At 41.4% G+C, this 57,671-nt stretch carries 42 protein-coding genes, 4 tRNA genes and 1 pseudogene (2 of these 47 cut by a window edge); 19 read left to right on the top strand and 28 right to left on the bottom strand.

Annotation, left to right across the window (positions count from 1 at the left end):
- Positions 1 to 1,082, top strand: the 3' portion of a protein-coding gene (locus NW213_RS04730; RefSeq protein ID WP_258321995.1) for a type I restriction endonuclease subunit R. The gene continues 2,077 nt to the left of window position 1, outside the view; only the last 1,082 of its 3,159 coding nucleotides appear in the window; the start codon falls outside the window, past its left edge; it ends in the stop codon at positions 1,080 to 1,082.
- Positions 1,083 to 1,276: 194 nt separating this feature from the next.
- On the opposite strand, the gene NW213_RS04725 is transcribed toward NW213_RS04730, so the two are convergent.
- From NW213_RS04725 to NW213_RS04710, 4 genes are all read right to left on the bottom strand, one after another.
- Positions 1,277 to 1,363: transfer RNA gene (locus NW213_RS04725), tRNA-Ser, on the bottom strand.
- Between the two features lie 10 nt (positions 1,364 to 1,373).
- Positions 1,374 to 1,446, bottom strand: a tRNA-Glu gene (locus NW213_RS04720).
- Positions 1,447 to 1,455: 9 nt separating this feature from the next.
- Positions 1,456 to 1,529: transfer RNA gene (locus NW213_RS04715), tRNA-Arg, on the bottom strand.
- Between the two features lie 15 nt (positions 1,530 to 1,544).
- A tRNA-Ser gene (locus NW213_RS04710) sits at positions 1,545 to 1,634 on the bottom strand.
- A gap of 332 nt (positions 1,635 to 1,966) precedes the next feature.
- Between NW213_RS04710 and pflB the strand changes: the two genes are divergently transcribed.
- The 3 genes from pflB to NW213_RS04695 all read left to right on the top strand — a co-directional run bounded on the left by pflB (position 1,967) and on the right by NW213_RS04695 (position 5,402).
- Positions 1,967 to 4,189: a formate C-acetyltransferase gene (gene pflB / locus NW213_RS04705; RefSeq protein WP_258321994.1), complete on the top strand. Its 2,223-nt coding sequence runs from the start codon at positions 1,967 to 1,969 to the stop codon at positions 4,187 to 4,189.
- Positions 4,190 to 4,324: 135 nt separating this feature from the next.
- A complete protein-coding gene (pflA, locus tag NW213_RS04700; RefSeq protein ID WP_204391036.1) occupies positions 4,325 to 5,053 on the top strand; it encodes a pyruvate formate-lyase-activating protein in 729 nt (242 codons plus the stop codon).
- A gap of 115 nt (positions 5,054 to 5,168) precedes the next feature.
- The gene (locus NW213_RS04695) at positions 5,169 to 5,402 is read left to right on the top strand and encodes a hypothetical protein (protein ID WP_154042975.1); all 234 of its coding nucleotides are present in this window, start codon (positions 5,169 to 5,171) and stop codon (positions 5,400 to 5,402) included.
- Positions 5,403 to 5,549: 147 nt separating this feature from the next.
- On the opposite strand, the gene NW213_RS04690 is transcribed toward NW213_RS04695, so the two are convergent.
- The gene (locus NW213_RS04690) at positions 5,550 to 6,155 is read right to left on the bottom strand and encodes a response regulator transcription factor (protein ID WP_154042976.1); all 606 of its coding nucleotides are present in this window, start codon (positions 6,153 to 6,155) and stop codon (positions 5,550 to 5,552) included.
- The gene (locus NW213_RS04685; RefSeq protein ID WP_258322117.1) at positions 6,152 to 6,847 is read right to left on the bottom strand and encodes a hemerythrin domain-containing protein; all 696 of its coding nucleotides are present in this window, start codon (positions 6,845 to 6,847) and stop codon (positions 6,152 to 6,154) included. Before NW213_RS04685 ends, NW213_RS04690 begins: the two co-directional genes overlap by 4 nt.
- Before the next feature lie 193 nt (positions 6,848 to 7,040).
- On the opposite strand from NW213_RS04685, the gene uvrA reads away from it, so the two are divergent.
- From uvrA to NW213_RS04665, 4 genes and pseudogenes are all read left to right on the top strand, one after another.
- Positions 7,041 to 9,815, top strand: a complete 2,775-nt coding sequence (gene uvrA, locus NW213_RS04680) for an excinuclease ABC subunit UvrA (RefSeq protein WP_258321993.1) — start codon at positions 7,041 to 7,043, stop codon at positions 9,813 to 9,815.
- 231 nt (positions 9,816 to 10,046) lie between these two features.
- Positions 10,047 to 12,641 carry a xylan 1,4-beta-xylosidase gene (xyl3A, locus tag NW213_RS04675; protein WP_258321992.1) on the top strand — a complete coding sequence of 865 codons (2,595 nt, stop codon included), beginning with the start codon at positions 10,047 to 10,049 and terminating at the stop codon, positions 12,639 to 12,641.
- A 65-nt stretch (positions 12,642 to 12,706) separates the two neighbouring features.
- Positions 12,707 to 14,160: pseudogene (locus NW213_RS04670) on the top strand (phosphotransferase).
- Complete coding sequence (locus NW213_RS04665) at positions 14,157 to 14,894, top strand: nucleotidyltransferase family protein (protein ID WP_258321991.1); 738 nt, start codon at positions 14,157 to 14,159, stop codon at positions 14,892 to 14,894. The pseudogene NW213_RS04670 and the gene NW213_RS04665 overlap by 4 nt, the downstream one beginning before the upstream one ends.
- Before the next feature lie 42 nt (positions 14,895 to 14,936).
- On the opposite strand, the gene metH is transcribed toward NW213_RS04665, so the two are convergent.
- The 5 genes from metH to NW213_RS04640 all read right to left on the bottom strand — a co-directional run bounded on the left by metH (position 14,937) and on the right by NW213_RS04640 (position 20,342).
- A complete protein-coding gene (gene metH / locus NW213_RS04660; protein ID WP_258321990.1) occupies positions 14,937 to 17,696 on the bottom strand; it encodes a methionine synthase in 2,760 nt (919 codons plus the stop codon).
- A 9-nt stretch (positions 17,697 to 17,705) separates the two neighbouring features.
- Positions 17,706 to 18,167 carry an SsrA-binding protein SmpB gene (gene smpB / locus NW213_RS04655; protein WP_235328590.1) on the bottom strand — a complete coding sequence of 154 codons (462 nt, stop codon included), beginning with the start codon at positions 18,165 to 18,167 and terminating at the stop codon, positions 17,706 to 17,708.
- 35 nt (positions 18,168 to 18,202) lie between these two features.
- Positions 18,203 to 18,772: a YIP1 family protein gene (locus tag NW213_RS04650; RefSeq protein ID WP_258321989.1), complete on the bottom strand. Its 570-nt coding sequence runs from the start codon at positions 18,770 to 18,772 to the stop codon at positions 18,203 to 18,205.
- Positions 18,773 to 18,979: 207 nt separating this feature from the next.
- Positions 18,980 to 19,750 carry a hypothetical protein gene (locus NW213_RS04645; protein ID WP_258321988.1) on the bottom strand — a complete coding sequence of 257 codons (771 nt, stop codon included), beginning with the start codon at positions 19,748 to 19,750 and terminating at the stop codon, positions 18,980 to 18,982.
- Positions 19,751 to 19,832: 82 nt separating this feature from the next.
- Complete coding sequence (locus tag NW213_RS04640) at positions 19,833 to 20,342, bottom strand: DMP19 family protein (RefSeq protein WP_258321987.1); 510 nt, start codon at positions 20,340 to 20,342, stop codon at positions 19,833 to 19,835.
- A 488-nt stretch (positions 20,343 to 20,830) separates the two neighbouring features.
- Between NW213_RS04640 and NW213_RS04635 the strand changes: the two genes are divergently transcribed.
- The 6 genes from NW213_RS04635 to NW213_RS04610 all read left to right on the top strand — a co-directional run bounded on the left by NW213_RS04635 (position 20,831) and on the right by NW213_RS04610 (position 31,732).
- Positions 20,831 to 23,182 (top strand): DUF4922 domain-containing protein, encoded by a 2,352-nt coding sequence (locus tag NW213_RS04635; protein ID WP_258321986.1) that lies wholly within the window; start codon positions 20,831 to 20,833, stop codon positions 23,180 to 23,182.
- Complete coding sequence (locus tag NW213_RS04630) at positions 23,164 to 24,480, top strand: SpoIID/LytB domain-containing protein (protein WP_258321985.1); 1,317 nt, start codon at positions 23,164 to 23,166, stop codon at positions 24,478 to 24,480. The genes NW213_RS04635 and NW213_RS04630 overlap by 19 nt, the downstream gene beginning before the upstream one ends.
- Positions 24,481 to 24,527: 47 nt before the next feature.
- Entirely contained in the window at positions 24,528 to 25,802 is a 1,275-nt protein-coding gene (locus NW213_RS04625; RefSeq protein ID WP_258321984.1) for an MFS transporter, read from the top strand.
- 111 nt (positions 25,803 to 25,913) lie between these two features.
- Entirely contained in the window at positions 25,914 to 26,705 is a 792-nt protein-coding gene (locus tag NW213_RS04620; RefSeq protein WP_258321983.1) for a hypothetical protein, read from the top strand.
- Entirely contained in the window at positions 26,705 to 30,982 is a 4,278-nt protein-coding gene (locus NW213_RS04615) for an AAA domain-containing protein (protein WP_258321982.1), read from the top strand. Before NW213_RS04620 ends, NW213_RS04615 begins: the two co-directional genes overlap by 1 nt.
- A gap of 9 nt (positions 30,983 to 30,991) precedes the next feature.
- Positions 30,992 to 31,732, top strand: a complete 741-nt coding sequence (locus tag NW213_RS04610; RefSeq protein WP_154042992.1) for an SDR family oxidoreductase — start codon at positions 30,992 to 30,994, stop codon at positions 31,730 to 31,732.
- Between the two features lies 1 nt (position 31,733).
- Here the strand turns inward: NW213_RS04610 and NW213_RS04605 are convergent, their stop codons facing one another.
- The 12 genes from NW213_RS04605 to NW213_RS04550 form a co-directional block, all read right to left on the bottom strand.
- Positions 31,734 to 33,101 carry an MATE family efflux transporter gene (locus NW213_RS04605; protein WP_154042993.1) on the bottom strand — a complete coding sequence of 456 codons (1,368 nt, stop codon included), beginning with the start codon at positions 33,099 to 33,101 and terminating at the stop codon, positions 31,734 to 31,736.
- A gap of 191 nt (positions 33,102 to 33,292) precedes the next feature.
- Positions 33,293 to 35,038 (bottom strand): phospho-sugar mutase, encoded by a 1,746-nt coding sequence (locus NW213_RS04600; RefSeq protein WP_258321981.1) that lies wholly within the window; start codon positions 35,036 to 35,038, stop codon positions 33,293 to 33,295.
- 203 nt (positions 35,039 to 35,241) lie between these two features.
- Positions 35,242 to 35,934 carry a response regulator transcription factor gene (locus NW213_RS04595; RefSeq protein WP_235325217.1) on the bottom strand — a complete coding sequence of 231 codons (693 nt, stop codon included), beginning with the start codon at positions 35,932 to 35,934 and terminating at the stop codon, positions 35,242 to 35,244.
- Between the two features lie 4 nt (positions 35,935 to 35,938).
- The gene (locus NW213_RS04590) at positions 35,939 to 37,252 is read right to left on the bottom strand and encodes a sensor histidine kinase KdpD (protein WP_258321980.1); all 1,314 of its coding nucleotides are present in this window, start codon (positions 37,250 to 37,252) and stop codon (positions 35,939 to 35,941) included.
- A gap of 52 nt (positions 37,253 to 37,304) precedes the next feature.
- Positions 37,305 to 39,848 carry a carboxypeptidase-like regulatory domain-containing protein gene (locus tag NW213_RS04585; protein ID WP_258321979.1) on the bottom strand — a complete coding sequence of 848 codons (2,544 nt, stop codon included), beginning with the start codon at positions 39,846 to 39,848 and terminating at the stop codon, positions 37,305 to 37,307.
- 31 nt (positions 39,849 to 39,879) lie between these two features.
- A complete protein-coding gene (locus NW213_RS04580) occupies positions 39,880 to 40,689 on the bottom strand; it encodes a GLPGLI family protein (RefSeq protein ID WP_258321978.1) in 810 nt (269 codons plus the stop codon).
- Between the two features lie 103 nt (positions 40,690 to 40,792).
- Positions 40,793 to 42,322: an ATP-binding protein gene (locus NW213_RS04575; protein WP_258322116.1), complete on the bottom strand. Its 1,530-nt coding sequence runs from the start codon at positions 42,320 to 42,322 to the stop codon at positions 40,793 to 40,795.
- A gap of 333 nt (positions 42,323 to 42,655) precedes the next feature.
- Positions 42,656 to 44,020, bottom strand: coding sequence for a PFL family protein (locus NW213_RS04570; RefSeq protein ID WP_258321977.1), 1,365 nt, complete (start codon positions 44,018 to 44,020; stop codon positions 42,656 to 42,658).
- 44 nt (positions 44,021 to 44,064) lie between these two features.
- Positions 44,065 to 44,337: an ACT domain-containing protein gene (locus NW213_RS04565; protein ID WP_154043001.1), complete on the bottom strand. Its 273-nt coding sequence runs from the start codon at positions 44,335 to 44,337 to the stop codon at positions 44,065 to 44,067.
- 90 nt (positions 44,338 to 44,427) lie between these two features.
- Positions 44,428 to 45,216, bottom strand: coding sequence for a nucleoside triphosphate pyrophosphohydrolase (gene mazG / locus NW213_RS04560; protein ID WP_258322115.1), 789 nt, complete (start codon positions 45,214 to 45,216; stop codon positions 44,428 to 44,430).
- Between the two features lie 14 nt (positions 45,217 to 45,230).
- On the bottom strand, positions 45,231 to 46,133 hold the full coding sequence (locus NW213_RS04555) for a LysR substrate-binding domain-containing protein (RefSeq protein ID WP_204391085.1): 903 nt from the start codon (positions 46,131 to 46,133) through the stop codon (positions 45,231 to 45,233).
- 149 nt (positions 46,134 to 46,282) lie between these two features.
- Positions 46,283 to 46,864 (bottom strand): DUF6621 family protein, encoded by a 582-nt coding sequence (locus NW213_RS04550; RefSeq protein WP_204391087.1) that lies wholly within the window; start codon positions 46,862 to 46,864, stop codon positions 46,283 to 46,285.
- Positions 46,865 to 47,125: 261 nt separating this feature from the next.
- Between NW213_RS04550 and clpB the strand changes: the two genes are divergently transcribed.
- Positions 47,126 to 49,714, top strand: a complete 2,589-nt coding sequence (gene clpB / locus NW213_RS04545) for an ATP-dependent chaperone ClpB (RefSeq protein WP_204405105.1) — start codon at positions 47,126 to 47,128, stop codon at positions 49,712 to 49,714.
- A 34-nt stretch (positions 49,715 to 49,748) separates the two neighbouring features.
- On the opposite strand, the gene NW213_RS04540 is transcribed toward clpB, so the two are convergent.
- Genes NW213_RS04540 through NW213_RS04520 form a run of 5 tightly spaced genes read right to left on the bottom strand, consistent with a single transcriptional unit; the run spans position 49,749 to position 54,610 of the window.
- Positions 49,749 to 51,395: a C69 family dipeptidase gene (locus NW213_RS04540; RefSeq protein ID WP_258321976.1), complete on the bottom strand. Its 1,647-nt coding sequence runs from the start codon at positions 51,393 to 51,395 to the stop codon at positions 49,749 to 49,751.
- Between the two features lie 24 nt (positions 51,396 to 51,419).
- On the bottom strand, positions 51,420 to 53,054 hold the full coding sequence (locus tag NW213_RS04535) for a M23 family metallopeptidase (protein ID WP_258321975.1): 1,635 nt from the start codon (positions 53,052 to 53,054) through the stop codon (positions 51,420 to 51,422).
- A gap of 22 nt (positions 53,055 to 53,076) precedes the next feature.
- Entirely contained in the window at positions 53,077 to 53,877 is an 801-nt protein-coding gene (gene tatC / locus NW213_RS04530) for a twin-arginine translocase subunit TatC (RefSeq protein WP_258321974.1), read from the bottom strand.
- Between the two features lie 2 nt (positions 53,878 to 53,879).
- Positions 53,880 to 54,086, bottom strand: coding sequence for a twin-arginine translocase TatA/TatE family subunit (locus NW213_RS04525; RefSeq protein WP_258321973.1), 207 nt, complete (start codon positions 54,084 to 54,086; stop codon positions 53,880 to 53,882).
- A 14-nt stretch (positions 54,087 to 54,100) separates the two neighbouring features.
- The gene (locus NW213_RS04520; RefSeq protein ID WP_258321972.1) at positions 54,101 to 54,610 is read right to left on the bottom strand and encodes an ECF transporter S component; all 510 of its coding nucleotides are present in this window, start codon (positions 54,608 to 54,610) and stop codon (positions 54,101 to 54,103) included.
- 380 nt (positions 54,611 to 54,990) lie between these two features.
- Here NW213_RS04520 and NW213_RS04515 point away from each other — a divergent pair, with 380 nt between their 5' ends.
- The 4 genes from NW213_RS04515 to NW213_RS04500 form a co-directional block, all read left to right on the top strand.
- Complete coding sequence (locus NW213_RS04515; protein ID WP_154043010.1) at positions 54,991 to 55,275, top strand: LysO family transporter; 285 nt, start codon at positions 54,991 to 54,993, stop codon at positions 55,273 to 55,275.
- A complete protein-coding gene (locus NW213_RS04510; RefSeq protein ID WP_154043011.1) occupies positions 55,265 to 55,891 on the top strand; it encodes a lysine exporter LysO family protein in 627 nt (208 codons plus the stop codon). Before NW213_RS04515 ends, NW213_RS04510 begins: the two co-directional genes overlap by 11 nt.
- Positions 55,892 to 55,994: 103 nt before the next feature.
- Positions 55,995 to 57,023, top strand: a complete 1,029-nt coding sequence (locus NW213_RS04505; RefSeq protein ID WP_258321971.1) for a PhoH family protein — start codon at positions 55,995 to 55,997, stop codon at positions 57,021 to 57,023.
- Positions 57,024 to 57,062: 39 nt separating this feature from the next.
- Positions 57,063 to 57,671, top strand: partial view of a phosphoribosylaminoimidazolesuccinocarboxamide synthase gene (locus tag NW213_RS04500; RefSeq protein ID WP_204391103.1) — the 5' portion only. The gene runs 336 nt beyond the window's last position; 609 of the gene's 945 nt are visible here — the first part of the coding sequence; it begins with the start codon at positions 57,063 to 57,065; its stop codon lies off the right edge, out of view.

Below are 57,671 nucleotides of genomic sequence, written 5' to 3'. Positions count from 1 at the left end.
GACGAAACATTTCGGAAGCCAAACTGCCATTGTATTTCGCTTCGGACTTATATAATATGCTGGTTGTTGCAGACAAATATCAGACAGGATTCGACGAGCCTCTGCTACATACAATGTTCGTTGACAAGAAACTGAAGGATGTAAAGGCTGTGCAGACACTCTCGCGTCTGAACAGATGGCAGAAGGACAAGAAAGATACATACGTGCTTGACTTCTGCAACAAGCCGGAGGATATTAAGAAATCGTTTGAACCGTTCTATAAAGGTACAGAGCTGATAAAGCCTGTGGATGTGAACTATGTATATACTTTCAGAAAGGACATACAGATGTTCCAACTATGGACAGAGGGTGACGAACAGAAATTCTATGATTTGCTGCAAAACATAAGCAAGCAGAAGGACCGACTTGGAGCTTTGTCGAATGCCTTCAAGAGCACTATTGACAGATACGGAGCTTTGGACGAGGAGAAACAGTTTGAGGTAAGGTCGAAAATCAAGAACTTTGTCCGTTTCTATTCTTATATGGCTCAGATAGCAAGAACATACGATAAGGAACTGTACAAAGCCTATGTATATGCCGACTACCTGTGCAGACTGCTGCCAAAGAACGCCAAGGAAAGAATAGACCTGAACAAACAGATTATGCTGGTAAACTCCAAAATATCTGAAGGAGAAACAGTTTCCATTAAATTGGGTGATGGAAAAGCCATCAAAGGTGAAAATCCAAAAGCGGGAAAGCCGAAGAACGATAAAGAGGACTTGCTGAGCCGCATCATTGATAAAGTCAATATTATGTATCATGGACAATTCTCTGAAGCAGACCGTGTTATAGTGGAATCCATCTACGACAAGATGGTCACGACAGCCAAAAAGAAACTGACAAAACAGGCGAACAATACGGATGAAAAGCAATTTGAGGAAAGTATCTTCCCTCAGATATTCGATGAAGTGGCAAGAGGATGTTATGTGGAACAAATGGATTCTTTCGCCAAGTTGTTTGAAAACAGTGATTTCTATCGTAATGTCATGACTCAGATGGCAAGGGTGATGTATGAGAACTACAAGAAAAAGGAAGACGAATAGCCGTATTGAAGAGTCTGAATTTTGCTATAGGCAAATAATAGATAAACTGAAGATTAATTTTGTTATCTCTGCTACACTTTTGCGACGGGAAAAATTTCTGTAGCAAAATTGTAGCAGAGTTTTATTCTATACCCTTTCTACTCTATATAAGAAACAAAAAAGCCCCATAATCAGTCGATTACAGAGCTTATTTGCGGAAGCTGGGGGATTCGAACCCCCGGTACGGTAACCCGTACGTCAGTTTAGCAAACTGGTGGTTTCAGCCACTCACCCAAACTTCCAATACCGTTGTAGCGCCTACGGGACTCGAACCCGTGTTTCAGCCGTGAGAGGGCCGCGTCCTAGACCGCTAGACGAAGGCGCCATAAAAAAGTGACCGCGACAGGATTCAAACCTGTAACCGGCTGATCCGTAGTCAGCTACTCTATTCAGTTGAGCTACGCGGCCATCTTACATTACTACTGGCGGAAGCTGGGGGATTCGAACCCCCGGTACGGTAACCCGTACGTCAGTTTAGCAAACTGGTGGTTTCAGCCACTCACCCAAACTTCCTTTTTTTCAGTAGTGCATTTCCTTAAATGCGGTGCAAAGATATGTGTACTTTCCGACATATCCAAACATTTTCATACATTTTTATCCCTTTTTTTTGTTACTTTTTAATAGTCATTTGATTATAAAGTAGTTAATAAAATACATTATTTGCTTTGTGATTTCATTGAAGAGTTAATCTACATTATAGTTATAAACTTGATTTCAATCAAAATAATTTTGTAATTAATACAAATTAATAATATACCTAATTGTAGGTATTGTATAGTATAACAATTATTAGTACCTTTGCAGTGCTTAAAAATCATTTTTAAACATATAAAATATAAATCACTATGGTAATGAATTTCAAAGAAGGTCGTTGGAACCATGAAATCAATGTCACAGATTTTGTAAAGACAAACATCACTCCTTACGAGGGTGACGCTTCATTTCTGGCAGGTCCGACAGAACGCACAAAGGCAGTTTGGAACAAATGTTTGGAAGCTTTGGCCGAAGAACGCGCTAACAACGGAGTACGCTCGCTTGACCCTTCGACAGTTTCTACCATCACATCATTCGCTCCAGGGTATATAGATAAGGATAACGAGGTAATTGTAGGTTTGCAGACAGACGAACTGCTGCGCCGCGCAATCAAGCCTTTCGGAGGTATTAAGGTTGTAGAAAAAGCATGCCGTGAAAACGGTGTAGAAGTAGATCCAAAGGTTAAGGATATTTTCACTCACTATCGCAAGACTCATAACGACGGTGTATTCGATGCTTACACTGAAGAAATACGTTCATTCCGCTCACTGGGATTCCTTACTGGTTTGCCTGACAACTATGCACGCGGACGTATAATCGGTGACTACCGCCGTCTTGCACTTTACGGTATCGACCGTCTTATCGAATCAAAACAGGATGATTTACGCCATCTGACAGGTCCTATGACAGATGCCCGCATCCGCCAGCGTGAGGAAGTGGCAGAACAGATAAAGGCCCTGAAGGAAATCAAAGTTATGGGCGAGCAATATGGTCTTGACCTCAGCCGTCCGGCCACTAACGCTCAGGAAGCTGTTCAGTGGGTATATATGGCATATCTTGCTGCCGTTAAGGAACAGGATGGTGCTGCAATGTCTCTTGGTAACGTTTCATCATTCCTTGATATATATATTGAATATGATATGGCTCACGGTCTGTTGGACGAGATACATGCACAGGAATTGATTGACCAATTCGTAATCAAATTGCGTATGGTTCGTCACTTGCGTATGCAGGCTTACACAGATATCTTCGCAGGTGACCCTACATGGGTAACTGAAGCTATCGGCGGACGCTTCAACGACGGACGTACTAAGGTTACTAAGACTTCGTTCCGTTTCTTGCAGACTCTTTACAACCTCGGTCCATCACCAGAACCAAACTTGACTGTTCTTTGGAGCCCTGAACTTCCGGAAGGATTCAAGAACTTCTGCGCTCAGGTTTCTATCGATACATCATCTATCCAGTACGAAAACGACGAACTGATGCGCGAAGTACGTAACTCTGACGACTACGGTATTGCATGTTGCGTATCTTATCAGGATATAGGCCGCCACATCCAGTTCTTCGGTGCACGTTGTAACCTTGCAAAAGCTCTTCTTCTTGCAATCAACGGTGGTAGATGTGAGAACACAGGTACTCTGATTGTTAAGGACATTCCTGTATTGAGCGGTGACGTTCTTCAGTTCGAAGAGGTTCTTGCCAACTACAAGAAGGTATTGAAGGAAATGGCTCGTGTATATAACGAAGCTATGAACATCATCCACTATATGCACGACAAGTATTATTACGAAAAAGCTCAGATGGCTTTCGTTGATACTGACCACGTGATAAATCTTGCATACGGTGTGGCTGGTATGTCAATCGCTGTTGACTCACTTTCTGCCATCAAATATGCAAAGGTTAAGGCTAAACGTAATGAAATAGGTCTGACTGAAGGTTTCGAAATCGAAGGTGAATTCCCATGCTTCGGAAACGACGACGACCGTGTTGACCACTTGGCTGTTGACCTGATTTATTATTTCGACGAGGAATTGAAGAAACTTCCTGTATATAAGAATGCAAAACCTACCCTTTCTATACTTACTATCACTTCAAACGTGATGTACGGAAAGAAAACAGGTGCTACTCCTGACGGTCGTGCCAAAGGTGTCGCTTTCGCTCCGGGCGCAAACCCAATGCACGGACGTGACAAGAACGGTGCTGTAGCTTCATTGAGCTCTGTAGCAAAACTTCGTTACCGTGACTCACAGGATGGTATCAGTAACACTTTCTCTATCGTTCCTAAATCACTTGGTGTTGATATGGAAAACCGTATCGAAAACCTTGTTACAATGATGGACGGTTACTTTGTGAAAGGTGCTCACCACCTGAACGTAAACGTTCTGAACCGTGAGATGCTGGAAGACGCAATGGAACATCCTGAGAAATATCCACAGCTTACAATCCGTGTTTCAGGATATGCAGTGAACTTCATTAAGCTGAGCCGTGAGCATCAGTTGGAAGTTATCTCACGCAGCTTCCACGAACGCATGTAATAAACATACTTGTTTCTCGTCATTCAGACAAGAAAGATTGGCGAAGACATGACAAATAACAGTAACAGAGACCGCCAGTCAATAAGGTGGTCTCTGTTTATTTTTTCACCAACACAAATAATAAAAAATCTCATCATGATAAGAGTACATTCATACGAATCACTTGGAACTTACGACGGACCGGGCATCCGTTTGGTTGTTTTTCTTCAAGGATGTAATTTCCGATGCCTGTATTGTGCAAATCCTGACACAATAGATGCCAAAGGCGAAAGCAAGGAAACAAGTCCAGAAGAGATACTGAAGATGGCAGTGAGCCAAAAGCCTTTCTTCGGCAAAAAAGGAGGTATAACATTCAGTGGAGGTGAACCTACTTTCCAGGCTAAAGCTCTTGTTCCTTTATTCAAAATGCTGAAAGAAGCAGGCATACATATTTGTGTAGATACAAACGGAGGTATCTGGAACGATGACGTAAAAGAGATGCTTTCACTGGCTGATCTGGTTCTGCTTGACGTAAAGGAATTCAATCCTTCAAGACACAAAACTCTGACAGAGCGCAGCAACGAACAGACACTTAAAACAGCGGCATGGCTTGAAGAGAACGGAAAGCCTTTTTGGCTAAGATACGTATTGGTTCAAGGTTATAGCGCATTCAACGACGACATGGAAGCCCTTGGTGAACATTTCAAAGATTACAAACAGATTGAAAGAGTAGAGATACTGCCATACCACACGCTTGGAGTACACAAGTATGAAGCCATGAACATGGAATATAAGCTCAAAGGAGTGGAATACAACACGCCTGAACAGCTGGAAAATGCAAGGAATATCTTTCAAAAATACTTCAAGACAGTTTACGTAAACTGATTTTTCTAAAAAAATCTGCTTTTGGGTGCAGTAATATCGTCTATCAGCCATTTACTTAGTACAACAGCTCCATGGAACGATTAAAGACACAACCCAAAATAAATGAATTAAAAACATGAATAGAAGAACAGTGAACATTTCAAGCAAGAAGATTGAGCGCAAAATTACTACTGTAACCTCAATCCTGGGTTTCATAATAATGAACATCATCTGGATTGTTGGAAATGAAAATATGAATGAACAGCCACACACATCAATAACACAGACAAAAGAGAATGTGGGTAACGACAAGAAAATTGCAAACAACCAGTTGTTTGTGTCCTACCCTCAGGTAAAACTTGACTATTAAATGCGTGCACCCCGCGAATCACTTCGCAGGGTGCGCCCAACTAATAACTAACTTTTTTACTTTTGTGGTTTACGTAATTTCTATATGACTAACACTGCAAAGGTAATCAATCCAGCCATAACAGGCAATACCTAAAAATAGGTATTTTCAGAGTTTCATTTTCACCTCGCTTATATCTACAAGTTTGTTTACTATGGCATAAATTGTAAGTCCGGCAGCCGAATGTACCTGAAGTTTGCGTGTTATATTCCTTCTGTGAGTAATGACTGTATGTACGGATATATATAGCTTTTCCGCTATTTCCTTGTTCGTCATACCCTTCACCACGCACCCCAGTATCTCCTTTTCACGCTGGCTCAATGAATCTGTATCACCGTCGTCTTCTTCGACATTCATCATCAAGGATATTTTTGCCGACAGAGTCTCTATATTGTCAAAAAGGTTTATACTTTCATCATAGCCTTTTAGTACGTTAGAATCCACAACGGTACATATAAGTGAAATGAACTTCATTTCATGAACGTTATACTGCTGTTTCAGTTCCTCTACATTAAACCATCCGTCGAACATCGGATTTACAATGAGTATGTCCGGCCGGTGAGATTCCATACATAAATGAAGTCCCTCAGTGGAAGATATCTCCAGCGTTTGTATATTCAAGTCGGGCAAATGCCTTAATACTGATATTAAGCCGCTCCTGACTATCATAGACGTCTCTGCCACTGCAACATTTATAACATCATGCGATTTCATTTTGCCTCCTTTTCCAATTCTTTTATAGCCGGTACGAACAAGAAGTCTTCCACCCTGTTATGAGATGCCAGATCTTCTTCACAACTGAAAATATCGAATAATGTCGCGTTAAGCAGACGGTTGTTTCCGCCTGCAGGGAAATATTTGATAATAATATTCTTGAGCTCTGTCAGTTTGGTATCTATATGCTCATGATGGCTGGCAAACACACTTATATTATATTCTTCCGAATGTTCTCCGCGCAAAAGTTTCTCTACATACGTAAACACGTTTTCGTTTTCATGTTCCATATGTTTCTTTACCTCGTCAACGTACGCATCGAAGAAACGTAATATAAGGAATGTAACATCTTTCTCTTTCGAGTCTCCTATTGCCTCTATCAGTTTCTTTCTGATAGAAGGAAGCTGGAAATCAAGAAAATAGCTGTGCGCTTCTCTCAAATAATTCATTAGCGAAGGTATTGAAATGCCTTCCAGGTGGTCGTGCACTCTGTTGCCGTCTTCCACAAGGAAATTTACAACAGTGAGGAACGTATTACAATCTACATTGTTGATCTGGCAAACTTCGCGTACATTCTTGTCACCAAACCCTAAAGATATGCCAAAACGGCTAAGGACCTGAAGGAGACTGTAATTCTCGCATATCAAATCGCTCATCTTATCAGTGGGTTTGTATATTTTTGGTCTGTACATATCTAAAACATTATTCATAATTCTAATTCGGTTACAAAATAAGACATAAAAAATGAAGTTGAAAATACCTACTTTTAGGTATATTTCACTCTGACAAACTTAAAGAAAATAGACGAAAAAATCTAATTTCATACATTAATTTTCAAATTCTGATTGAATGTCCTATCTTTGCATATATCAAAAATGAAACAGAATGTCCGACAGCAAATACATTTCAATAAAAGGTGCAAAAGTAAACAACCTTAAAAACATAGACGTTGATATACCACGCAACAAACTGGTGGTAATTACAGGTCTGTCCGGCTCCGGAAAATCATCACTGGCTTTCGATACTCTGTATGCAGAAGGCCAGAGAAGATATGTAGAGAGCCTTTCTTCATACGCAAGGCAGTTCCTTGGAAGAATGGGAAAACCGGAATGCGACTTCATCAAAGGTATTCCGCCTGCTATAGCCATCGAACAGAAGGTTATAAGCCGAAACCCACGCTCCACAGTAGGAACATCTACCGAAATATACGAATACCTGCGACTGCTGTTTGCCAGAATCGGAAAAACATACTCGCCTGTAAGCGGTGAGCTTGTGAAAAAAGACAGCCCTGAAGATATAGTGAACTGTATGCTTTCCTACCCCAAAGGAACGAAATATACAGTACTGACTCTGCTCCTGCCGCGCGACGGACGCACACATCAGGAACAGTTGGACATGGATCTGAAACAAGGCTTTACGCGTCTGGAAGTTGACGGCGAAATAGTAAGGATAGAAGATTACAAATATGACGAAAGCGACAAAGTATATCTTCTGATTGACCGTATGGGCTGTAATGACGACAAGGATTCGATAAGCCGACTGACGGACTCTGCAGAAACAGCCATGTATGAAGGCGACGGCACATGTATGCTACGTTTCTACATGCCCGACGGCGAAAGCAGGCTTCACTGTTTCAGTACAAAATTCGAAGCTGACGGTATAAAGTTCGAGGAGCCTACGGACCAGATGTTTTCGTTCAACTCCCCTATCGGCGCATGCCCAACGTGTGAAGGTTTCGGAAAAATAATCGGTATAGACGAACATCTTGTCATTCCAAACAGGGCATTGAGTGTTTACGACGGTGCCGTAATGTGCTGGCGAGGTGAAAAAATGGGCGAATGGCTTCAGGAATTCCTAAGAGAAGCACCTAAACACAATTTCCCGATATTTACGCCATACTACGAACTAACCGAAGAACAGAAGGACTATCTGTGGCATGGCCCGCGCGATAAAGTATGTATAGATACATTCTTCAAAATGCTGGAAGAAAATCAGTACAAGATACAATACAGGGTGATGCTGGCACGCTACAGGGGCAAAACAACATGTCCTACTTGCAAAGGCGGAAGACTGAAAAAGGAAGCCACATACGTAAAAGTAGGCGGGAAAAATATATGCCAGCTTGTTGACATGCCGGTATCGGAGCTGAAAGAATTCTTCCGTACACTACAACTTAACGAACATGACACACTGGTTGCACAAAGACTGTTGAATGAAATAAACAGCCGACTTAATTTCCTTATGGATGTGGGACTGGGATACCTCACACTGAATCGTTTGAGCAATACCTTGTCAGGTGGTGAAAGCCAGCGTATAAACCTTGCCACATCATTGGGTAGCAGTCTGGTTGGTTCGCTTTATATCCTTGACGAACCGAGTATCGGTCTGCACAGCCGCGACACAGACAAACTTATCAAAGTGCTCAGACAACTTCAGCAATTGGGTAACACTGTAGTAGTGGTGGAACATGATGAGGAGATTATACGTGCGGCCGACTATATCATCGACATCGGTCCAAAAGCCGGACGTCTCGGTGGTGAGGTGGTATATCAGGGCGACATGAAAGACTTGCAGAAAGGAAGCAACAGCTATACGGTGAAATATCTGCTGGGCGAAGAAACTATCCCTCTCCCATTGAGCCACCGTTCATGGAACAACTATATAGAGATTAAGGGAGCAAGGGAAAACAATCTGAAAGGAATCGACGTCAAATTCCCGCTCAATATAATGACAGTGGTTACCGGCGTTAGCGGATCCGGAAAAAGTACACTGGTACGCGACGTGTTCTATAAAGCACTGAAAAGAGAATACAGCGAAGCAAGCGAACGTCCGGGTGAATTCGTTTCTCTGGAAGGAGATATAAAGATGATAAACGATATTGAGTTTGTCGATCAGAATCCAATCGGAAAATCGTCACGCAGTAACCCTGTGACATACGTCAAGGCATACGACGAAATCAGAAAGTTGTTTGCAGAACAGCCATTGTCAAAGCAGATGGGATATACGGCAGGTTATTTTTCTTTCAACACTGAAGGCGGAAGATGTGAAGAATGTAAAGGTGAAGGTACAGTAACTGTAGAAATGCAGTTTATGGCAGATCTTGTTCTGGAATGTGAGTCCTGTCATGGAAAGCGCTTCAAGAGCGATGTGCTTGAAGTGAAATTCGAAGGAAAAAATATTTACGACATTCTGGAAATGACAGTAAACCAGGCCATAGAATTCTTTACTGAACATAACCAAAAGAAGATTGTAAAGAAACTGCAACCGCTACAGGAAGTAGGACTTGGATACATCAAACTAGGGCAATCATCATCAACTCTGTCAGGAGGAGAAAACCAGAGAGTAAAACTGGCATATTTCCTAAGTGTGGAGAAATCGCAACCTACGATATTCGTATTTGACGAACCTACCACAGGTCTGCATTTCCACGACATAAAGAAACTGCTCGAAGCCTTCGACTCTCTCATAGCAAGAGGACATACCATAGTGATTATCGAGCACAACATGGACGTGATTAAATGTGCGGACTATGTTATCGACCTCGGGCCTGAAGGTGGAGACAAAGGAGGAAATCTGGTAATTACAGGAACACCTGAAGAAGTAGCCAAATGCGGAGCCTCATACACAGGACAGTTCCTTGCCGAAAAAATAAACCAATAAGGACAATATACTGAAAAAAAACGTGAAAGGGTTGTGTAACCAATAAGAGCGGTTACACAACCTTTTTCATTATAAATCAGCCCAAAATGGCAGAAAAATGAAACATACATATAAGAAAATGTTACATATGAAAAAAACATTATCGGTCAATAAAACTAAATTTGCGTCTGTTATTGCATAAGACACGATGCACAACAATTACCATGAAAAAACATAAAAACATTAACCGTTATGAATTTTAAAATCTTATTACGAACAGGCATCTTCTGCGCCTTAGTATCATCATGCGCACAAGAAAACAAATTCCCTTATCAAGACACAACATTATCTCCTGAAGAAAGAGCCGAAGACTTATTGAATAGACTCACCCTTGAAGAAAAAGCCCTGCTGATGCAAAACGAATCGCCGGCAATTGAAAGACTTGGCATCAAGGCTTACGACTGGTGGAACGAGGCACTTCATGGAGTGGCAAGAGCAGGACTGGCAACCGTCTATCCGCAGGCTATAGGTATGGCGGCATCGTTCGATGATGAACTTCTGTACGATGTATTTACATCTGTATCGGATGAAGCCAGAGCCAAATCAACAGAATTCAGTAAATCAGGAAAGCTGAAAAGATACCAGGGACTTACGATGTGGACTCCTAATGTAAACATATTCAGAGACCCTCGTTGGGGAAGAGGACAGGAAACATATGGCGAGGATCCATATCTTACGTCAAAAATGGGTGTAGCAGTAGTAAAAGGACTGCAAGGACCTGACGACAGCAAGTACGACAAACTGCATGCCTGCGCCAAACATTATGCAGTACATTCAGGTCCGGAATGGAACAGACATAGTTTTAACGCAGAGAATATCTCTACGAGGGACTTATGGGAAACATATCTTCCTGCCTTCAAGGAACTGGTGCAGGAGGCTGACGTAAAAGAAGTGATGTGCGCCTATAACCGTTACGAAGGCGAACCTTGCTGTGGAAGCAACAGACTTCTTACACAAATTCTGCGCGATGAATGGGGATTTGACGGTATTGTAGTTTCAGACTGCTGGGCTATCAATGACTTCTGGACAAAAGGAAATCATGAAACACATCCGGACAAGAATCATGCCATAGCTGATGCTGTTTCAAACGGAACTGACCTTGAGTGCGGACCTAACTACTCATCTCTTCCTGAAGCTGTAAAAGCAGGACTTATAACGGAAGAACGTATAGACAAGTCACTGAAAAGACTTCTGAAAGCCAGATTCGAATTAGGAGAAATGGACGACAGGACTCCATGGAGTGAGATTCCTTATTCCGTAGTAGATTCAAAAGAGCATAAGGAACTGGCACTTAAAATGGCAAGAGAGACGATGGTACTTTTACAGAACAAGAACAACATCCTCCCACTGAAAGGTAATGAGAAAATAGCACTTGTTGGTCCTAATGCAAATGACTCCATCATGCAATGGGCAAATTACAACGGCTATCCGTCGCATACGATTACTCTTCTGGAAGCTCTCAAGAATACTATCCCGGCAGGAAATCTGATTTACGAACAGGGATGCGACCGCACGGAAACCACCACACTTGCAAGTACTTTCAACCAATGCAGCAACGACGGCAAACCTGGTTTCAAGGCTACATATTGGAATAATACCGAAATGAAAGGCGAACCGGCTACAGTAACACACGTAAGTACACCTTTCCACTTCATCACCACAGGTGGAACGACTTTTGCGTCAGGAGTAAACATACAGGATTTTTCAGCCAAATATGAAAGTGTGCTGAAACCTGAAAAAGACGCAGACATGAACTTCTGTTTCACAGCTCACGCACAGATCAGACTATACATTAATGGTGAAAAAGTGGGAGAAGGAAGATTTATCAAAAACAATGAAAGTCTTTATACCCTCAAGGCAAAGGCTGGACAGGAATACAATATAGCCATTGAGTACATTTTCAACAGTAACGACCGTGCCGCATCTCTCGACTTCGATATGGGTTACTATGTACCTGTAGATTTGCAGAAGAGCATAGACAAGGTAAAAGATGCTGACATCGTAATTTTCGCAGGAGGTATTTCACCTACTCTGGAAGGTGAGGAAATGTCTGTCAAGATTCCAGGTTTCAAAGGTGGCGACAGAACTGATATAGAATTACCTGAGATACAAAGAGAATTCATCAAGAAACTGAAAGCGGCAGGAAAGAAAATCGTTTATGTAAACTTCTCCGGTTCCGCAATGGGACTTGTACCGGAATCACAGAATTGTGATGCCATTATTCAGGCATGGTATCCGGGACAGGCAGGAGGACAGGCCGTGGCTGATGTTATCACAGGTAAATATAATCCGGCTGGAAGACTTCCTATAACATTCTACAAGAATGTAGAACAAATTCCTGATTTTGAAGACTACTCAATGAAAGGACGTACATACAGATATATGACTGAAAAGCCTCTGTTCTGCTTCGGACATGGATTGAGCTACACAACTTTCGAATATGGAAACGCCAGCGTAAGCAGCAATACTCTTGATGATGACGATGAGATAAAACTGACTGTTCCTGTGAAAAACTCAGGAAAAATGGATGGAAATGAAGTCGTACAAGTATATCTGAAATACAACGGCGACAAGGAAGGTCCGTCTCACGCGCTGAGAGCTTTCAAGAGAGTCAACATCGGAAAGGGAGAAACACAGAATGTAGAATTCACTCTTGATGACGACGATTTCGAATGGTTTGACACTCAGAACAACACAATGAATACCCTCGAAGGCAAATACACCATTTACTATGGTGGTACATCTGATTTGTCCAAACTGAAAAAACTCACTGTAGAAGTGAAATAAGAGATATTTCTTGCATTCAACGAAAAAGAGTTGTACTTTTGAATTCAAAGAATACAACTCCAGACATGAATACAGAAACAATAAGTACATTATACAAACAAGTTACCGGTCAGCAGCACGATAAAATCGAGCAGCTGACCGGTTCCGGTTCAAACCGTCAGTATTTCCGTATGACAGGAATACGCAATCTGATAGCCGTGCGTGGTGAGTCAATTGCAGAAAACCGTGCTTTCATATATATGGCACGCCACTTTCACGAAAAAGGAATACCTGTTCCGGAAGTCCTTGGCGTATCAGATGATGAAAGTTGCTACATACAGGAAGACCTTGGCGACATGTTGCTTTTCAATGCCATAGCCAATGGCAGAAACACCGGCATATTCAGCAATCATGAAAAAGAACTTATACGAAAAAGTATAACAGTTCTTCCGTCAATACAGTTCAAAGGAGCCGAAAACATGGATTTCGGGATGTGTTATCCATTGTCGGATTTCAACCGACGCACGGTGATGTGGGATCTGAACTATTTCAAATACTGTTTTCTGAAAGCCACAGGAATAAATTTCAATGAGAGTAATCTGGAAGACGACTTCGAAGAAATGACAGACATCCTGCTCAGTGCCTCGTCCGACACTTTCATGTACCGTGATTTCCAGAGCCGCAATGTAATTATCAAAGATGAAAAGCCTTACTTCATTGATTTCCAGGGAGGGCGCAAAGGTCCTATATATTACGACGTAGCTTCATTCCTATGGCAGGCAAAGGCTAATTTCAACAGCGAAATCAGAGAAGAAATGATTGAAACATACATTTCGGAAGCGAATAAATTCACAGAAATCAACTCTGAGGAATTCAAAAAAACATTACACCATTTCGTGGTTTTCCGCACCATGCAGGTACTTGGCGCATACGGATTTCGCGGACTGTTCGAACGCAAGACGCACTTCATAGAAAGCATCCCATATGCCCTGAATAATCTTCATGCACTATTCAAGGACCATTCAAACGAGTATCCTTACCTGAGCAAACTACTCATGCAACTTTCAGAAATGGATATAAACGATATAACAACATTAAAACGATGAATACAGACAAACAGCTTACAGTAAAAGTGATGAGTTTCTCCTACCGTAAAGGTATTCCTGAAGATACATCCGACAATGGCGGAGGATACGTTTTCGACTGCCGGTATGTACACAATCCGGGAAGATATGACGAATACAAACCTCTGACAGGACTTGACAAACCAGTTATAGATTTCCTGGAAAATGACGGTGAGATAACAGAATTCCTTACTCACGTATATGCACTTACAGACGCTCACGTAAAACGCTATCTCGAAAGAGGATTTACCAGCCTGATGATATGCTTCGGCTGTACAGGCGGACAGCACCGTTCCGTATATTCGGCACAACATACGGCTGAACATATCCACAACAAGTTCGGCGTGAGAGTAGAGCTTCTTCACCGCGAACAGAACATAGAACAAATATTCGAAGCAAATAATACAGAAGTATGAAAGCAATGATATTCGCGGCCGGTTTGGGAACCAGACTCAAACCGCTTACAGACACTATGCCGAAAGCACTCGTACCGGTAGCGGGAAAACCGATGCTGGAGCATGTCATCATGAAGCTGAAATCATCCGGATTTGACGACATTATCATAAACATACATCATTTCGGAGAACAGATTATAGATTTCCTCAATGCCAACAACAACTTCGGAATAAATATCCGCATAAGCGATGAAAGGGATATGCTACTTGATACAGGCGGAGGAATCAGACATGCCCTTGAACTCTTCCCTACCGACGAACCTGTGCTGATTCATAATGTTGACATCCTGTCAGATGTAAATCTGAAAGAATTTTACAGTTTCCATCTCCAGTCCGGCAATGATGCCACACTTATGGTAAGCGAAAGAAAGACATCACGCTATCTTATATTCAATAAGGAAGACAGACTCTGCGGCTGGATAAACAAAAATAGCGGTGAGACGAAACCGGAAGGCTTCGTTTATGACTCTTCTGAATATTCAGAATATGCTTTCAGCGGAATACATGTGGTTTCACCATCAATGATGAAATACATGGGTGATAAATGGAGCGGAAAATTCCCTATAATGGATTTCTATCTCGGAACATGCCATGAAGCTAAATTCGGAGCATGCATAAAACCGGAAATTAAACTGATAGATATAGGTAAACCGGAAACACTTGAGAAAGCGAATGAATTTATAAATTCGATATAATATTAAAGGCGGTCTTCAAAAAACCGCCTTTAATGTTTATTATCAATCCCAAAGTTTAAGTCTGTTCTCGCGAGCCTCATCCAGAGATACCACATTCACCTTCTTTTCCTGATGGGCTTCAGTCAGAACTTTATATTCATCATACAGTTCTTTAACGAATATATCTTTCTGTTCCGGATTTAGCAGTTTTGCCGCTACAGGAGCATTTAGAGACGCATCCTTCAGATGAACTACCGGAGCATGATATGCAGGTACAATCTTCAAGGCCGTATGCAGTTTGGAAGTTGTAGCTCCACCCACTATAACAGGTATATCAAGTCCGGCACGCTCCATCTCCGAAACTGTATGTACCATCTCATCAAGCGAAGGAGTAATCAATCCGCTCAATCCTACTATATCAACTTTCTCACGTATGGCTGTCTCTATTATCTTATCGGCAGGCACCATAACCCCAAGGTCTATAATCTCAAAATTATTACATGCCATTACCACACCTACAATGTTCTTACCTATATCATGCACATCACCTTTCACTGTGGCAAGAAGAACTTTTCCGGCACTTGTGGCACCATCCTTCTTTTCCGCTTCAATATATGGTTGAAGTACAGCCACAGCCTTCTTCATCGTACGGGCAGTCTTGACCACCTGCGGAAGGAACATTTTTCCCGAACCGAACAGCTCACCCACATGGTTCATTCCATCCATCAACGGACCTTCTATTATACTTACAGCGTTGGGATACTTATCAAGAGCTTCGTTAAGATCCTCTTCAAGGAAGTCGCTCACTCCTTTAACCAAAGCATATTTCAATCTTTCTTCAACAGTAGTTCCTTCACGCCATACAATCTTAGACGAAGAAGCCTGTTCACCGGTCTGCCCTTCCTTTTCTGCCTTCAATCTTTCTGCAGTCTCAATCAGCCTTTCCGCTGCATCCGGACGACGATTAAGCACCACATCCTCTATCCTTTCAAGCACATCTGCCGGAATGTCTGTATATAAAACAGATGTCCCTGGATTTACAATGCCCATATCCATTCCCTGCTGGATTGCATGATAAAGGAACACAGCATGCATCGCCTCACGGATATAGTTATTTCCACGGAACGAGAAAGAGAGATTGCTGACACCACCACTGATGTGTGCTCCCGGAAGATTTTTCTTTATCCAGCCTGTAGCACGGATAAAGTCAACGGCATAGTTGTTATGCTCCTCAATTCCTGTTGCCACAGCCAACACGTTAGGGTCGAATATTATATCGTGTGGATTGAAACCTACAACTCCTGTCAGAATACGGTATGCACGTTCGCACACTGAAATCTTGCGTTCGTATGTATCTGCCTGCCCCTGCTCGTCGAATGCCATAACTATAACGGCAGCACCGAATGCCTTTACAGTACGTGCATGTTCTATAAACACCTCTTCACCTTCCTTTAGGGAGATAGAGTTTACAACACACTTTCCCTGCACACATTTCAATCCGGCGAGAATAACGTCCCATTTAGACGAGTCGATCATCACAGGCACACGCGCTATTTCCGGCTCCGAAGCCATGAGATTAAGGAAAGTGGTCATCTCTGAAACCGCGTCAAGCAGACCGTCGTCCATATTGACATCTATCACAAGAGCTCCGTCTTCCACCTGCTTTCGTGCGATGGAAAGAGCCTCATCGTATCTCTTTTCGTTTATCAGACGGAGGAATTTCCTTGAACCGGCAACATTACATCTTTCTCCTACATTGACAAATCTCACTTCCGGTGTAAGCTCCAAAAGTTCAAGACCTGAAAGCCACATATACTGAGATTTTGACACAGGTTTATGTGGAACGGCATCCTTTATCAGCTCCTGATATTTGGCTATATATTCCTCTGTAGTACCACAGCAGCCACCGATAATGTTTACCAGTCCTTCATTGATATACTCCTTAACCTCCTCTGCCATCTGTTCCGGAGTCTGGTCATACTGTCCCAGACTGTTCGGCAAGCCGGCATTAGGATACGCGCTTATATAATACGGCGCGCGGGCAGCCAAAGCTTCAAGGAAAGGTTTCAGCTGTCTCGCTCCGAACGAGCAGTTAAGTCCCACAGACAATATGTCTGCATGTTGTACAGAAGCAAGAAAAGCATCGAGAGTCTGTCCGGACAAAGTTCTTCCGGCAATATCGGATACTGTAACAGAAAGCATCAAAGGTACTTTTCTGCCAGTCTTCTGCATAGATTTCTCAGCAGCCATTATAGCTGCCTTGGCATTCAGAGTATCAAAAATAGTTTCTATGAGAATCGCATCTACTCCACCCTCAATCAATGCCTCCATCTGGATGCAATATGCAAAACAAAGTTCATCGAATGTAAGTGCACGATATGCAGGATTATTCACATCCGGACTCATTGAACAAGTTTTGTTTGTAGGTCCCACCGAACCTGCCACAAACCTAGGTTTGTCAGGATCCATGGCAGTAAACTCGTCTGCCACCTTTCTTGCCAGACGTGCAGCCGCAAGATTTATCTCACGGCAAAGATGTTCGGCATGATAGTCCGCCATCGACACCGGAGTAGCATTAAAACTGTTAGTTTCAATTATGTCCGCCCCTGCCTGAAGATATTTTCTGTGTATTTCCTCTATCACATCAGGGCGTGTAAGACAAAGCAAATCATTATTTCCTTTCTGCTGTCCCGGAAGTTCCTTGAAACGCTCTCCACGGAAATCATCCTCTGCCAGTCCATATCGTTGTATCATCGTACCCATAGCTCCGTCCAGAACCAGAATACGCTCGCTTAATAATTGTTGTATTGATTTTGTAAGCATATATTATGTTTATCTCTTAAACATACGGTCCATCATTCTCTTGTCGTCTTTCTCTTTAAGCGTTTCGCGCTTGTCGTATTGTTTCTTACCTTTTGCAAGTGCTATAACCACCTTTGCAAGTCCGCGTTCATTTATAAACATACGTGTAGGAACAATGGTAAATCCAGTTTCCTGTATTCCACGCTGCAACTTACGAAGTTCTTTCTTGTTGAGCAAAAGTTTACGGTCGCGTCGCGCCAGATGATTGTTATACGAGCCATAGAAATATTCGGCTATGTGCATATTCTTCACCCATAATTCCCCTTTCGAGAAGAAACAGAAAGTATCCACAAGACTCGCCTTTCCCTGTCTGATGGACTTTATTTCTGTCCCGGTGAGCACAATTCCGGCAGTGTACGTATCTATAAATTCGTAATCAAACGACGCACGCTTATTCTTTATATTTATATTATTGTTTGTCTGATTTTTCATATCTACTCTTTCTTTATCCATCTACACCCACTTAATCAACGAAGAGTGACAGACAGTTTATTAAACACCAACTCGATAATCGAAGGACACAACAGGATTATTATTGTTGCAACCAGCGTAAAAAGTGTTACTTTATCCTCCCTAATCTTAAGAAATCTCCTGGTACCCTCAAATACCACAAAAAGCGTATATATCTGAAGTATCACAAGCAGAAGTTTCAACGAAAGCAGACTGCTAAGCATATCCAGTACAAACTTAACAGTCATGGAATATGCCACAAATACGGTTATCATGTCTTTGGACAATGTTGTTGCGAACCATTTCTGCAACATCTTTTCTATCAGATATACCGACAGGAAAAAGCCTCCGAACAATGCGACTGCCACTGCACAGCAATGTGTCAGTGCCAATTGAAACACGTCAGGTATAAACTCTTTTCCAAAAAATGTTCCAATAAATTCGCAGACTCCGCATAATCCTATCAGAGGATAAACAAAAGCCGGCAAAACTGATTTTGCATCATTTTCTGATGCTAATTGCTCCCAAGCCTTTGCAGGCGATGAAAGTATAAACAATGTCCTTGATAACAAATCCTTGTAATTCAATTTTCCTAATTTTAAAAGTTTTAAGTTTATGAAAATCTTGACTAATACCCGATGTCGGAAATCCGGCATTTTAGAAATCAATTCGAACCGCAAATGTATAAAAAATCAATGATAAAGTTATCAATAATGATAAAAAAATAGAAACGGGCAGTAAACACCGCGTTTACTGCCCGCCAACAACCAGTTACGAGAAAATATAGGAAAAAGTTAAATATTTGATCCGCTTTCTGGGAAATATGTATCAACAATTTCTTTATACTCAATTTCTATCTTACTATCACGTACATTATCATCAACATTTATAGAACTTGTGTTTTGTTTGAATTTGATAATTATTTTTTCAGGTTTACTTCCTTGCAATACATAATTCAAATCAAAATGACGAGTTTCTGTACCGATGCTCTTTCTATTTTCATTATTATCAACGTCTGTCACATTATGAGTCAGATATAAAACAATAACATCGTCTGCTACATCTTCATCTTCCTCGGCTGTAGCTCTCCTCAAATAGAATGAATGTTTAGCCAATTCTTCCGTTAATTCATCATCACTTGTTCTCTCATAAAAATATGTCAAATCTATAAAAATGTTTGTTTTATCAAAAAATTTATAAGAACTTGAAACAGTATGCATTGCCGCATTATCCTCAAAATTATTATAATTGTACTCCAATTCATTAATTGGTAACAAATACTGTATCTCAGCATCTATTTTATCAGAACTAGGGTCTAAAGTTCTTGTATCATACTTATAAGTAACATATGCATAATTTGCATCTAAAGTAGAAGTAATCACATTAGAATTCGTTGGTTCCACAGTATATCCAACCGAACTCTTAAAACTATAAAAACCCATAAAGTTATTAACCTTCATTATCTCAGTACCGGTATAAAAAGGATCCGGCTCACCCAAACAAGAACTCAATCCCAACACTGCCATAAATGCGGTAAGCAAAACCGCGAACTTTGTTTTCTTCATAAATATCTATTTTCTTTTTAAAATTAATAAACTATACAGTAAATGCACTAAAAATGTAAATACTGCATGAAAAACAAAAAAATTATTCTATATCTGCAAAATCTTCCAAATGATTGTCCACATACTCTGCAATTGTTGTAGTCACCATCTCTTCCATATCCATGAACTGTTCTTCCAAATCGTCGAAGACCTCATACTGTTCATACATAGCCATAAACTCATCATCAGTACGCTCTTTCTGCAAATCAGCCTTGTTTGCATCGTAAATGGCTTTGGCATCGTATATCAATTTGGCTAAATCCTTGGCTCCAAACATACGCATAGCCTTGGCAAAAGGATTTTCGAATATATACGGACCATAACCATTCTGAATCAGCTGTACGAAACCTCCCTCAAGAACTTCCTCACGAAAGATATGATATCCCAACAAAGAATGCTGGAAACCATTAAGCAACGGCATAGTTTCAGCGTTAATCTCACCTCCGGTAACTTCAATATATTTATCTGTAAAAACTTTGAGGAAAGCATCCATTCCTTCCTCTGCACCCTTACGCAATTCTGCATCGGACACTGTTATTTTCCTTATTTCCATAATTTATGTTTATATTTCCACAAAGGAAATATTTTTTCGCCAAACATACAATATTTATGTAATTTAAGTTTAGTCTAGCAGACTTTAACTTAGTTGACCGCCGGTTCAGTTAGCCAGTGAACAAAAAATCTATCTTTACCATGTTGAAAAGTTATTTTAATCCTGACGAAATCTATAAATACAATTGTTGTTTTTATAAATCACAGTGTGATTTATAAAAATATCAGTGCGGTTTATAGTTTTTTTCCTGAAGAAAGCAATTTCTTTTATGCTTGTACTGAAGTTTTCAGTAGCGGTATTTGTTTTTTCTTAATCCAAATTACGACACTTCACAGTTCAAATTCTGCTTAAATACTGTTTAAATGGTATTTAAACGAAACCCGAAGAATGAAAATTTAGAATGTAGAATACTAAAAAATATATCCAATTACAACCGATACTACACCTACTTTTATATCTTTGCATTATATAAGAAAAAAAGAATGACTATGAACAAAGACATAACTTGCTTCACCGTTTCCGAAGATGAAAGCATTGCAAGACATATAATGAAAGAATGCAGCAGAGTGAAGCAGACTATAGCACTGAAAATCAACGAAATTAACTCTACTAAGGGGATAAGAAATATCTTACGGCAGGCAGACACGGATTTCATACTGATATACACCAAACCATATCCTATAAACCTGGGATATAAAGCCATAGAGCGCATGGCAGACTATCTTATGGCAGACAATGCCGGTATGACTTATGCCGACCATTACATCATGAAGGAAGATACACGTCTGCCTCATCCTGTTATCGACTATCAGAAAGGAAGTGTACGCGATGACTTCGACTTCGGTTCGCTGATAATGTTCAGAACTGATGTTTTCAAAAAAGCAGCCGAAAGCCTTTTGGCGCAAAAGGAATATTTATTCTCGGGACTTTATGCACTGCGACTGGCTGTTTCGAGAATTGCTGACATTATCCATATCAGGGAGTTTTTATATACAGAAGTAGAAGACGATTTGCGAAAATCTGGCGAGAAACAGTTTGATTATGTTGATCCTCGCAACCGTAGCGTACAGATTGAGCGTGAAGAGGCTTTTACATATCATCTGAAACAAATAGGTGCTTATCTCCCGCAAAGAAACAGACTGATAGATACCGAAGAAGGCAATTTTGCATACGAAGCTTCGGTCATTATTCCTGTGAGAAACAGAGTGAAGACTATTGATGATGCAATAAAGTCGGTTCTGGAACAGGAAACAGATTTCAAATTCAACATTATAATAATAGACAATCATTCTACTGACGGCACTACCGAATGCATAGATAAGTATAAAAATAATAAGAATGTGATACACATAGTTCCGGAACGTACTGACCTAGGCATAGGCGGATGCTGGAATCTGGGTATTGAGCATCCTGAATGCGGACGTTATGCTGTACAACTAGACAGTGATGACCTCTACAGCAGTCCGCACACACTGCAGACTATAGTGGATAAGTTCCGTACAGAGAAATGCGCCATGGTTATAGGCTCGTACAGGATGACAAACTTCAGTCTGGAGACATTGCCTCCGGGAGTGATTGACCACAAAGAGTGGACAGACGAGAATGGTCATAACAACGCTTTGCGCATAAACGGGCTCGGCGCTCCACGCGCTTTCTTCACTCCACTGTTGCGTGAAACAAGAGTTCCGAACACAAGCTACGGAGAGGACTATGCACTGGGACTGGCATTTTCAAGAAATTACAAGATTGGAAGAATTTACGATGTGGTATATCTGTGCCGCCGCTGGGAAGGAAACTCTGATGCGGCATTGAGCATTGAGAAGATTAACCAGAACAATGCATATAAAGACAGTCTGCGCACTTTGGAGATAAACAGAAGACTCGGACTGGCAGAAAAAGAAGCTGAAGAATTCATTGCCGCACAGTTCGAAAAATGGGAGCTTTGTCGCAAAAATCATGAAGCGCTGAAGGATATCAGAATTAAATGTTTCAATATCGACGGAAACAATATCAAGGTACAGCTCAATCCGGCAAGAGCAGTATCTACACTGGCAAAACTTGATAAATCATCCATCGAAGCACGTCCATGCTTCCTCTGCATGAAAAACAAGCCTGAAGAACAGTATTCAATAAGCATTGATGCAGGAATGAAATTCAGCATCAGAATAAACCCATATCCTATTCTGCCGGGACATCTGACAATTTCTTCGGAAGAACACATTCCACAGACACTGGCAGACAAAATGGATATGCAACTGCCGGGAAAGGTTCTTCAAAAAGTAGAGGATTATTTCGGACACGGATATGCCATATTCTATAATGGCGCTAAGTGCGGCGCATCGGCTCCGGATCATTTCCATTTCCAGGCTGCCAGAAAGGAGGATATTCCTTTTATAGCCCAATGGGAAGAAATCTTCAAATCGGCAGTCAAAGATGAAACTGTAGAAATGCAGAACGGAGATATATGTACAAGTTTCTCAGTCAATGGCTATATATGTCCGATAAAAGCTTTTATTTCTCACTCTGGTAACATTGATACAGAGCTACTCAACAGATATCTGAACTCACTGACTACACATGAAGGTGAAACTGAACCACGATTCAATATGTTTGCATGGAGAGATACAGACGGTAAGTTTATAACTGCATATTTTCCGAGAGAAGCGCACCGTCCATCATGCTATTTTGCGGAAGGCAAAGAACAGATATTTGTCAGTCCCGGAGCACTGGATATGGCTGGCCTTATAGTAACTCCACGCGAAGAGGATTTCTTAAAAATAACAGAATCGGACATAAAAAAGATTTACAAGGAAGTATCATCATGGAAAAACCATATATAAATGTAGGTATAGTAACGGGGAAAGAAATCTCATTTACTCTGAATGGCAAATACCTGACACAAGAAGGAGAAGTCGTAACGGGACAGCTTAAAGCATCTGCAACGGGAAATGGGGAAATCTCATTGGGCACAAAAAAAATTGAGTCCATAGAACTCACTCCGGAAGACAACAACTGTTCGTTTACACTTCATAATGTAACAATAGGTATCTCCTATCATTGGGAAAGGCAAGAGGAGCAGACTTTCACCGGAAAATTAAAACTGATTACAGATGGAGAGAATGTGATAGCCATAAACATATTGCCTGTTGAGGATTATCTGGTGAGTGTGATTTCTTCAGAAATGAGCGCCACATCATCGCTGGAATTCTTGAAATCGCATGCGGTAATATCGCGTAGCTGGCTTCTTGCACAAATTGAAAACCGAGACAGAAAAAACGTACATAAATCTTTACAACAAAATTTCACAACAGATGAAAACTGTATAATAAGATGGTACGACCGTGAGGATCATAAACTTTTCGATGTATGTGCCGACGACCACTGTCAGAGGTATCAGGGAATCACAAAAGCCTCAAACCCGTCTGTAGCAAAAGCTGTGAAAGAGACTGAGGGCATGGTACTTATGTATGGTGATGAAATATGCGACGCGAGATTTTCAAAATGTTGTGGAGGTGTTTCGGAAACATTCGATACCTGCTGGGAAGATAAGGATTATCCGTATCTGCAACCTGTCATTGACAATTCTGAAAACAATGATATACCGGACCTCAGTATTGAAGAGAATGCCGAAAAATGGATTCGTACCACTCCTGCCGCATTCTGCAATACGCACGATGAAAAGGTTCTGAAACAGATTCTGAACAACTATGATCAGGAAACTACTGATTTCTACCGTTGGAAAGTGAAATACTCGCAAAAGGAAATATCGGAACTCATTCACAGGAAGACAAGTATTGAGTTTGGAGATATTAAAGATCTCATCCCAATGCAAAGGGGAAAGTCAGGAAGAATTTCAAGACTTAAAATAGTAGGGACTCTGCGCACTGTAACTATAGGCAAGGAACTGGAAATACGCCGTGCTTTGTCGGAAAGCCATCTGTTCAGTTCGGCTTTTGTAATTGACAAAACAGAAGTTGCAGGCAGCGTTCCGTCAGAGTTTACTATAACCGGTGCCGGCTGGGGACACGGAGTAGGTTTATGCCAGATTGGTGCAGCCATGATGGGGGAAAAAGGTTATTCCTACGACAAAATTCTTTTACATTATTACAGGAATGCTGAAATAAAGAAAGTTTATTAGTTGTTAGTTATTAGTTGTTAGAATTGGCTTTTGTACTTTAAAATAATATGAATGAAACAATAAAAACACGTTCGCCATGGACATGGGTACCTTCGCTTTATTTTGCCGAAGGTCTTCCTTACGTGGCTGTTATGATAATATCGCTCGTAATGTATAAGCGAATGGGAATTTCGAACACGGAAGTGGCTCTATATACCAGTTGGCTGAACCTTCCATGGGTTATCAAACCGCTTTGGAGTCCGTTCATCGACATCATAAAAACCAAGCGCTACTGGATTACCTCAATGCAATTGCTGATAGGTGCAGGACTGACAGGAATAGCTTTTACTATTCCTACAGATTCATTTCTGCAAACCACTCTCGCAATATTCTGGCTGATGGCATTCAGCTCCGCCACTCACGATATAGCAGCCGACGGATTCTATATGATAGGACTTTCGCAACACGAGCAGGCACTGTTTGTAGGAATAAGGAGTACCTTCTATCGTCTTGCCACAATAACCGGACAGGGTGGACTTATCATGCTTGCCGGTTATCTGGAAAGCAGCAGTGGAAATATCAGCCGGGCATGGAGCATTACTTTCTACATTCTGTCAGGACTTTTCATAGGCTTATGGCTTTACCACAGATATATCCTACCCCGCCCATCTTCAGACATAAAAATAAGTAACAGCAATTCAGAGAGTATTCTGTCGTCATTCATAGGTACATTCCGTTCGTTCTTCAAAAAGAAACAGGTAGTTACGGCCATCCTTTTCATGCTCCTTTACCGCCTGCCGGAAGCTCAGTTGGCCAAAATGGGTATTCCATTCCTGCTTGATCCAATGGAAAAAGGCGGTATGGGAATGACAACGGAACAGATTGGTTTCACTCAAGGTACCGTAGGAGTGATAGGCCTCACAATAGGAGGGCTTCTTGGAGGAATTGCAGTTTCTCGTCACGGACTGAAAAAATGGCTCTGGCCTATGGTATGGGCTATATCACTGCCCGACATAGTTTATGTATATTTGAGTTTCTTTCAGAACAGCAGTCTGGAAGTAATAAATTTATGTATTTTCATCGAACAATTCGGTTATGGTTTCGGTTTTACCGCATATATGATTTATATGATTTATTTCTCACAAGGGAAAAGCAAAACTGCACATTATGCAATATGTACGGCATTTATGGCCCTGGGAATGATGCTGCCGGGAATGATAGCCGGATGGCTGCAGGAAACCATGGGATACCGTATGTTCTTTATATGGATAATGGTATGCACGGCTGCGACGTTCTGGGTTACATCATTGCTGAAAATTGATAACAATTTCGGGAAGAAATGAGTATAAACAGAAAAATGGGACATAACTTGCTTGAATATTACCATAAAATATCTTTTTGATTTTTCATTTAAACATATATCTTTGTGACATAATAACAAAAAAATGAAACATATGAAACGAAATCTATTATCAACTCTAATTGTAATTACTAATATATTATTAACAGCTTTCCTAGCCTCTTGCGGTGAAAGCTATGCTCCGATAACATTGGTCAGCGCTGACGGAAAGACTCATATTACAAATAATGATACTATATATATCGATGCTTTCACAGAAGGACAGGATTTCTACATCAATGGAGGCAACGGAAAATATATACTGGAAAATCTGAACAAAGATATCGTCAGCTATGAATACAATGGAGAGAAATTATCGCTTACTCCAGTAAAGATAGGAAACGGCATTATGCGTATTACTGATTACGAGAAGAATGAAAGCAGATTTGTTATAACCGTTAAAAATCAGGCACGCATATTCCATGTAAATAATATCTCTACTGAAGTTATAGGAGGATCATTGACTCAGGATGAGACAAAAATGATTGAAGAAGATATAACAAACAGTGCAATAATGAAGACCGGAGGGTCTATAGAATTTACCTATACTGTAGAAGAGCTCAACGGAGGTAATGTTACCATATATCCACAAAAGGGTGCAAGTGCAGTAACCGGAATTTTCAGTCAGAAAGAATCTTACGATCCGGAAAACGGAAACAAGATATTAAGTTTCGACATATCACTGGCAGGAAACAACAAAATAGAACTGGATCTGATTGATAAAACTGAAAACAATTACACATATAAGGTTCTTCGACATGATGTGACTGAAACATATAAAAGTCAGTATCTCGGACTTGAAAAAGCAACAATTGAATATATTCTGGAAGACACAACAGAAAACTGATGACAGACAGACCGGAACACATAGATATACAGTCTTTTGATTTTTTCCAAAGAATAGAAAAAATACATACTCAGCCCGCAGCGTCGCAAGACAACCTGCGGGCTAAGTATATTTTGCTATATAAGGTTCTGCAACAGGCATGCTACGAACTAACCACAGGAGTGACAGCTTCATTTGCAAATATGTTCTCCAGACTGGACTTTATATGCAAGGAGAAGAAGATGACTCCTTCGGACAGATACGCCATACAGACAATGAGGCGTAACTGCAACTCGGCAATGGGTGATAAATTCCAGCCGGACATGAACGAATATCTCTACGACCTCAGAGCTATAGTGAGATTTATATCACTAGGTTTTGAAGAAGATATACCGGCATCCATACTTCCTCAGATTCCTCATTCCAACCGCCCGTACAGCGGAACACGCCTTTCGCATATTCCTTACGTTAGAGCCTCAGTGAACAGCTGGAACGAGAATCTTATTTTCGCATCTACCGACAGCGATGAGGACCCGATGATAGTAATCAACTATGCCAAGGGAGGATTTAACGGCGACATGCTGTATCTGAATGATCTGCTTGAGGAAAACATGCAGATAAACCTGCTTGGTGTGAAAGCAGATGAAGAAAACCACTATATACCGGAACTGATAATACTACATCCGGACTTTCTGCTCGACATAAGTTCGCTGGCTTCATGCTTCAGGGAGTACGGACATCATCCGTTGAACTTTTTCATGAGCCGAATAAAGCCTAAGGCAAATACTCACCACATACTTATGGGTAACCTCGCCGGACTGTTTCTGGACGATTATATAAACGAAAGAAATACACAACCTGTGACATACTCAGGCAGTCTGAAGAAATTCTTCTCGGCTTCGGCACTTGATTTCTGTACCTGCCCTATACCTGACAATTTCCATACAATGGCACAGGCGCAGATGATGAATATCCGTTCCTTCGTAAATGATATTCTCCCGCACAGCATTCCTTCTTTCGACAGAAACAAGGTTATGCTTGAAGCATCGTTTATATGCGAAAAGCTTGGTTTGCAGGGACGTGTGGACTTGCTTCAGAAGGATTTCAAGGTACTGATAGAACAGAAATCAGGCAAAAAGGATGAGTTCAACAACAGGCATAAGGAAGACCATTTCATACAGATGATGCTGTATCAGGGTGTTCTGATGTATAATTTCGGAAAGGCCACTGAAGATATGCAGACCTTCCTGCTTTATTCCAGATATACAGACGGACTTATCATTGAACACTTTACCGACAAACTATTCCGTGAAAGTATCAAACTGAGAAACATGATAGTGTGCAACGAAATGGCTTTCAGCGAAGGGGCTATTTCGAAAGTGACAGAAGAAATAGATACAGACCTGTTGAACGAACTACAGGTACACAACAAATTGTGGACCGACTATCAGGAGCCTGAACTTTATAAAACAATTCAGACCCTGAAACACTGCTCACCACTGGAAAAGGCTTATTTCCAGCGTTTCTTTACATTCATATCAAAGGAATCGGTACTGGCTCGCACAGGCGGCAGTGACGACTCATCCAGAGGATTTGCCTCGGTCTGGAACACTCCGTTGGCCGAGAAAATAGAAAACGGTAACATTCTTACAAGTCTGAAAATAAAGGACAAACGCAAGAGTTCGCCCAACAAGGGATATGACCTGATAGAACTCAGCATACCTGCTCAAGGCGATGATTTCCTGCCCAACTTCAGAAAAGGAGATATAATAATATTCTATCCATATACAGAAAAACCAGACGTGAGAGACGAAATTCTCATGAAAGGAAACATAACAGAAATAACTCCCGACAATATAACAATAATACTGAGGAACGGACAGCAGAACAAGGACATAATAGGTGGAGATAACGATACCTTTGCCATAGAACATGATTCTTCGGACGTTTCCGCTTCGGCAGGAATAAGAGGGCTTTTCTCTTTCCTTTCTGCAAGTACAGACAGAAAGGAACTTCTCCTTGGGGCCAGAGAAGCATCGTTTAATGAGGGAATAAAGTTGAACGGCAGCTATGGACGTTTTGATGAAATCATTCTCAAGGAAAAACAGGCAGAAGACTACTTCCTGCTTGTAGGACCTCCGGGTACGGGAAAGACTTCGTGCGCATTGAGATTTATGGTTGAAGAAGCTCTTTCAGAAAAAAATACTTCCATACTGTTATTATCATATACCAACAGGGCTGTAGATGAGATTTGCAGCATGCTTGTTGATTCCGGAATAGCATCCGATACCCCTTTTATTCGTATAGGGCATGAAATGTCGTGCGACAAAAGATTCGAACCGTTCCTACTGAAAAATCAGTTGGAAGACTGTCCGAAACTGACTGATATCAAAAAGAAAATTTCGGATACAAGGATATTCGTAGGAACGACTACCGCCATAAACAACAGACTCAATCTGTTCGACATAAAGCACTTCGATACGGCAATAATAGACGAGGCTTCGCAGATTCTTGAACCCGACCTGATAGGAATACTCTCTGCCAGGAGTGGCAACTATAATGCAATAGATAAATTCGTGCTTATAGGCGATTACAAACAGTTGCCTGCCATTGCACTCCAAAATGCAGAAAGCGCAAAGATTACAGACCCTCTTCTGAATACCATAGGACTGTATGATTGCAGAAACTCGCTGTTCGAAAGACTGTACAGACAGAGTGATGAAAAGGCTAAAAGCGTACTGAGAAAACAGGGACGAATGCATCCGGCAATCGCCGAATTCCCGAATACTACGTTCTATAGCCGTGAGTGCCTGGAATGTGTACCTCTACCCCATCAGGAAGAGGAATTGCCGTATGAAAATATTCCGGAAAATCCGGATATGATAGAAAAGCTTCTAACTTCGAGAAGGATGGTTTTCATCACTGCGCCTACCCCGGAAAATATATCAGCATCATCGGATAAAGCCAACATAAACGAGGCAAAAATCATAGCCGCATTGTTGAAAAGAATTTACAGCCTGACAGAAAACTATTTTGATGCGGACAAAACTGTAGGAATCATTGTGCCATATCGCAACCAGATAGCAATGATAAGAAAGGAGATTTCATCTCTCGGAATTCCAGAACTGATGAATATCTCCATAGACACTGTAGAAAGATATCAGGGAAGCCAAAGGGATATTATAATATATTCATTCACCGTAAGAAATACCAGCCAGCTGAATTTCCTTACATCGAATACTTTCCGCGAGGAAGATGCAATCATAGACAGGAAACTGAATGTAGCCATCACACGTGCCAAGAAGCAAATGATAATGACAGGCAATCCGCAGGTGCTTAGTGCAAACATCACGTTCTATAAACTGATGGAATATATCCGCATGAATAATGGGTTTATTGATACTAATACAGATGACTTCTGTAAAGGTAACTTTACTATACCTTCATACGACATGAACTGGGAAACGGACGGTAAATCGTATTCCATAAAACCGGAATTTGAACAAGCATTCAAGGATATTATAGAAAGACAATATTCGGAGAAAGTCCATTTATCAGAAATGAATGTCGCACGTGCCAAGGAACTGATTTCATACGGGAGAACAGATTTCAACTCTCTACACGGCTTGAAAGCAGATGACTACGCCCTACTGTTCAACTTTCATGAAATGAGAAAACAATATTCGGCTGCCATGGCAATGTACGAGGACTGTGGAAACTGGCTGAGGAATGCCATACGCAATGTTTCGGGAAGAGTTGTATTCTGCGATATATCATATGAATCGGCTGCATCAGGCTTGGCATTCATAGACCTGTGCAGGCAGCTGAACCATACGGATATATATTACTTGGGAATATACCCTAAGGAAGAAATGGGACAAACGAGCGAAAAATTCCTTACGTCAGAGAACTACAAACACGTGAAATGGAGTCTGTATCCACGCATCACGGCTGTAAGCGACAGTTTCTGGAAATCACACTCCGTACTTCCTGAACTTGTTATATTCAATATGTCGAACATTATGGGATGCATATCCCCTATCGAAGCAAGACATCTTGCCATGCACATAAACCAGGTGGTACATGCACGCCCAACGAACCACTACATCACCATATACAGGGATGATGCAGGAAACATGGCAAACAGGAATGCATATATGGCATTCTGCAGTCACCTGGGAAGAGAGTTTATCAGCCTAAATGAGCAGATGCCAATGATAGCAAAATATTATTTAGGGAAAAACACTAATATTCCTGAATATAAAGAATTTATTTACGAAATAAAATCAAACAGATAAAGAACAGCAATGACAAACAATACGAAACGTGCAGTAATTATGGGAGCTACTTCAGGATTAGGCTATGAAGTGGCACGACTTCTGCTTGCAGATGGCTGGAAACTGGGAGTGGCAGGCCGAAGAGAAGAGAACCTGAAAAAATTACAGTCGGAATATCCAGGACAGGTATGCGTAAAAGCCATAGACGTAAAGGACTGCAATGCCGACGAGGAACTTCTATCTCTGATTGGCGAACTTGGCGGTATGGATATGTATTTCCACAGTTCTGGTATAGGATATCAGAATGCGAGACTTGATGCCGATATAGAACTGAATACACTTGAAACAAACGGAACCGGATTTACCAGACTGGTAGGTACTTCTTTCAGATATTTCAGGGAAAAAGGCAGAGGACATATTGCAGTGATAAGTTCCATTGCCGGAACGAAAGGTTTGGGTGTAGCACCTGCATATTCTGCCACAAAAAGATTTCAAAATACATATATTGATGCATTAGAGCAACTTGCCACTATGCAGAAGCTGGATATCCGTTTCACGGACATACGCCCCGGATTCGTCGCTACAAGTCTGCTTAACGACGGCAAGAATTATCCTATGCTGATGAAAACGTCATACGCAGCAAAGCTGATAGTAAAAGCCTTAAAGAGAAATAAAAGAATAGCTGTGATAGACTGGAAATACAGCATACTGGTATTCTTCTGGAAACTCATACCGCGATGCATCTGGAAAAGGATGAAAGTGAAAAACTAAATCATGCAGTATGCAGAACTTTCTCTTTTTCCACTATATGACATAATCTGCGATATACATATCTGAATGCCGGAAGAAGAAAGGCCACGGCAAACATCCATGCCACAGGATCACCAAAGCATACCGCCCAGTATCCCCACATTGGAACAGCCACTACGCTGACCAATACACGGGCTATCATCTCTGCCACTCCGGAAAGCATAGACAACTGGGTATAACCGGCTCCCTGAATGGTATATCTGAATATACACACCATACCCAAAAATATGAAGAATGAAGCCGATACATGCAGAAACAATGCCGTGTCGGCCAATACTTCTGTTTCAGAGGCATCGACAAACAACATGGCTATCTCTTCAGAAAAATTCCACAAGACCAGATTCACCATTGCTACATAGGCTACAGTAAGCAACATTGATGCTTTAACGCCCTGCCATATTCTCTCCGGTTTTCCTGCTCCGTAGTTCTGTCCGCTGTATGTAGCCATTGCCATACCAAGACTTTCGAGCATACAGAGGAAGAACATCTTTATCCTCATAGCTGCAGTAAATGCCGCCACACATGCCGTCCCCAAAGCATTATTGGAACCCTGAAGCATTATACTGCCAATGGCTGTTATGGAAAACTGGAGTCCCATAGGTGCACCTATGTAGAGCAACTGTTTCGCCAATTCAGGTCGGAAACGTCTGTCTGCAGGAGCAGTTTTAAGAATGTCAAACTTGCGATACATATACTTATAGCACATAAGTGCCGATACCCCCTGCGAAACAACAGTGGCTATAGCAGCACCGGCAACACCCCATCCCAACACCAGGATACATACCAGATCGAGAACAATGTTCAATACTGTAGATATAAGAAGAAACCAGAAGGGTGTCTTGCTGTCACCCAATGCACGTATTATACTGGAAAGAAGATTATAATAGAAAGTACACGGAATTCCGATAAAAGTAACCAAAAGATATAGATACGCACCTTCCATGATATTATCGGGTGTCTGCATCCATTTCAATATATATGCACAAAGCAGACTCGTAACAATGGCTATAGCAACAGACATCACTCCTGCCAGTTTCAGGCTGACCGATACAAATCTGCGCATAGTGACATAATCGCGTGCACCGAATTTCTGAGCAACAGGAATACCGAAACCACCGCAACATCCATTACAGAAACCAAGGATAAGAAACACGACAGACGTGCTTGCACCTACAGATGCCAGTGCATTGATACCAAGAAACTTACCCACTATCGCAGCATCTACAAACGAATATGTCTGCTGAAGCAGATTTCCCAATAAGAGTGGAACTGTGAAATTCAATATAAGAGGCAGAGGAGCCCCGGATGTCATCTCTTTAGACTTTGCCATATATCCTGTACTTTTTACCGGGATGCAAAGGTAATGTATTTTCTACACTCATAGACTTAGGGTTATCAGGATTTTAACAAAAAATAAACTGCACCGGACGATATTGTTCTCACAATCATCATCCGATGCAGTCTGAATATTATTTGAAAATCGTTTGCAAAAGCATTGCAAAGCTTTTGCAAGACATCTTATCAGATACCAAGAGATTTCTTGACAGCTTCAATCTTTTCTTCAGCGTCAGCGCATGCTCCTGCATAGCACTTAGGACATGCCATTTCGCCCTTGATTTCCATATAGAACTTAATCTTAGGCTCTGTACCTGAAGGACGTACAGAAATCTTAGTACCGTCTTCTGTGAAGAACTGAAGTACGTTAGATGGTTCCGGCATATCAATGTCTGTTACATTACCGTTGCCGTCTGTTGCCTTAAGAGTCTTGTAGTCCTTAACAAGAGCAACTTTAGAACCGCCAAGTTCCTTAGGAGGACATGCACGGAAGTTGTCCATCATAGCCTTAATTTCATCAGCACCACTCTTACCCGGTTTAGTTACGTTAACAGTCACTTCCTTAGAGAAACCGTATTCAACATAGATTTCCATCAATATATCGTACAATGTCTTGCCCTGGTCTTTAGCCCAAGCACAGATTTCAGCAAGAAGAGCACAAGCAGAAACAGCATCTTTATCACGAACAAAGTCTTCAGCAAGGAATCCGTAGCTTTCTTCACCACCACCGATATACTGTTTGATACCTTCGTTCAGACGGATCTGACGTGCAATCCATTTGAAACCAGTATAGCAGTCGTACATTTCGATATTGTTCTTGTCAGCTACAGCCTTGATAAGTTCAGTAGTAACGATAGTCTTCACAACGAATTCATTACCCTTCATCTTACCCATAGCGATACGGTTCTTGATGATGTAGTACAAGAAGATCAAGCAAGTCTGGTTACCGTTGATAAGTACCCATTCGCCTTCGCTGTTCTTGCAAGCCATACCAACACGGTCAGCATCAGGGTCAGAAGCCATAACGATATCAGCATCGATACTCTTTGCAAGGTTGATAGCAAGTGTAAGAGCCTCAGCATTTTCAGGGTTTGGAGAGATTACAGTTGGGAAGTCACCACTCTTAACCATCTGTTCCGGAACGCAGTGAACATTCTCGAATCCCCACATCTTAAGAGCCTGAGGGATAAGCATCATACCTGTTCCGTGAATAGGAGTATAGACAATCTTGAGGTCTTTCTGACGTTTGATAACTTCAGGATCGATAGAAATTGAGTGAACTTTTTCCAAATAAACATCATCCACATCCTTACCGATAATCTGAATAAGATCCTTATTACCTTCAAACTTGATGTCAGCTGCAGATGCAATCTTGTTTACTTCGTCAATGATACCCTTGTCGTGTGGAGCAAGAACCTGTGCACCATCATCCCAATATGCCTTATAGCCGTTGTATTCCTTTGGATTGTGTGAAGCAGTAAGGATGATACCGCTCTGGCATCCAAGGTGACGGATAGCGAACGACATTTCAGGAGTAGGACGCATATCGTCGAAAAGATATACCTTGATACCGTTTGCAGAGAAGATATTTGCAGAAATTTCAGCAAACAGACGGCTGTTGTTACGGCAGTCGTGACCAACAACTACAGAGATATCTTTCTTACCTGCAAAACATTTATTAAGATAGTTAGACAATCCCTGAGTTGCAGCACCTACAGTGTAGATGTTCATGCGGTTTGAGCCAACGCCCATGATACCACGCAAACCACCTGTACCAAATTCAAGATCTTTATAGAATGCTTCAATCAAGTCTGTCTTGTCTTCGCTTTCGATCATACGTTTTACTTCTGCCTGAGTTTCGGCATCGTATGCTGGTGTCAACCATTTCTGTGCCTTCTCAATACAAAGCTTTATTAATTCTTCGTTTCCCATGATTAGTTGTTATTAAAATGATTATTGATTATATGATTAATTATGCACAAAAATATAAAATGAAAACAAATTATCCTAATGTTTTTTTATCAAATAAGACGTAAGGACAAAAAGAATGACAACTGTAATCAAAATTGGAATAAAACCCTGTTGCTATTTCATCAAGATTACAGCAAGAAACATCTTTCAAATAATACAATAAACTAATCCAACGAAAGTTTATATCCATTTCCCCTAATATTAATAATCTGGATACGTTTATCCTTCGACAAGCGGTGCCGTATCCTTGTTATCAACACTTGCAGACTTCTTGTACAGAAAAAATCATCGTTTCCCCATAATTCCAGCAACACATTCTGCATGGGAACAATAGAATCGAAATTCTGACAGAATCTTTTCAAAACCTCTGTTTCTCTATTTGGAAGTTGTTCTGTTTCACCAGTAGGTATATATAAAAGAATACCCTTGTCCGCATCAAACTCATAATCTCCAATATTAAACATATGCTGTTCCGATTCCTCTTTTGAAGAAATACGTCCGGTCAGAGCTTTTATACGTACTATAAGCTCTTTCATAGCAAACGGTTTGCGGATATAGTCATTGGCACCGGTTTCAAATCCTGCCACTACGTCATCCACCTCCGTTTTTGCCGTCAGAAATATTACTGGTGTAGTTTTATCGGTGTTACGTATTTTCTTTACCACATCCAGCCCTGATATCTTTGGCATCATTATATCAGAAACCAGGACATCGGGGTTTGATTCAAAGAATAGTTTCAATCCCTCCTCGCCATCGTATGCCAAACAGACGTCAAAGCCAACACTTTCCAGTGTATCCTTTATTATTTTTGCAAGAGTTATTTCATCTTCAATAAGTAATACTTTTATCTTTCCCATACCATTAAATTTCAATTGTAAATGTACTTCCCTCTCCCGGAGTACTTGTTAACGAAATCCGTCCTCCATGTCTTTCCACAATCGTTTTTGCAAAATAAAGTCCTATACCATATCCTTTCACTTCATGTACATCGCCATGAGGAACACGATAGAATTTCTCGAATACATGTCTCTGATGTTCCTGTGCGATTCCAATCCCGTTGTCTGATACTGAAATAAACAACTTATCTGATTTTCTGATTGCTTTAAGCAGTATCCGTACCGACTCACCTGAATACTTTACCGCATTATCGACTAAAGTGGAAACCACGCTCGACATCAGTTTTGCATCGAATATAGCAGTCAGATTATCATCGGCCTCTATCTGTATATCACAGGCTTTTGCAGTACGTAATCTGGTCTCCTGTACTATTTTCTCAAACATGTCTCTTATATTTGTTTCCGATACTTCCAGCCGGAAATTACCTCTTTCCTTCATTGACATCGACAGGATACGCTCCACAAGGGCACTCAGTTTTTCCAGCTGTTCCTTTGTGTCAAGCAGATATTCCTCCCTTTTTACAGGATTGTCCGCCAAGCCATAATTCAGCAAAGCATCATTTGCCGCGTATGCCACTGCAATAGGAGTCTTCAGTTCGTGAGTGATATTGCTTGTAAAACTGCTTTTCATCTCGTCAAATTCCATCTGCTTTTTCAGAGTATTTATGAAAAACCAGAAAGAGAATATCACTATGGCGACAACCATCAACGAAGTGAATATAATGCCGGACATATTCAACAGTATATATCCGGTCATCAGCCCAGTATCAAATGAATAAAGTTTTTTACCAAGAGTTGATTTAACTATGATATATCCAGCTGATGCGGAATCAGTATCAGACACAACATCAGGCGTATCCAGCGGACGAAAGATTTCATCTATACCTGCCTCCTTAAAATTCTGAAAAAGTATGGAATCCATCATTTCATAAAATTCCGGAGAAGTTACTGAAGATGCCACCTGTTTATTAAAGTCGTCACGCCTATATACACTTATTGACCTAATTTTATTCCCAAAAGAAGAGTCTCTTTTTATTGATACAATCTTAGACAAATTATCAGGACTCAAAAATGCTATGGAGTCTGTCAGTTGCTCTCGTTTTAACTGAAACGAATAAGCTGCGAGCTCAGACTTGGAAATCAATGAACTGATCTGCATCTCCAACGACTGTCGTTGAGACTTGTAAAGCCCCGAAAGCCAATACCCCTCATAAGCAGCAATCATGACAACTGAAATTACTGCAATAATCAGGAATCTATGTTTATTATCAATCTTCATACCAAATAAATCAGTTTAATAGAACAAAAGTAATAGTTTTAAGGCAATATAATCACAAATCCACACTCAACTTCATGAGATATTCACGTGGTCTGAGGCGGGTCATAGAGTAAAAACGGGTGATTGAACTTACATTAACCTGCTCATAAACAGAATTGCCTATAATATTGTCTGCCACAAGCGACACTTCCCACTTCTTTGATTTATACCCTACAGAGATATCACAGAAGCTGTTCACTCCAAAAGATTTTTCATTGCTGTGATATATTTCATTATTCAGAGAGAATATCCATCCGCCTGCAGGATTGAAATTTATCCCAAGCGAGTGTGACCAGTCAATTACACGACTGTCATCGTATGGAGTTGTTTTTTCCAATCTATTGCATATCATCATTTTTGACTTACCCTGTATTGATATACCTTTCACAGGCTTCAATGAATAGTCAAACGACGCATTATACACATTCATCCTGTTTTTAGCCAACACTCCGGAAACCAACATCTGCGATTCGGATGAGTTTACTCCCCCTCCAAATCCAAGAGTAGTATTTGCCCAAAAGAAATTCTTGGCTATACGTCCGTCAACTATATATGAGTCTGTATTATAACGCCCGGATGTAGCCACCATATTATACACTCCGGAATCCAGTTCTCCGCTATACAGAATGTTACCTTTATTATGAATATACACAGGTCGCAGATAGGCAAACAAACCGTAAAGAGGATTACGATAAGTAAACGAAGCACTCAGAGAATGTGCAAATTGGGTTTCCGGTTCGCCTATTCCTACAGTACATTGAGCATATGAAGTGAAAAGAGGTTCTGTAACAAGTTTCTTTGCATCATACGGATCGGCCGTCAGACGGTAATCAAGAATAAGTTTCGATGTGGGAGACATTTCCCATCTCCAGTTCAGATTAGGCTCAATCCAGAAGTCTGAAGAACGAAGCTTATCAGCAGCCCCATTCCCCGAATTATCCAATAACTGATTCACATAGCTGACCTTGGTCTTTGCCGTTAACTCATGTCCTTTATGCCTCATACTCACAGACGGACTCCAATATAGCTGTTGAAGCTTCCAGTCAGTGCTGTTTATCTTCTGATAACGACTGTCAAATCCCATCATATTATCAAAATACAATGCTCCGAATTTCTTTTTATACTGCACATGATTTTTCGAAGAGAATAAATCCATATCAAGCAACTGACTGTTGCCGTTTATCGTAAGCAACTGTCCCGGCAAACGGGTATAACCGGTAGAAGAATTAAACTGAATGACATTGCCCCCTGCCGTAGTATGCGACAACAGTAAATCTTCCGAGACCATACGTTTATAAGGTTTGACTGAAAGAGCGGTAAGCCTGTCATTATAAAGTATATTTCCATGACTTACATTCCAGTCGGAATACACTTTCGAAATGCTTTTCAGATATGTTCTTTCCTTATTCAGCGTATATGTTATTTCTCCTTTTGCCTCCTTTCGCCTGCTTTCCACATTCCAATCCTCCGTAATTACCGGCGAACCGTCCAAATCCAGATATGTAGTGGAGCTCTTTCTCAGCTGTTCCTCACTGTCAAACAGTCCGCTTGCCTGTATTCTCAGATCTGAATCTTTTCCAGTCCTCCACAGCCAGTTACCGGAAAGAAGATGACTTTTATTGAATGTATATCTTTCGACATCAAAGGCAGGACCGCCCAAATCGAGCAAACTGATAATATTCGCTTCTCCACGATATTCCAACAAGTCGGAAAGGCTTAAAATCTCATCTGCAATATTTGTCCCTGTATTGGTGTTTTTATAAAGCAACAATGTCTGGAAATTCTTCTTGAAATTCATCCCCATCAGACGGTTCTCGTAAAGGAAGCCATCACTCTTTTCCGCCCATCCCAATCCTATATCAGCCAAACCCGTCCAAACAGACTTGGCATCATCTTTAAGAACTATGTTCAATGCTGCTTTATCACTGAACTCAATATCACGCAATGACCTTACAGCCTGATGATTTTCCAAGACCTGAACACTCTCCACCTTGTCTGCCGATATGTTATTGCTGGCCTGGGCATATTGACTTCCCATCAGATCAAGACCTTCAATGTAAAAATGATTTATCGATTTTCCCTGATAAGATATACTGCCGTTAGGCTTTACTTCCAGACCTGGCATTTTCCTTATCACATCGGCTATACTGCGGTCCTGTATCTGCTTGAAACCTGCTACGGAATATGTCAGAGTATCACCCCTTTCACTTATACGTTCGGCTTTTACAGAAACCTCACGAAGCTGAAAGCTTGTTTCTTTCATTCTGACAACAACCTTATTTACCGCAGGATTATACTTTACAGTCTGTGTTTCATACCCCAGAAAGCTGAATCTGATATATGCAATTCCACCTACAGGTTTAAGAGTAAAGTAACCCTCAGCATCTGAAATGGCATAACACAGCTGCCTGCCGGATTCATTATAAGCCACAATATTCACTCCATACATTCCATTTTCGGATGTATCAACCACCTTACCAAAGAAAACAGCAGAAGATTGCGCAGGCAGACACAAAGAAACAGCAAGGGAGAAACACAACAGAATGATTCTTACCATAACCATACGAATGATGTATTTTCAAATGGCATTATTCCAGGTCAAGATAATTACTTGCAGGCTTGACTGTATTGGTTATATCTTTACCGTTGATATCAACAGCCTTTACCAGGTTGATACCCAATTCTTTTACCGCTTCTCCATAAGTCTTCCCTTCCTCGGATTTTCTCAGTTTCATAAATTTCGAACGTGAACACTTCAGAGCCTTGTCCTTCTCGAACAACTCTATTCTGGCGTCAGAAACATTCTGTTCCAAACCTACCGCAACAAAATGAAAAAGATTGTCAGCATCGCATGCTTCAAGAATCACACCGGGCAAACCTTTCAGAACATAAGGACCTGCCGAAACAGGGATATCGGGTGTGTACCATACAGTCCATGTTCTGCCATAAACTGTTGCTACGGCCTTCTTGCACTGATAATCACAAATCGTTTTGGTACTGTCTGATAATGCCCAGTCTATTTGCGGAAGCTTCTCTGTGTATATAAACTTATTTGTCTTTATATACCTCATATAGGTATATTTATCAGACGATGGCGCACCCGTCAGAACTTCCAGAGAGTTCTTGTTTCCATACTTTATGTTTGCATTCTGTGCCCTCGCCAAGGCTGTTGCAATATCCGCTTCCTTGGAAATATTATCGTACTCCGACGCCCATGCCCTATTATTAGGATTGTAGAAAACAGATTGGGTTTTGCCTACATCCAGAAACCATCTGTAGGTATTGCGTGTCTTACTATACAAAGCATCACAATCGTATGTGACGCGAAACAAGGCTGTTTCCTGCGCATTCAGCACAACAGCCGAAAGAAATAGAATAAAGGTAATAATCTTTCTCATAAATACATTCATTTAATGTTTATATGACAAAGATCGTATATTGGAACCAGATTTGCGGTTAACTCATAGCTAACACTCGGTTAACTAGAGTTAACTGAATCCTCTACTCTACCTTCCACTCCTCTATAGTCCCCGTCTCTGACGAGAACACAGCACCTATCTTATATACTCTACGGCTGTCAGACTCATATTCACGGACATACCCCTTTTCATCTATCTGACACATAGCCTCATCGGCAGTTCCGTCAAGCTTGAATTCAAAAATATATACATAGTCCGGAGTTTCTACGATACAGTCCACACGACCGTGGCTCTGCACCTTCTCTGTATAGACTGTATAGACACTGATAAGGCGCATTATAAGATAGAATGTATAGTGGAAATATCTTTCCTTTTCGCGCTCGTTCTCTTTGCGTCGCATCGTATAGGGAATACTTGCAAGGAAAGCAGTCATACCGGTACGGAAATCGTCTATCTCACCTTTTTTCAATTGTGAGACAGTTTTCCTTATCCATGATGCAGTCTCCATTTTATCGCCAAAATAAGATGAAGCCACCATCGTAAGAAACCCGCGTTTTACTTCATTGTTTGGGAAATCAAGCAGAAATGTCATTTCTTCCAAATCGAATTTCTTTATAGTAAGGTAGCCACTCTGATATATCATAGGCAATGGCTGCTCAACATTGGCTTTGTAGTCTATAAATTCTTCAGGAGAATAATACTTCCCTGTTATCTCGTTCATATTCTCATCAGAATGCGACAACAGGCGGATAAGATATGTCGGAGTACCACTCTTGAACCAATAATCATTCATTTCACCTGAATCGAATGCATTAAGCAGACTGAAAGGATTATACACATCTGTCATTCTTTTACTGAAATGATAACCGTCATACTGCGATTTCAGCTTTTTCATCATTTCATCATACGTACAACTGTATTCATCAGCCATCTGTTCTATAGGCTCTCTGAAAAAACTCTCCAGTTCCTCCTGAGATATACCGCAAAGTGTCTCATACTTTGCATGCATACTTATATCCTTAGGCTGATTGAATCCGCTGAAAACACTCACCTGCGAGAACTTGGTTACACCTGTCAGGAATACGAACTGCAGGTATTCATCGGCTCCCTTGAAAGTGGAATAAAAACCTTTCAGAACGTTGCGATGCTCTTCCTCCAAATCTTTGTCATAATCCAGGACATCAAGGATAGGCTTGTCATACTCATCAATAAGTACCACAGCACGGAGACCGTTTTTTTTATAAGCTGCCTCGAGTATTCTCTTGAACCTGAAACCAAGATTAAGTTCTTCTTCGCCTTTTTCTATTTCGTACAGTTTCTCCCAATCTGTTATATAGCTTAGAATAGCACTTCTCAATGCACCTTTGATTGTATATTCTCCACCATTGAAATCAATATGAAATACCGGATACACCTTCCAGTCCTTCTCCAGCGCATCAATCTTCAATCCCCTGAAAAGTTCCTTTCTGCCAAGAAAATAGTTCTTCAGTGTCGATACAAGAAGACTCTTGCCGAAACGGCGCGGACGGCTGAGGAAGTATATTGAGCCTTCCTGCACTAAGCTATATACCATATCAGTCTTATCGACATAAACATAATCGTCCTCTATTATACGGTCAAAGCTCTATATTCCTATAGGATATTTCATATTGGAGAATTAATAATTAAAAGTGAATAAAGACTATTTTGTAAACATTCTTGCCTTTTACAAAGATAGTGAAAGTTGAGAGCAGAGACAAATGAAAAACAAAGTTTTTCAAATTTAGACTATGCCGAAACGCATCCTAGCTTATCAAAAGATAGCACAAACATTGTGTAGTACAAAGCGAAAACAAAGTTATCATACTTTTAATTCCGAATTGAAGCCTATCTTACGCAAATATAAAAAATGACGAGCCACCCTCTTAAAGAGAAAGACTCGTCATCTATACTAAATTATTTCTTTTTAGTTCTTGAAACTATGTATAGGAGCAGGAATACGTCCTCCTCTATTTACGAAAGCATCGCAGCTGAAACGGTTGATAGGCATAACCGGAGCATAACCCAAAAGACCTCCGAACTCTACAGTTTCGCCCACAGTCTTTCCTACAACAGGAATTACACGGACAGCTGTTGTCTTCTGGTTTATCATTCCTATGGCTGCCTCATCGGCTATCATACCTGCAATAGATGTAGCCGGTGTATCACCCGGAATTGCTATCATGTCAAGTCCCACAGAGCATACACATGTCATGGCTTCCAGTTTTTCTATTGTAAGGGCTCCTGCCACTACAGCATCAATCATTCCCTGGTCTTCGCTTACAGGGATAAACGCGCCGCTAAGACCTCCTACGTATGATGATGCCATCACACCGCCTTTCTTAACCTGATCGTTAAGCAAAGCCAAGGCTGCTGTAGTTCCCGGTGCACCCGGATACTCAAGTCCTATCTCCTGAAGAATTTCAGCCACACTGTCGCCCACAGCAGGTGTTGGTGCCAGCGAAAGGTCGATAATACCGAAAGGAACACCAAGACGATGAGACGCCTCCTGTGCTACAAGCTGACCTACACGTGTAATCTTGAACGCAGTACGCTTGATTGTTTCGCAAAGGACTTCGAAACTTGCTCCACGTATCTGCTCGAGTGCATATTTCACTACTCCAGGGCCACTTACTCCCACGTTTATAACAGCATCGTCTTCAGACACTCCGTGGAATGCACCTGCCATGAACGGATTATCATCAGGAGCATTGCAAAGTACTACGAGTTTGGCGCAACCCAAAGAGTCACGGTCTTTTGTCATCTCTGCAGTTTCCTTTATGATATCTCCCATAAGGCGTACGGCATCCATATTGAGTCCTGTCTTTGTAGAACCTACATTGACAGAGCTGCATATTCTCTCTGTACATGCCAGTGCCTTAGGAATAGAACGTATGAACAGTTCGTCGCTATGGCTCATACCCTTAGATACGATGGCAGAATAACCTCCAATAAAGTTCACTCCCAATTCGGCTGCCACACGGTCAAGTGTCTGTGCAATCTTTACATAATCATCGGAAGTCTTACACGCAGAACCGCCTACAAGTGCTATCGGTGTGATGGAAATACGTTTGTTTACGATAGGAATACCAAATTCCTTTGATATTTCTTCGCCCGTACTTACCAGCTTACCGGCAAGACGGGTTATCTTATTGTATATATTCTGACAAAGGACATCAAGATTACCATCAGCACAATCAAGAAGGTTGATACCCATAGTGATGGTACGGACATCAAGATTTTCCTTTTCTATCATTTTATTGGTTTCAATAACCTCGGATATATTTATCATGAGTTTCTGTTTTTTTAATCTAAAAACTAATAACTGACAACTCCTTAAATACGATGCATCTTATCGAAGATTTCTTCTCTCTGACACTTAATCTGCACACCCATTGTTTCTCCCAAAGCAGACATTTCAGTAACAATCTGCTCAAAAGGTTTTTCTATGGCTGACATATCAACAATCATCATCATGTTGAAATATTCCTGAACGATAGTTTGCGAGATGTCAAGTATGTTTACTTTGTTATCTGCAAGATATGTACACACTTTGGCAATGATACCTATAGTATCCTTTCCTACTACGGTGATAATTGATTTATTCATCTTTAATTGATTTTTAATAACTAATTTGTCGGCAAAGATAGTTAATTGATTTCAAAATGAAAGAGTTTCAATTCGAAATATCGCAAAAATCTACAGTCCTTTACTTTTTGCCTCATTCCACAATTCATCCATCTCATTGAGACTCATTTCATTGAGGTTTCTTCCTGCCTTGATAGTATGTTCCTCCAGATAGTTAAATCGGCGGATAAATTTCTGGTTCGTATGTTCCAGAGCATTGTCAGGATTTATCTTATACAGTCTTGCCGCATTAATCAGACTGAACATCACATCGCCAAACTCAGCTTCGGCTTTTTCTTTATCCATATTGCCTACTTCCGACTCAAATTCGGTGATTTCTTCCTTCACCTTTTTCCAAACATCTTCCCTGTCTTCCCAGTCGAAACCAACATTACGTGCCTTATCCTGTATTCGGTACGCCTTTATCAATGAAGGAAGGGCAGCAGGCACTCCGCTCAATACAGATTTGTTTCCGTCTTTTTCCTTCAGTTTTATCTGTTCCCAGTTTTCTGAAACTTTCTCGGCTGTATCTGCTTTAACCTCTCCAAACACATGAGGATGGCGGAATATAAGTTTGTCACACAGTTTGTCGCACACATCTTTTATATCGAAATCACCTGTCTCACTACCAATCTTTGCATAGAACACGACATGAAGCAGTACATCGCCCAGTTCCTTACAAATGTTCTTCTTATCATTCTGAATCAGAGCGTCGCAAAGTTCATAAACTTCCTCTATGGTGTTGGGACGAAGACTTTCATTTGTCTGCTTTCTGTCCCACGGACATTTTTCGCGTAATTCATCCAGCACATCAAGCAAACGGCCGAACGATTTCATCTGTTCTTCTCTTGTACTCATTATTATATATTGTATTGTTATTTGTTTTCTTTACCAAGACTGCTACGTACGAAACGCATGAACAACTGTGCAGCCTCAATCTCCTGACCTTGTGCCGACACAAAGCAGAAATGACGTGTAAACTGAAGCCCAGAAACATCAATCACCCGGAACATTCCTTCGCCCAACTCCTTCACCAAAGCGGCAATTGAGATTATTCCCATGCAATCGCTGCATGCCAGAAATGACTTGATACTCTCGGTACTTCCCAAATGCATTCTCACATTGAGTGACGAAAGTTTCAGACCTTCCTCTGCAAGGACTGTTTCTATAGCATCGAGTGTTCCAGAACCTCTTTCCCTCAGAACAAGTGGGATCTTGCAGAACTCATCAAGGGTTATTTCCTCTACATCGGCTGGAAATGCTGACGAACGTACTACCGGAACGAGCTCATCACAAAGGAAAGCCTCATACTTCAGATTTGGAGTGCGGAACACTCCTTCCACCATACCAAGGTCTATAGTATGTTCCGACACGGCGTTCTCCACATTACGTGAATTGGTATCGATTAGCGACACTTTTATCTGCGGATATTTCTCAGTAAACTTTGCAAGTATCGGAGGAAGGATATATTGGGCTATTGTTGTACTTGCTCCAAGACGTAGTTCTCCCGCATATTCGTTATTAAGCAAATGCATGTCGTATTCCATCTTGCGATACTCCGTAAGGATACGCTCGCAATGTTCCATCATAACTTTTCCTGCTTCGGTCAGAGTTATCTTGTTGTTCATACGGTCGAACAGACGCACGTGGTACATGCTTTCCAGTTCGTGTACATGCTTTGTCACTGCCGGCTGACTGACAAACAGTTCCTGTGAGGCTTTTGTAAAGCTTAGGTTTTTGGCAACACTGTAAAATACTTTAAGACGGAAATCTGACATGACTATTTTATTTTTTAATGCCGTTTAAATATCTATATGCATTCTGCTGCCGACCATCGTGAGCAGAGCTGCTGACTATCGTGAGCAGAGGTGCCGACCATCGTCGGCAGTGGTGCTGACCATCGTCGGTACCAAGAGCTGTCTAGAAATCACAGCTCTTCCGCTTTTATTCCTAATGACTGAAGGACTGCAAAGCCTAGCATCTCAAAAGAATATACAGCCTCATCCTTTGGAGGGTTCATTCCGAAAAGCGTTATACTGTCTTTTCCTTTTATCTTGTTGAGTGTGGAATGAGTTTTCTGCTGATATGCGTCTTCATCGGCAACAGCTACAACACGTTTCACATCCTTGGATTCGCCTGCCAGCATAAGAGCCTCATTGAACAATTCCTCGCACGTTGCCATATCTGACGGCTGGAAAGAGTATATGGAAAATTCGCCAAGCTGACTCTTGAAGGCTACATTATTGAGTTCCTTATCCAAATCGGATGGGGTACAGAACGACATGCGTGGTTCTGCCGAATCATATATAAAAATTACCTGAACGGCATTATCCCCTAATACAACTCCTGCATCAAGCGCCAGACATTCAAGCAATGCAGCCAGATCTGCCTTCGGTAATTCTCTATTTAATATAGGTGAAAAATGTTCGGCCATATCGCGGCCTACTCTATCAAGATATGATGCATCTATAAGCATCACGTTTGGTGCAAATTCTATTTTCTTTTCCATAAAAATTCAATTACCGTGTAAAGATACTAAAAACTTTACAGACAAACTGTCCTATAAAAGGACAAAATTGCAGTCTTAGGCTCTAAGTTTCTGACATTTAGACATATAATTATTAAAAAACAGTTTTGGCAAGAAGTTTGGAGTATTATAAGCGTGATTAAAAACGAAAGGTAAAAACAAGGATAACAACAAGGTATTGGAACAATAGGTAAAAAGATTCTTGGATAACAATAAAGTATAAAATAAGAAAGGAGAATATATATGAATTTCAACAACTTTACAATCAAATCGCAAGAGGCTGTTCAGGAGGCTGTGAACTTGACACAAAGCCGAGGACAGCAGGCCATAGAGCCGGAACATATACTTGCGGGCGTATTGAAGGTGGGCGAAAACGTAACCAACTTCATATTCCAGAAGCTTGGAATAAACGGCCAGCAGGTAGCTACAGTTCTTGACCGTCAGATTGCATCTCTGCCTAAGGTTTCAGGCGGTGAGGCTTATCTGAGCCGCGATACGAACAATGTATTGCAGAAGGCAGTTGAGTACTCAAAAGAGCTTGGCGACGAGTTCGTTTCACTTGAAGCTATACTTCTGGCTTTGCTCAATGTTAAGAGTACAGTGGCAACTATTCTGAAAGATGCCGGAATGACCGACAAGGAATTGCGTGCCGCAATCAGCGAATTAAGACAAGGACAGAAGGTTACTTCACAGTCAAGTGAAGACACATATCAGTCACTTTCAAAGTATGCAATAAACTTGATTGAGGCTGCACGAACAGGTAAGCTGGACCCGGTAATCGGTCGTGACGAGGAAATCAGACGTGTACTTCAGATTTTGAGCCGCCGTACAAAGAACAACCCTATCCTGATAGGTGAACCGGGTACAGGTAAGACAGCCATCGTGGAAGGTCTGGCACAGCGTATCCTGCGTGGTGACGTGCCTGAAAACCTGAAGAACAAACAGTTGTTCTCACTCGATATGGGTGCGCTGGTTGCAGGTGCCAAATATAAAGGTGAGTTTGAGGAAAGACTTAAATCTGTCATCAATGAGGTAACAAAATCGGACGGTAACATAATATTGTTCATCGATGAGATACATACTCTGGTTGGTGCAGGTAAAGGCGAAGGCGCGATGGATGCCGCAAACATTCTGAAACCGGCATTGGCCCGTGGCGAACTGAGAAGTATCGGTGCTACCACACTGGACGAATACCAGAAGTATTTCGAAAAGGATAAGGCCCTTGAACGTCGTTTCCAGACTGTAATGGTGGACGAACCTGACACCCAGAGTTCAATATCAATCCTTCGTGGTCTGAAGGAAAGATACGAGAACCATCATCAGGTACGTATCAAAGACGAGGCTATCATAGCAGCAGTTGAATTGAGTAACAGGTATATCACAGAGCGTTTCTTGCCGGATAAGGCTATCGACCTTATGGACGAGGCTGCTGCTAAACTGCGTATGGAACGTGACTCTTTGCCTGAGGAACTTGACGAGATTGAACGCCGATTGAAACAGCTTGAAATCGAGCGTGAGGCTATCAAACGTGAAAAGGATGAAGCTAAACTTGCACAGCTTAACAAGGAGATTGCCGAACTGAAAGAACAGGAGACTTCTTACAAGGCCAAATGGCAAAGCGAGAAGGAACTTGTAAATAAAATTCAGCAGAACAAGAAGGAAATAGAACAGCTCAAGTTCGAAGCCGACAAGGCTGAGCGTGAGGGTGACTATGGACGTGTGGCTGAAATACGTTACGGCAAGCTGCAGGCTCTGGAAGCTGAAATAAAGAATATTCAGGAAGACCTGAAACACAAACAGGGCGACAGTGCCATGATCAAGGAAGAGGTTACCGCAGAAGATATTGCCGACGTAGTATCACGCTGGACAGGAATACCGGTAAGCAAGATGCTGCAAAGCGAACGCGAGAAACTTCTTCATCTGGAAGACGAACTGCATAAGCGTGTCATAGGTCAGGACGAAGCTATTCAGGCTGTGTCCGATGCCGTAAGACGTAGCCGTGCAGGACTGCAGGACCCTAAACGTCCGATAGGTTCGTTCATCTTCCTCGGTACGACCGGTGTAGGTAAGACTGAGTTGGCCAAGGCACTGGCAGAATATTTGTTCGACGATGAATCGCTGATGACACGTATAGATATGAGTGAGTATCAGGAGAAACACTCTGTGTCAAGACTTATCGGAGCGCCTCCGGGATATGTCGGTTACGATGAAGGCGGACAGTTGACTGAGGCAGTAAGACGTAAACCTTATTCAGTGGTATTGTTCGACGAAATCGAAAAGGCTCATCCGGACGTATTCAATATCCTGCTTCAGGTATTGGACGACGGTCGTCTGACAGACAACAAGGGACGTACGGTGAACTTCAAGAATACTATCATCATCATGACTTCAAACTTGGGAAGCTCATACATACAAAGCCAGTTTGAGAAAATCACTCCGATGAATCATGACACGATAGTAGAGGAAACAAAGAACGAGGTGATGAATATGCTGAAAAAGACTATCCGTCCTGAGTTCCTGAACCGTATAGACGAGACTATCATGTTCTTGCCATTGAACAAGAATGAAATAGAACAGATTGTACGTCTGCAGATAAACGGCATAAGAAAGATGCTTGAAGAGAACGGTGTACAGCTCCAGATGACTGACGAGGCTGTAGATTTCATAGCTACAGCAGGCTACGACCCTGAGTTCGGTGCCCGTCCTGTGAAACGTGCAATACAGCGTTATCTGCTCAACGACTTGTCAAAGAAACTTCTTTCACAGGAAGTGGACAGAACAAAACCAATCATAGTGGAACGTGGTGGAGACGGATTGAGTTTCCGCAACTGATAATAAAAAAAGAGGCCCGAGGGCCTCTTTTTTTTTATTTCAATTCAACTGATTTATATCTGTCGCCTGTAGCCTTAACTACTTCCTTCAAGAATTCTTCAGGATATCCAGGACGTTCCAATGGAGCGCAGTTTCCAGTTTCAGGAGCAACCATCTTTCCGTTCTTTACCAGTTTTCTTGCACCATCGTTATAACGAACGATAAGGAACTCTGCAAGTTTCTTCCAGCGGTCAACTGTTGTACGGGCAGTCATGTCAGTATAGTTTGTAAGGAAATCCTTTGCCTTTTCAGGACTTTCCTGATACAACTTCAGTGCTGAAGATTCAATTCCTGATTGAGCAGACTCGAAAGTATCTTCCAATTCTTTCTGTACGGCACGCATATCATCTATCATCAGGCTGTAACGAGGACGGATCATGTCTGCCACCCAGTTGTAAATCCAGAATGCAGAATCCCATGAGAATGTGATGCAGTCGCCGTTTCCTTCAGCGTATGGAACAGGAATTCTGTCTGTACAGCAGTAAACCGGAGTAAATACAGTCATGTTTGCATCATCAAGTCCGAACCACAATACACCGCCTACAGGGTCTGGCAAGTTTGCACGCATCTGTGCCACGAAAGAGAATGCACTCTGCTGTGTTGAGATAGGACGTTCGTTGAAGTATTCCACTCCGTCAACCTTGAATGTAAGAGGAGAAAGACGGTAAGGAGTTTCGAAAGGACCTGCACCCAAATCCTTAGTGATATCAAGCGGTGTACCTTCGTAATGGTCGCGCATTGCTCTCTGGACATCGCGTACAGAAAGTTTTGAATCGGCCTTTATATAAAGTGGCATAGGCTCTTTGCTCTTGCCAAGGATATATGGAAGATAAGCATCACCAGTTGTCTTGCTGAACATATTATAGAAACTCCATACACGTGTCTCGCAGAAACGGAGACCGCTGAAATCAAGCGGACAATATGCATCGGCAAAACTGAAATCAGAGTTCTTGCCATTAAAATATCCTTTTTCACGAGCGAACGAAATTACGTCCGGAGAATAAAGGCAGTTATCCTTGTCATTAAGATTGAATTTGTGTATACGGCTCTGGTTGGCATGAGCAGCGATACAGTCGTCAGGAATACGGACTGCCACCCAAACAGCACCTTTAATACCGGGACCTTTACCGATCATTTCCATTATCCATGCCTCGTTAGGGTCGGCAATAGAGAATGACTCACCGCTACTGTAATAGCCGTATTCCTTAACAAGATCTGTCATAACCTTGATGGCTTCCTTGGCAGTGCGTGAACGCTGGAGAGCTACATAAATCAGGCTTCCGTAGTCCATGATACCTGTAGTATCAACCAGTTCAGGACGACCTCCGAATGTGGTTTCGCCGATAGTAACCTGATATTCGTTCATATTACCCACTACATTGTATGTCTGCTTTGCCTCCTTGATCTGTCCGAGATACTTTCCGGTATCCCAGTCGTGAATATCACGCATGGCACCATCAGGATGTGTAGCGGCAGGATAGTGATAAAGCCATCCGAACATACCGTAAGAGTCGGCAGAATAAGACACTATTACTGAACCGTCGGCAGACGCTTTCTTACCGACAATAAAGTTGGTACAAGCCCAACCGTTTACTACAAAGGCTGTAAGCAACACCACAGCCATCAACAATCTGTTTGTCATAAGCGTTTGTGATTGAATAGTTATTTAGAAATTTAATTGTTTACGTGTTTCGTTTCCGCAATTGTCGGTCACCACGACCTCCAGCTTGTGAGGTACTCCCCTCTTTACTTTTTCCTTATCCTGGATGACAAGGATACCCTTCTTCAGACCGAAGAGAACGAACTTTCCGTCGATATATACTTTATATGAAGCTATCCCTGTAGCCTTGTCGGACACCTTGAAACGGATATTCGAAGTAGAACGCCATTTTGCCTTATCAAGCGGAACGACAGAAGGAGGAACAGTGTCAACAGCCACAGAATATTTTCCGAAGTTACGTACCTTTGCCCTCATCCAGCCATTGTCGTATTCACCTCCTACATAATATGTCCTCCTGCCGTCAATCTGCCTGATATAGTATTTATCGGGAGATACAGTATTCAGTTTTCTTACTCCTATAGCCAAAGGACAATAACCGTGAAGCGGAGTATTTCCTGCATCAATGTCATATTCAAGCGAAACGGCTGTTGTATCTTCGGCTGTAATGCCAACACTTACCTCCGTATCATCGTAAAGCATTCCTTTCGGTATAATGAATTCCATACCGGGACGCTGGATAATAGCAGTATGCGAAGACTGCAACAGTTCCTCTCCTTTCATACGGTATTCCGGAATATCCTGCCTTTTCCCTCTCACGGTAAAACTATATTTACTCTTATTTCCGAAATTATCTTCGAGAACATAGACAAACTTATAATCCCTTTCGCTGTCTATATTTACGATACCCCTATCCTCGCCTACATGATGCAGACGCAGTTTGTTTCCAGGCGACTTGTACGAACGCATCATCAATCTGCGTGAACGCACAAGTTCGTCATAATCGGTAAAGGTATTAATCATTCTGTTTTCATCAGGAAGGACTCTGTCAGTCTTACTGTTGAACACCTCAACAGAATCGACATAAAGAGTTACGGAATGTACTCCATAGAAATTGGATGTGCCGTCCATATAATCCTTGGCACTGATGGCAGCATATATCTGCCCCCATGCAGTAACCGGCGACTTGATTGATGCCACAGGATAAATCTTTTTATTGGTAGAGCCTTCCACTACTCCTTTACCCTTTACAGGATAAAGCCCTATAAAGCTTGCCTTCGGAGCCTTGGTATCCTTTATCCTACTGCTGAAATACGGCATCGGATCAAGATATTCATCTGTACCGGTTTTTCTGATTTCAAGATGAAGATGAGGACCGGCAGAAGAACCTTCATTACCGCTCAACGCTATGATGTCGCCCTTCTTGAACTTGAAACGTCCCGGTTCGGGATAGAGATAGCAGACGAAAGTCTCGTTGGCATACTGATATTCCCTTACGTATTTCTCTACTTCGGGAGCGAACGAAATGACATGACCATAGACTGATGTATGTCCGTCTGGGTGAGTGATATATATAGCCTGTCCGTATCCTCCATGCTGGACAGCCACACGCGACACATATCCGTCGGCAATACATCTTACGGGATGACCGACTGTTCCTTTTGTCTTGAAATCAAGACCGTTATGAAAATGGTTTGGTCTCAGCTCTCCGAAATTGGCGCTGAGTAATAGCGGAAAATCCAATGGCGCACAATACTTTATAGTATCACCGGCATATGAAGCCGAGGCAACACAACAAAGCATTGCAAAAAAAGTTTTTCTTAAATCAATCATCGACATTCTTATCAACCTTTCTTACTATAAGAATACTTGCTTCGTACAATACAAATATAGGTACTGAAACAAGCAACAATGTAAATATATCAGATGTAGGAGTAATCACAGCCGCCACTATAAGTGCCACAACATATGCATGCTTTCTGTATTTCTGCATGAATGAAGAATGCAAAACCCCTATTTTGGCAAGGAACCAACAAACGACAGGTATCTCGAAAACTATTCCCATTAACAGGCTCAGAAGCATCAGCGTGTCGATATACGATGAAAGCATTATTGTGTTCTGAACATCAAGGCTCACCTGATATGATGCCAAGAAACGGAATGTAAGCGGGAATATGATAAAATAGTTTACCAGCACACCGATAATAAACAGCAGATATCCGCTCGTTACTACACGAACAGAGTATTTGCGTTCATTCTCATATAACGCTGGCGATATAAAATGAAACAATTTATAAATAATGTATGGTGAAGCCACTATAAGGCCTGCATATATGGACACCATGGCGTGCATCATAAACTGACCAGCCAACTGGGTATTGATGAGCGTGGAGCTGAATTCACCAGGACATAATCCCGGCATACCAAGCAACTCGGACAAACGACAAAGAAACCTATAAAAAATGAAATCGGATTCCTTAGGTGCCAGTACAACAGCAAAAAGCTGATCCTTGAAACAAAATCCAAGGATTGTAAATAGCGCTACAACAACAACTATACGAAACAGGACACTTCGCAATTCGTCCAAGTGATCCCAAAATGTCATTACTTTATCGTCCTGTTCCACTTTTACTGCTCTTTCTTATCCTTGTTTTCTTTATCGGATATCTCGATATCGTCCTCAATACCTTTCACTCCATCCTTGAAACTCTTTACTCCTTTACCCAATCCTTTCATCAGTTCAGGTATCTTCTTTCCACCAAACAAAAGCAAAAAAATAAGTCCGATAAGCAGGACTTCCTGCATCCCTATCCCCAATAGTAATAATGTTGTCATATGTTTTTATGAATTTAAATTTTTGAAATCGATTTTAAAAGCCAATATCCTCCGAAAATCTGAAGAAGCATTCCCGGAACACCTATTCTGAAGTCCTGAAGAGATTTGTCAAGACTGCCACTTATAGCCCATTCTGCCATACCGCCTACTATCTGATAAAACAGTACGACACCCATAAGTGAGAATATAGAAAGCTTTCCGGTACGGCTAGCCAAAAATCCTGCAGCTACAGCAAGCAATACAGATTTACACATTATTGCCGGAAGCAAAGCCGGTACTGGCATTCCGAAGAAAAACGAATTTACCAAAGGAGAAAGGATTGCAACAAGCAAACCAAGCTTCATTCCATATTTATATGCCCCAACCAGAGTGAAAAAATAAATAGGCAACATAGTAGGACCACCTAGATGAACCAGATGACACAACTGAGGCAGAAGTATATTTCCAAGTATGAAGAGCACAGAAAACAGATATGTCCTACTCTGCCTGTAGGATAAAGAAACAAAGTTAAATGCTGTATTCATATCAAATATAAATGTTTTCATTATTAATAGTTGCAAAGTTATTACTTTCATACAATTATCAATCATATAATGAATGAAATAATTTCCGCTGAAAAGGAAAAACTTATAAATATTTGGAAAATATGCAATTTCATCATACCTTTGCATCGCAAAACAAAATAAACAGACTACCAATGAACAAACTTCTGACATACATACAGCCTCACACTCCGCTCCGAATTTATCTTACGTTCGGACATCGCAGTGCGTCCGTTCATTGGTTCAGCGGATTCGAATAAGCATAACTTCTACATATCATTTTTTCTTTATTTTTTATTCAGGGGTACATTATATATGTATCCCAAGGCAATCTATTCTCTCATTTTTAATATAGTACGGTTATGTTTACAATCATAGGAACAATGTTCACAGGAATTATTTTGGGTTATATTTTCAGAAACCTGGATTTTCTGAAAAAAACAGAAAAGACCATTTCTTATACTATCATATTGCTTTTGTTCATAATGGGGCTGTCAGTAGGATCGAACGACAGGATAATAGAAAACCTGGGAAGCTTCGGATGGCAGGCGGCAATAATAGCGTTCTCGGCTACTTGCGGAAGCATCATCGCGGCATGGCTGGTACTGACACTGTTTTTCAAGAAAGGAGAAAGCCATGAAGGGTAGCATGATTGTTCTTCTGTTTTTTATGGCAGGTTGCATATTGGGAGTACTGGACATAATACCTCTCGACTTGCAGAAAAGCAACCTGTCAATGTATATACTGTATGCACTTATGCTGCAGGTGGGACTGAGCATAGGTTCGAGCAAGGATCTGAAGTCTATAGTAAAGGATATACGTCCCAAATATCTGCTCATACCTCTTGCCACTATTATCGGCACACTGCTGTTTTCGGCATTTGCCAGTCTGCTTCTTTCGCAATGGAGCATTTTCGACTGTCTGGCTGTGGGTAGCGGATTTGCCTATTACTCACTGTCATCAATACTGATCACACAGTTCAAGGAAGCATCACTCGGCATTCAGCTTGCCACAGAGTTGGGAACCATTGCCCTTCTTTCGAATATCTTCCGCGAGATGATGGCTCTGCTTGGGACACCGCTGCTGGTGAAATATTTCGGCAAACTGGCACCTATATCAGCTGCCGGAGTAAACTCTATGGATGTAGTACTACCTATTATAACAAGGTATTCAGGAAAAGACATGATTCCCGTAGCAATTTTCCACGGGATATTGATAGACCTTACGGTACCGTTTTTCGTATCATTTTTTTGCCGGCTTTAGTCACAAGCCGGCATTTTTTATACCTGTTTGTACATAACAATCAAAAGGATTCATTAAATTTGCAGAAAAATATACAAAACTAAAGGATATTGAATTTGACTGAATGATAGAAAAACATATTGTACTTGAAGATATCGATCCGGTTATCTTCTATGGCGTGAACAACGTCAACATGCAAATGATTAAAGCTCTGTTTCCCAAACTGAGGATAGTGGCTAGAGGAAATGTCATAAAGATAATGGGAGACGAGGAGGAAATGTGTGCCTTCGAAGAAGCTGTGACAGCACTGGAAAAACACTGCTCGATATATAACTCGCTCGACGAGGAAGTTATTCTGGACATTGTAAAAGGCAAAAACACAAAAATAGAAAAGAACAGCGAGGCTATCGTGTTCAGCGTCACCGGAAAACCTATCATTCCGAGAAGTCCCAATCAGCTGAAACTGGTAAAGGATTTCGAAAAAAACGATATGATATTCGCCATAGGACCGGCCGGTTCGGGCAAAACTTATACCGCAATAGCTCTGGCTGTGAGAGCTCTCAAAAACAAGGAAATCAAAAAAATCATATTAAGCCGTCCGGCTGTAGAGGCAGGAGAGAAACTGGGATTCCTGCCGGGAGATATGAAGGACAAGATTGACCCGTATCTGCAACCGCTGTACGATGCTCTGCAAGACATGATTCCTGCTGCCAAGTTGAAGGAATACATAGAGCTGAACATCATTCAGATTGCTCCTCTTGCATTTATGCGCGGACGTACGCTGAATGATGCTGTAGTGATCCTTGACGAGGCTCAGAACACTACTACCCAGCAGATAAAGATGTTCCTCACCCGTATGGGTATGAACACCAAGATGATTATCACAGGCGATATGACGCAGATAGACCTTCCTTCGTCGCAGACATCTGGTCTGGTGCAGGCAATGAAAATCCTGAAAGGAGTGAAAGGCATCAGTTTCATAGAGCTTAACAAAAAGGATATCGTAAGACACAAACTGGTAACAAGAATTGTGGAGGCTTACGAGAAATTCGAAGAGAAAGTAAAATCCGAGAAAGCAGAGAAAGCAAAAGCCGAAAAAGAAGAAAAGGACAAGGCTGAAAAAACAGAAAAGAAAGCTGCGTCAAAACAATAATGGAAACAACATATTTACTTCCTAAAATATATAGAAAAGATGAGTAAAGCATTAACAAAAACAGACTTCAACTTTCCTGGTCAGAAGAGTGTTTACCACGGAAAAGTTCGCGATGTTTACAACATCAACGGTGAAAAATTAGTCATGGTTGCAACAGACCGTATCTCGGCATTCGACGTTGTTTTGCCAGAAGGTATTCCTTACAAAGGCCAGATGTTGAACCAGATTGCAGCCAAATTCCTTGATGCTACAACTGACATCTGTCCAAACTGGAAACTCGCTACTCCGGACCCAATGGTCACTGTAGGTGTAATGTGCGAAGGTTTCCCTGTAGAAATGATTGTTCGCGGTTACTTGTGCGGCAGTGCATGGCGTGCTTACAAGAGCGGTGTTCGCGAAATCTGCGGTGTGAAACTTCCTGAAGGTATGCGCGAGAACCAGAAATTCCCTACACCTATCATCACTCCTACCACTAAGGCTGAAATGGGTATGCACGATGAGGATATCTCTAAAGAAGAAATCCTAGCTAAAGGTCTTGCAACTCCTGAAGAATATGCTACATTGGAGAAATATACTCTGGCTCTGTTCGAACGCGGTACAAAGATGGCAGCTGAACGCGGTCTTATCCTCGTTGACACTAAATACGAA

Source organism: Bacteroides sp. ET336, from assembly GCF_024733815.1.
Lineage (GTDB): Bacteria > Bacteroidota > Bacteroidia > Bacteroidales > Bacteroidaceae > Phocaeicola > Phocaeicola cellulolyticus.
The sequence above is the reverse complement of the archived record's forward strand: the minus strand, read 5'-3'. Positions and strand labels throughout refer to the sequence as shown.

What these genes read in the sequence shown, in the direction of transcription:
- pflB (WP_258321994.1), top strand. Translation starts at nt 1,967, where the DNA reads ATGGTAATGAATTTCAAAGAAGGTCGTTGGAACCATGAAATCAATGTC.
- pflA (WP_204391036.1), top strand. Translation starts at nt 4,325, where the DNA reads ATGATAAGAGTACATTCATACGAATCACTTGGAACTTACGACGGACCG.
- NW213_RS04695 (WP_154042975.1), top strand. Translation starts at nt 5,169, where the DNA reads ATGAATAGAAGAACAGTGAACATTTCAAGCAAGAAGATTGAGCGCAAA.
- NW213_RS04690 (WP_154042976.1), bottom strand. Translation starts at nt 6,155, where the DNA reads ATGAAATCGCATGATGTTATAAATGTTGCAGTGGCAGAGACGTCTATG.
- NW213_RS04685 (WP_258322117.1), bottom strand. Translation starts at nt 6,847, where the DNA reads ATGTACAGACCAAAAATATACAAACCCACTGATAAGATGAGCGATTTG.
- uvrA (WP_258321993.1), top strand. Translation starts at nt 7,041, where the DNA reads ATGTCCGACAGCAAATACATTTCAATAAAAGGTGCAAAAGTAAACAAC.
- xyl3A (WP_258321992.1), top strand. Translation starts at nt 10,047, where the DNA reads ATGAATTTTAAAATCTTATTACGAACAGGCATCTTCTGCGCCTTAGTA.
- NW213_RS04665 (WP_258321991.1), top strand. Translation starts at nt 14,157, where the DNA reads ATGAAAGCAATGATATTCGCGGCCGGTTTGGGAACCAGACTCAAACCG.
- metH (WP_258321990.1), bottom strand. Translation starts at nt 17,696, where the DNA reads ATGCTTACAAAATCAATACAACAATTATTAAGCGAGCGTATTCTGGTT.
- smpB (WP_235328590.1), bottom strand. Translation starts at nt 18,167, where the DNA reads ATGAAAAATCAGACAAACAATAATATAAATATAAAGAATAAGCGTGCG.
- NW213_RS04645 (WP_258321988.1), bottom strand. Translation starts at nt 19,750, where the DNA reads ATGAAGAAAACAAAGTTCGCGGTTTTGCTTACCGCATTTATGGCAGTG.
- NW213_RS04640 (WP_258321987.1), bottom strand. Translation starts at nt 20,342, where the DNA reads ATGGAAATAAGGAAAATAACAGTGTCCGATGCAGAATTGCGTAAGGGT.
- NW213_RS04635 (WP_258321986.1), top strand. Translation starts at nt 20,831, where the DNA reads ATGAACAAAGACATAACTTGCTTCACCGTTTCCGAAGATGAAAGCATT.
- NW213_RS04630 (WP_258321985.1), top strand. Translation starts at nt 23,164, where the DNA reads ATGGAAAAACCATATATAAATGTAGGTATAGTAACGGGGAAAGAAATC.
- NW213_RS04625 (WP_258321984.1), top strand. Translation starts at nt 24,528, where the DNA reads ATGAATGAAACAATAAAAACACGTTCGCCATGGACATGGGTACCTTCG.
- NW213_RS04620 (WP_258321983.1), top strand. Translation starts at nt 25,914, where the DNA reads ATGAAACGAAATCTATTATCAACTCTAATTGTAATTACTAATATATTA.
- NW213_RS04615 (WP_258321982.1), top strand. Translation starts at nt 26,705, where the DNA reads ATGACAGACAGACCGGAACACATAGATATACAGTCTTTTGATTTTTTC.
- NW213_RS04610 (WP_154042992.1), top strand. Translation starts at nt 30,992, where the DNA reads ATGACAAACAATACGAAACGTGCAGTAATTATGGGAGCTACTTCAGGA.
- NW213_RS04605 (WP_154042993.1), bottom strand. Translation starts at nt 33,101, where the DNA reads ATGGCAAAGTCTAAAGAGATGACATCCGGGGCTCCTCTGCCTCTTATA.
- NW213_RS04600 (WP_258321981.1), bottom strand. Translation starts at nt 35,038, where the DNA reads ATGGGAAACGAAGAATTAATAAAGCTTTGTATTGAGAAGGCACAGAAA.
- NW213_RS04595 (WP_235325217.1), bottom strand. Translation starts at nt 35,934, where the DNA reads ATGGGAAAGATAAAAGTATTACTTATTGAAGATGAAATAACTCTTGCA.
- NW213_RS04590 (WP_258321980.1), bottom strand. Translation starts at nt 37,252, where the DNA reads ATGAAGATTGATAATAAACATAGATTCCTGATTATTGCAGTAATTTCA.
- NW213_RS04585 (WP_258321979.1), bottom strand. Translation starts at nt 39,848, where the DNA reads ATGGTAAGAATCATTCTGTTGTGTTTCTCCCTTGCTGTTTCTTTGTGT.
- NW213_RS04580 (WP_258321978.1), bottom strand. Translation starts at nt 40,689, where the DNA reads ATGAGAAAGATTATTACCTTTATTCTATTTCTTTCGGCTGTTGTGCTG.
- NW213_RS04570 (WP_258321977.1), bottom strand. Translation starts at nt 44,020, where the DNA reads ATGATAAATATATCCGAGGTTATTGAAACCAATAAAATGATAGAAAAG.
- NW213_RS04565 (WP_154043001.1), bottom strand. Translation starts at nt 44,337, where the DNA reads ATGAATAAATCAATTATCACCGTAGTAGGAAAGGATACTATAGGTATC.
- NW213_RS04555 (WP_204391085.1), bottom strand. Translation starts at nt 46,133, where the DNA reads ATGTCAGATTTCCGTCTTAAAGTATTTTACAGTGTTGCCAAAAACCTA.
- NW213_RS04550 (WP_204391087.1), bottom strand. Translation starts at nt 46,864, where the DNA reads ATGGAAAAGAAAATAGAATTTGCACCAAACGTGATGCTTATAGATGCA.
- clpB (WP_204405105.1), top strand. Translation starts at nt 47,126, where the DNA reads ATGAATTTCAACAACTTTACAATCAAATCGCAAGAGGCTGTTCAGGAG.
- NW213_RS04540 (WP_258321976.1), bottom strand. Translation starts at nt 51,395, where the DNA reads ATGACAAACAGATTGTTGATGGCTGTGGTGTTGCTTACAGCCTTTGTA.
- NW213_RS04535 (WP_258321975.1), bottom strand. Translation starts at nt 53,054, where the DNA reads ATGCTTTGTTGTGTTGCCTCGGCTTCATATGCCGGTGATACTATAAAG.
- NW213_RS04525 (WP_258321973.1), bottom strand. Translation starts at nt 54,086, where the DNA reads ATGACAACATTATTACTATTGGGGATAGGGATGCAGGAAGTCCTGCTT.
- NW213_RS04520 (WP_258321972.1), bottom strand. Translation starts at nt 54,610, where the DNA reads ATGAATACAGCATTTAACTTTGTTTCTTTATCCTACAGGCAGAGTAGG.
- NW213_RS04515 (WP_154043010.1), top strand. Translation starts at nt 54,991, where the DNA reads ATGTTTACAATCATAGGAACAATGTTCACAGGAATTATTTTGGGTTAT.
- NW213_RS04510 (WP_154043011.1), top strand. Translation starts at nt 55,265, where the DNA reads ATGAAGGGTAGCATGATTGTTCTTCTGTTTTTTATGGCAGGTTGCATA.
- NW213_RS04505 (WP_258321971.1), top strand. Translation starts at nt 55,995, where the DNA reads ATGATAGAAAAACATATTGTACTTGAAGATATCGATCCGGTTATCTTC.